This is a genomic window from Streptomyces viridosporus T7A, assembly GCF_008704515.1.
Lineage (GTDB): Bacteria > Actinomycetota > Actinomycetes > Streptomycetales > Streptomycetaceae > Streptomyces > Streptomyces viridosporus.
On the sequence record NZ_CP023700.1, the window covers coordinates 3,994,698 to 4,047,864 of the forward strand.

The following is a 53,167-nucleotide window of genomic DNA, read 5'->3' on the forward strand; positions in this document are numbered from 1 at the left end:
GCCCGCCGCCAGTTGGGAGGCGTTCAGGTAGCCGTAGTCGCCGCCGAGGGACTGCCAGCCGCTCTTTCCGCCGGTGCGGGTGAAGGGGCCCTTGAGGAGAACCACGCCGGCCCGGCTGGAGCTGATCGCGGCCAGGTCCTGGTCGCCGTCGCCGTCGAAGTCACCGGCCACGACGTCCAGCCCGAACCGGTCGCCGGAGCCCGCGTACTCCGGCGCGATGGGCGAGTGGAAGACGGTGCCCGAGCCGAGCCCCTTGGCCCCGCCCCAGACGACGGTCAGTCCTCCGCGCCCCCAGATGTCGCCGACGGTCTCGCCCGGAGAGGCGACGACCAGGTCGGCGTAACCGTCGCGGTCGAGGTCGGCGCTGGTCGCGGCGAACCCCCAGTCGTCGCCCTCCTCCACCGCGCCGGGTATGCCGGGCGAGTCCTGGTGGATCGTCTGGACGCGCGTTCCGGGGCCGGTGGACGTGCCGTAGACGACGGTGACCCGGCCGTCCTTGCCGTGCGTCCCGCCGAGCATGACGAAGTCGCGGTAGCCGTCGCCGTTGAAGTCGTCGGCGAGCTTGGCGGGGGCCGCGGCCGCCGTGGGAGCGGTGAGGAAGGGGGCGCAGACCGCTGCCGCGAGGGCGACCGCGGCGGCGAGGACGGTGCGTGGGGTGCGCATGACTCTCCGTTGTCCAGGAAGGGTGCCGCAGGTGCCTGCAACTGCGATCTCGCGATCTCGGACACGTACGCGTGCTCGATGGTTGTAGGGCGGAGGGCACTTCCCGTGGCGGGTTGCTCATGGGCTCCTGCTTCGGTTTCTTCGTCTTCCTGGAGCGGCTTCGGCAGCGTCGGCTCGAGCGGCTGGGGACGGAGGACGGGGGACGGGTCTCGAACAGGCGGTGATCCGCGAGGGGAGTGGTTGACTGGCCCGCATGTCGACGACTCTCGGTGTGCCCCGACCCGACCAGGCCTCCTACATGCTGCGGGCCGCCGCCGGTGACGCCGGCCGGGCGTACAAGCGGCAGATGCTCGACCTGTTGGACATCCGGGCGGGTCACACCGTCCTGGACGCGGGGTGCGGCCCCGGCACGGATCTGCCGGCGCTGGCGGAACGCGTCGGGGACGGGGGCACCGTGATCGGTGTGGACCGTGATCCGGCCATGCTGGAGCGGGCCCGGGCGCGCACGGAGGGCCTGCGCCGGGTGGAGCTCCGCGAAGGGGACGTCCACGCGCTCCCCGTGGAGCCGGGGACGATGGACCGGGCCAAGATCGACCGCGTCCTGATGCACGTCGACGACCCCGCGGAGGTGCTCGCCCAGCTCCACCGCGCCACCCGGCCGGGCGCCCGGGTCGGCCTGGCCGAACCCGACTGGGACACCCTGATCGTCGACGCCGAGGACCTCGACACCAGCCGCGCCTTCACCCGGTACACCACGGCGGAGGTGGTCCGCAACGCGACCGTCGGGCGCGGTCTCGTACGCCTCGCCGAACGGGCGGGCTTCCGCGTCGAGGCCGTGCACGCCACCACACCGGTCTTCCGTGACTTCCAGGAGGCGGACCACACCCTGGGGCTGGGCCGCAACCTGCAGAAGGCCATCGACGGGGGCCACATCGACCGGGACCGCGGCCACCGCTGGTTCGCGGGCCTCTCCCAGGGGCCGTTCTACGCGTCGTTCACGCTCGTCGGCGTGGTCTGCTCCCGCTGAGCCGGCCGGCCCCGCGGACCGTGGGGGCGCTGTCGGCCTTCCGTCGGAGTCGCCCTTCCGTCCGAGTCGGCCTTCCGTCGGAGTCGCCCTTCAGCCGGAGTCGTCCTTCGGCCGGAACGGGAACGGCTCCTTGACGTCCGACGGCGGCCTTCGTCGTCCTTCCCCGCAGCGGCTTCGTGACGCGTAGCCGCTGCGGGCGGCCGGCCGGAGCACTCGGGCACCGTGCGTGGTCAACCTGCGATCCGGCCGCCCGCCGGGCCACCGTTACGCTCACCGGTCATGAACTGGGTCGAGCGCGCAACGGAGTTGAGGCAGTGGAGCAGGAGCGGGGTCCGGGCCCCGCACAAGCCGTTGCTGCTGCTGTACGCCCTCGGCCGGTTCCGGAGGGACGCCGAGGGGGAGCTGGTCTACAGCGCGGTCGAGGAGGACCTGAAGCGGCTGCTGGCCGAGTACGGTCCGCCCCGTCCGACCACGCCCGCCTACCCGTTCCACCACCTGGTCGGTGACGGGGTGTGGGAGGTGCGCAGCGACCGGGGGTCCGGCAGTCCGGGGACCGGCGTGCGGGAGCTGCGGGCGACGAACGCCACCGGGCGGCTCGCGCCGGAGTTGCGGACGGCGCTGAGGAGGGAGCCGGCCCTGCTCGGACGCATGGTGCGGGCGCTGCTCGACGCGAACTTCCCGCCCTCGCTCCACTCCGACCTGTGCGAAGCCGTCGGGTTGGGGCCGGAACCGGCGGAGGCCGAGCCGCTCCCGTCCTCCCGCGGGCAGCAGCGGGACCGCCGGATGCGGGAGAAGGTGCTGACCGCGTACGAGCACCGGTGCGCCTTCTGCGGCTACGACGGCCGGATCGGGAGCGTGTCCGTCGGGCTGGAGGCGGCGCACGTGCGCTGGTGGGCGTTCGACGGCCCGGACGACGTCGACAACGGGCTGTGCCTGTGCTCGTTGCACCACAAGCTCTTCGACAAGGGTGTCCTCGGGGTCGGCGAGAGCCACCGCATCCTGGTCTCGCAGCGCTTCGTCGGGCACGGTGCCGCGGCCCGCGCGCAGGTCACCGAGCTCTCCGGGCGGCCCCTCATCGGTCCGCAGCCGGGGGCCGCCCCCGTCGCGGCGCCGCACCGCGCCTGGCACCTCGCGCAGGTGTTCCAGGGCGACCCGCGTCCGGCCCGCGCCGACTCGTCAACGGGGTGAACGGGGTGAACGGGCGCGCAGCCACTCCTCCGTCGCCGTGAAGTCCTCCTCCGTCAGCCCCCTCGCCGGATCCACCCGGAGCAACAGCGCCGGCGCCGGGTGGGCCGCCTCGATCCACAGCCGGTCCACCGGGCCGATCTCGTCGTCCAGCCAGACGAACGGGCGGTGCCCGGCCCACTCCGACAGGGGGCGCGTCTTCCAGTGGAGGCCGCGCGGGGCGGGCGCGTCGTCCTCCGGCCGGCTCACCACCGGCAGCCTCGGCAGGCCGAGGCGCGGGGCGATCGTGTCGTTCGCCCCGTGCCACCAGGTCGTCGCCCACACCAGGTCGCAGGGCAGGGCGAGCAGGCGCGGGCCCACCGCGGGGTCGAGACGGCCCAGCAGGGGGTTCCCCTCGTGCGTGAGCGGCTCCCGCGCGGCCTCCCCGAAGGGGATCAGCGGGCCGTCCACGTCCAGGAAGAGGAGCGGGCGAGGCGGTGGGAGCGGCATGCGCCCACCGTCTCACGGATGCATCCGCGCCCCCTTGAGGACCTTGTCCACCGCGTTCCTCGGGCCGTACACCGCCAGGCCGACCAGGTCCAGGTCCGGTGTGCCCACGGCCCGGACCGCCGCGCGGTTGGCCTCGTCGTGGCCGGTGGCGAACAGGTCGCCGGTGAAGACCGCGCGCGGCAGGGCGCGGGAGAGGGCGCGCGCGTGGGCCGCCTTCAGGGTCTCCTTGGCGCCCTCGAAGACCAGCACCGGCTGGCGGAACATCGGCAGGTAGGGCACCCGGTCCGCGTCCTCGTACGGTTCCCCGATCACCTCGGGGAGGCGGGTGCCCAGGCCGCTGACCAGGAAGGCGGTGACGTTGAGGCGCTGCCAGGTCTCCAGGTCCTCGCGCAGCAGGACGGCGATCTTCGTGTCGAAGCGTGTGCTCATGCCCCGAGACTGCCGATCGGGGCGCGCAGGCGTCTTGTACGTTGTTTGCATGGCCGCAGAGCGTTCCGGCTCCGGGCGGACCGTCTCCGCCTGGCGGCCCGGTCTCCCGGGTGTCGTCGAGGTCTTCCACGCCCGCTTCACCGAGTACGCCTACCCGATGCACGTCCACGACGCCTGGACGCTGCTGATCGTCGACGACGGCGCCGTGCGGTACGACCTCGACCGGCACGAGCACGGCACCCCGCACGACACCGTGTCCGTGCTGCCGCCGCACGTCCCCCACAACGGCTCCCCCGCCACCTCCGGCGGCTTCCGCAAGCGGGTGCTCTACCTCGACGGCACCCACCTCGGGGACGATCTCATCGGGGCCGCCGTCGACCGGCCCGACCTGCGCGACCCCCTGCTGCGGCGGCGGGTCGGGCAGGTGCACGCCGCGCTCGTGCGGCCCGGCGACGAACTGGAGGCCGAGAGCCGGCTGACGCTCGTCGGGGAGCGGCTGCGCGCGCACCTGCGGTCCCGGGACGCCGCCGCGGGGACGCCCCGGCGGGACCCCGTCCTCGCCCGGCGGCTGCGCGAGCTGCTCGACGAGCGGGTCGTGGAGGGGATCGGGCTGCGGGAGGCCGCCGCGCTGCTGTCCGCCCATCCCGCGCACCTGGTACGGGCGTTCAGCGGCGCCTACGGCATCGCGCCGCACCAGTACCTGATGTCCCGCCGGGTGGGCCGCGCCCGGCGGCTGCTCCTGGAGGGGCGGTCGCCGAGCGGGGTCGCGGTCGCCACCGGGTTCTACGACCAGGCCCACCTCACCCGCCACTTCCGGAAGCTGGTCGGGGTCACGCCGGGCCGTTACCGCGCGGGGGGCCGGTAGCCCCGCGGCGGCTACTCGTCCGGGGAGGCGTCCGAGGAGGGGCGCCGCAGCAGGTGGGTGAACGCGTCCAGGTTGCGGGTCGACTCGCCGCGCGACACCCGCCAGGCGTACTCCTTGCGGATCGCGGAGGCGAAGCCGAGTTCCAGGAGCGTGTTGAAGCTGCCGTCGGCGGCCTCCAGGACCTGGCCGAGGAGGCGGTCGAGTTCGTCCGGGGTGGCGGCGGACAGCGGGAGGCGGCCGGTGACGTAGATGTCGCCGAGCGGGTCGACGGCGTAACTCACGCCGAAGAGCTTGAGGTTGCGCTCCAGCAGCCAGCGGTGGACGGCGGCCTCGTTCTCGTCGGGGTGGCGGATGACGAAGGCGTTGAGGGAGAGCGTGTGCCGGCCGACGATCAGGGAGACCGTCGTGGACAGCTTCCGGGTGCCGGGGAGCTTCACGACGTAGGTGCCGGACGCGGGGCTCTCCCAGTCGAGTTCGGCGTCCTTCAGTACGTCCTCGACGGTCCGTGCCGCCCGCTGCTCTGCTTCCGCTGCCGTGTCAGCCATGGTGGGAGCGTACGTGACGGCGGTGCGCCTGCGTCGCGGCCGTGTAGACGTCGGCCGTGGCGGCGGCCGCGGTGTCCCAGCCGAAGAACTGGGCGTGCCGGGCGGCGGCCTCGCCCATCCGGTCGGTGAGGTGCGGGTGGTCGGCGAAGTCGCGCAGCACGCGCGCGTAGGCGGCGGGGTCGTGGCCCTGGACCAGGAAGCCGGTGTGCCCGTCCCGCACGGCCACCGGGAGGCCGCCGACCGCGGCGGCGAGCACCGGGGTGCCGGCCGCCTGCGCCTCTATGGCGACCAGGCCGAACGACTCGCTGTAGGACGGCATGACGAGGACGGACGCCGCGCGGAACCAGTCCGCGAGCTGCTCCTGCCCGACCGGCGGGCGGAACCGTACGACGTCCGCGATGCCGAGGCGCGCGGCGAGCTTCTGCAGGCCCTCGGGCTTGGCGAGGCCGCTGCCGCTGGGGCCGCCGACCACGGGGACGCAGATCCGCGTGCGCAGCTCGGGGCGCTCGTCGAGCAGGACGGCGACCGCGCGCAGCAGCACGTCCGGCGCTTTGAGCGGCTGGATGCGGCCGGCGAAGAGCGGGATCAGCGCGTCCTGCGGCAGGCCCAGGCGGGCGCGGGCGGCGGCGCGTCCGTCGGCGGGGCGGAAGCGGGTCAGGTTCACGCCGGGGTGCACGACGGCGACCTTGCCGGGGTCGGCGGCGTAGTGCCGGACGAGTTCGTCCGCCTCCTCGGTGGTGTTGGCGATCAGCCGGTCGGCGGCGTCGACGATCTGGGTCTCGCCGATGACGCGGGCGGCGGGCTCGGGCGTGTCGCCGACGGCCAGGTTGGCGTTCTTGACCTTGGCCATGGTGTGCATGGCGTGCACCAGGGGGACGCCCCAGCGCTGGGCGGCGAGCCAGCCGACGTGGCCGGAGAGCCAGTAGTGGGAGTGGACCAGGTCGTAGTGGCCGGGGCGGTGGCCGGCCCACGCCTGCATCACGCCGTGGGTGAAGGCGCACAGCTGGGCGGGCAGGTCCTCTTTGGCGAGCCCCTCGTAGGGGCCGGCGTCGACGTGCCGGACGAGGACGCCGGGGGCCAGCTCGACGGTGGGCGGGAGGGCGGCGGCGGTCGCGCGGGTGAAGATCTCCACCTCGATGTCGATCGCGGCGAGGCGCTGCGCGAGTTCCACGATGTAGACGTTCATGCCGCCGGCGTCGCCGGTGCCCGGCTGGTGGAGCGGGGAGGTGTGCACGGAGAGCATCGCCACGCGGCGGGGCTGCCTGCGGTGCAGTCGCAGCCGCGGGGGTGCCCCCGGGGGGCGCCGCCCGAGCCTCGCGATGTACTGGCTCACGTGGCGTTCCTCCTCGCTGCGGGCATGACGGTCGGTGGGCCCGGCGGCCCCGTGGGGGGACAACGCGGAAGGCTCTGTTCCCATTTCCAGACGCCCCCGGCGGACCGGTTCTTTACCGAATCATTACCGGTCATCGCTCAACCGTTCGAGAGCGGGGCGCGTGGTGGCGGCATCCGCGGCGGGGCGTGGGGCGGTGGCGTCCGCGACGGGGTGCGTGGCGGTGGGCGTCCGCGGCGGCCCGTGCGGTGCGGTGTCCCCGACGGGGCGCCCGGACCGTTCCGGGTACCCGCATACCCTCGTACCCATGACGCCCCGCACCGCCTCCCTCCCCCACCCTCGGCTTCCCTCGAGCGGGGGGAGCCCCGTCGTGGGCACGGTGACGCGCGGGACGACCAACCCCAACCGGCTGCGCCGCATGGACCGCTGGATCGCGGCCGTGCACGGCGCGGAACTGCGCCGCGCGGCCGATCCCGTCGCCGTCGACCTCGGCTACGGCGCGGCCCCCTGGACGGCGGTCGAACTGCTGCACCGCCTGCGCACCGCGGCGCCCCGCGCACGCGTGGTGGGCGTCGAGATCGAACCGGCCCGGGTCGCGGCCGCGCGGCCGTACGAGCGCGACGGGCTGGCCTTCCGGCACGGCGGCTTCGAGGTACCGGTCTCCGGACGGCCGCTGCTGGTCCGCGCGGCGAACGTGCTGCGCCAGTACGACGAGACGGAGGTCGCCGCCGTGTGGCGGCGGCTGTGCGCGCGGCTGGCGCCGGCCGACCCGGCGACGGGCTCGCGCGGCGGGCTGCTGGTCGAGGGGACCTGCGACGAGATCGGACGCCGGCACGTGTGGGTCGCCCTCGGCCCGGAGGGACCGCGCACGGTCACCTTCGCGACCCGGCTGGGCTCGCTGCAGCGCCCCTCGGACCTGGCGGAACGCCTGCCGAAGGCGCTCATCCACCGCAACGTCCCCGGCGAGCCGGTGCACGCCTTCCTGCGCGACTTCGACCGCGCCTGGGCCGCCGCCGCGCCCTACGCCGCGTACGGCGCCCGGCAGCGCTGGATCCGGACGGTACGGGACCTCGCGGCCCACTGGCCGGTGACGGACGGGCCGGCGCGATGGCGGCAGGGGGAGGTCACGGTGCGCTGGGAGGCACTGGCGCCGCGGGGCTGACCCGGCGGCAGGGGCGCCGGCGGCCCGGACGGCACGCGGGGCGCCGACACACGGGCGACGGGCACGATCTCCGTGCGTCGTTCGTCACACCGGCAGGATGATCGCCATGCCGGAAGAGAACAGCGGAAAGTACGAGGTCTGTCGTTTCGCGCGCCGACGTGGCAGCATCCCGGACGACCGGATGTTACTGGCGATTAACCAGTCGGGGGGCGGAGCCATGCGGACGGGCAGGCGCGGGCTGATCACGGCGGCCGTGACCGTGGTCTGTGCGGTCGTGGTGCTGGCCGCACCGGGTACGGCGTTCGCGGACCCCGCTCCCCCGCCGCCCCCGAGCGCGAGCACCCCGGCCACCACCGACGAGGAGCTCGAAGCCGTCCGCAAGAAGCTCGACGCGCTCTACCGCGCGGCGGCCGTCGCCACCGACGAGTACAACGACGCCGAGGAGAAGGCGGAGAAGCAGTCCGCCGAGATCGTCCGGCTGGCCAAGAAGATCGCCGAGGGCCGGGAGCGGCTGGAGGACCTGAAGGAGCGCGCGGGCGCCGCGGCCGCCGCCCAGTACCGCGGCGGCGGGCTGCCGCCCGAAGCGCACCTGATGCTGAGCGAGGACCCGCAGGACTTCCTGAACGGCGCGGGGCTGGTGCGCCAGGGCGAGCACGCGACCCAGGGGCTGCTCGGCGAACTGACCCGGGTGCAGCAGGACTTGGAGCAGTACGCCGAGGACGCCGACGCGCAGTGGCGCAAGCTGGAGGCGGGCCGCAAGGCCAAGGCCAAGGCGCAGAAGAAGATCGAGCAGCAGATCGAGGCGGCCGAGGAGCTCGAGGCGGAACTGGAGAAGGAGGAGCGGGAGCGCCTGGCCCTGCTGGAGGAGCAGGCCGCCCGGCAGGCGCAGGCCACCTGGCTGAGCTCCGGCATCCTCGACGAGATCCGGGGCAAGGCGACCGCCCGGGGCAAGGAGGCCGTCGCGTACGCCACCGCGCAGATCGGCAAGCCGTACCAGTGGGGCGCCGAGGGCCCGAAGGCGTACGACTGCTCGGGGCTGACCTCGCAGGCCTGGGCGTCGGCGGGGCTGGGCATCCCGCGCACCTCGCAGGCGCAGTGGCGGCAGCTGGAGAAGGTCGACGTCGAGGACATGCGGCCCGGCGACCTCATCATCTACTTCGGCGACGCCAGCCACGTCGGGATGTACATCGGGGACGGCTCCGTCGTGCACGCCCCGCGCCCGGGGCGGTCGGTGACGATCGCGGGGGCCGGGTCGATGCCGATCCTCGGAGTGGTGCGCCCGGACGCGGACTGAGCGGCGGGGCCGGCGCCGCCCCGTCGGCGGCCCGGGCCGCCGGACCGCGCGATCCGGACACGTGCCCCGGACGTACGATCCGACCCGCGTGATCCCGCCCACACGGCCCGCGTGATCCCGCCCACACGGCCCGCGTGATCCCGCCCACACGGCCTGCGTGATCCGGCCCCCGCGGCCCGTCCGCGTACCCGCCCCGCTTGATCCGGCCCCCGCGGCCCGCCCGCGTGTCCCGACCGCGTGACCCGGCCCACGTGGATCTTGCCGCCGCTCCCCCGCGGGCGTGACGTTCGTCATCCCCTCGGCGCCTTCGGCCTGTCCAACTGCGGTAGCAAAAGCGGCATATGACAGTGGCCGATGGCCGACCGATGTACGTCACACCATTCCGCTGCGGCGCCGTCACCCGCTATCGTCCCGGATCGAAAAGGGGCATCCCCCGCTCGCACGGAGGTGCGAGCCCAGGGAAGGGCCGAGATCCCTCGCCCCCACCGTGCCCTCGGGGGGAGGGAAGGAACCCGGAAGCATGCCCGCACCCGTACCGCGGCAGAGAGCGATTCCGGCCGCGGAAAGCGGTCAGGCGCCGGCCGCGCCGCCGAACGGCGGCTCCGTCCAGGACTCCGCGGAGGCCCTGGCGGCGGCCCCGTGCACGACGGCCCCGTCCGAGAACGCCGCCGCCCCGTCCGAGAACGCCACGGCCCCGGCCGGGACCGCGCCGGACCGGGCCGAGACGGCCGTCCCCACCAACCTCACCCTGCTGCTGATCGAGGACGACCCCGGCGGCTCGCCGATCGTGCCGGACCTGCTCGACCAGGCCGGCAAGCCGATCCGCGTCCGCACCGCCCGCAACCTCACCGAGGCCGAGCGGCTGCTCACCGACGACGTCCACTGCATCCTGCTGGACCTGGCGCTGCCCGCGCCCGGCCGGGCGGGCGGCGACGACGACGAGCTCGCCGTGCTCCAGCACGTGCTGGAGCTGGCGCCCCGGCACGCCGTCCTCGCGCTCACCTCGGCCGACGACACCGAGCGCGGCGCGGAGGCGGTACGGGTGGGCGCCCAGGACTACCTCGTCCGCGACGAACTGGACGGCCGGCTGCTGAGCCGGGCGATCCGCTACGCGGTGGAGCGCAAGCGTTCCGACTCCGCCGAGCGGCGGCTCGCCGAGGGCCGGCTCCGCGCCCAGGAGAACGCCCGGCTGGAACGCGGGCTGCTGCCGACCCCGCTGCTGGAGGGCTCCCCGCTCCGCTTCGCCGCCCGCTACCGCCCCGGCCGCTCGCGCGCCCTGCTCGGCGGCGACTTCTACGACGTCGTGCGCACCCCGGACGGCACCGTGCACGCCATGATCGGCGACGTCTGCGGCCACGGCCCGGACGAGGCCGCCCTCGGCGTCGAGCTGCGCATCGCCTGGCGCGCGCTGACCCTGGCGGGGCTGTGCGGCGACGAGCTGCTGGGCACGCTCCAGCAGGTGCTGGAGCACGAACGCGCGGACGACGAGATCTTCGCGACCCTGTGCACGGTCGACATCGCCCCGGACGGCTGCCGGGCCGGCCTGTGCCTGGCCGGCCACCCCTCGCCGCTGCTCGTCCGCCCGGGCCTGCCCGCGCGGCTGCTGCCCTACGACGACAACGGCCCGGCCCTCGGTCTGCTGTCCGGCGCCCGCTGGCCGCGGATGCAGGTGGAGCTGGGCGCCGAGTGGAGCCTGATGCTCTACACCGACGGTCTGATCGAGGGCCGGGTCGGGGACAGCGGGGAGCGGCTCGGCCAGGACGGCATGGTGGACATGGTCCGCCGACAGCTCACCGCGGGGCTGCACGGCGAGGAGCTGCTGCAGGCGGCGGTCAGCGAGGTCCGCGACCTCAACGGCGGCGAGCTGACGGACGACGTGGCGGTCCTGCTGCTGGACCGCGCGCCGTAGCCCGGCCGGCCGGTGTAGGCCGGCGGCTGCTTCCTACCGGCCGCCGTTCCACGGGCCGTACGGGCCGTCGCTGCTGGAGCCCCTGCGGCTGCGCCCGCCACCGGGGAGGCCGCGCAGGGCGGGCCGGACGTCGACCATGTACACGATGGTCGCGATCAGTCCGATGATCGGCAGGAACGACAGGATGTTGAAGATCAGGTTCACCACGAAGGCGAGCCCCAGGATGATCAGCCAGAACGGTTTGGTCTTCTTGTCCGCCGCGCGGTAGGCGTCCTCACGGCGCGTGGCGGCGTCGATCAGCGCGAAACCGCTGAAGAGGATCAGGGCCATGCTCAGCAGCCACATCAACCCCGCGAATCCCTGCATCAGCACTACGTCCACCACCTGACTCGGCTCGTCCCTACGCGGCAACCGTACCCGCAACCGCCGGTCGGCTATCCGGACAACGGGCCGGGCACCGCGAGAGTGCCCGGCCCGTTCCGCCGGCCGGTCCCGTCCCGCCGCTTACTTGGCGGGCGGGGGCGTCTTCTTGGTCGTGGCCTTGCGCTGCGCCGGAGCCTTCTTGGCGGCGGCGGGCTTCCTCACCGCCGCGGGACCGGCCCCGGCGGCCCCGGCGGACCCGGTCCCCGCGGTCCCGGGGGTCGCGGCGGGCCCGGCGTCGCCGGCCGCGGCCGGTTCGGGCCGGGACACGGGCTTCGGTTCGGCGGCCGGCTCCACGGCCACGGCGATGTCCTCGATGCTCTCGGCGGCCTCGCCGCGCCAGGTCCGCACGGCCTGCTCGCCGTGCTCGGCGACCTTCTCGTAGGTCTCCCGGGCCTTGACCGCGTACTCGGCGGCGACACCGACCCCGCGCAGCGCGAGGTCCTGGGCGGTCTCACCGAGCTTCTTCAGGTCGGTGTCGAGGGAGCCGAAGAACTCGCCGACCTTGGCCTGCAGGGTCTCCTGCGTCTCCCGGACCCGGTGGGTCGCCTTCTCCTGGACGGCCTTGGGGTCGGTGTTGCGCACGGCCTCGATGCGGGCGGGGGCCTCGGTGCGCAGCTGGTCCACCAGGACCGGCACCTTCCTGGCCTGCTGCAGGGCCAGGTCGGCGGTGCCGGCCGCGAAGTAGAGCGGGGTCGGGTTGCGGAAGGTCTTGCGCAGGTCGTCGGTGATGGCCATGGTGATGGTCCTCCCGGATTCTGTTTCGGCTGAGGGTTCGTGTGGTCCGCGGCGGGCGGCCGGTGCCCTGGTCCGGCTCAACCGGCCGTCTGCTGCGGATCGGTGTCGCTCCCGCCGGTCGTGCGGGGACGGCGCCCGGCGGACGTGCCGCTCTTGCTGGTGGAGCCACGGCGCCCGGCGGAGGCGCCGCCGCCGGCCGTACGGCTCCGGCGTATCGCCGCGCCGCCGTCCGGGACGTCCTGGACGTCCTCCGCACGGTCGCTCCCGTCGGCGCCGTCGGCCGCCTCGGCCGCGTCGCCCGTCCCGGTCGTCGCCTTCCCGTCCTCGGCTCCGCCGAATCCGTTCTCCTTGCGGAAGGACTCGTAGATCTGGAGCAGCACCTGCTTCTGACGCTCGGTCAGCGTGGGGTCGGCGAGGAGGACGGCCCGCGTCTCGACCTCGTCCCGGTCCCGCTCGGCGTCGAGGATCCCGGCCCGGACGTACAGCGTCTCGGCGGAGATCCGCAGCGCCTTGGCGACCTGCTGCAGCACCTCCGCGCTCGGCTTGCGCAGCCCGCGCTCGATCTGGCTGAGGTACGGATTGGACACCCCGGCGGCATCGGCGAGCTGCCGCAGCGACAACTGCGCGTTGCGCCGCTGCTCGCGCAGGTACTCACCGAGATTGCCGACGTTGAGCGATGCCATGCCTCCACCTTGCCCCACCCTGCTAACTATTGCAAGCATCCGCTTGCAGAAGTGTGCCACCGGGCGCTCCGGGCGGGCGGCGGGCCTGAGTCCGGGGTCCCGCCCTGGCGGAAAACCGCGGGGCACACCCCCGGCATGGGAAAACATGGGGCATGCGATCGGACGACTGGTACCTCACCGAAGACGTCGACGACTTCCTCGCCCGGGCCGGGGACTTCCTGCGCTCGCGGCCCGGCCCGCACGTCATGCAGCTGACCTGGGCCGAGAGGGTGCGAGTGCGGGGGGCGGAGGCGTTCGGCACCGAGGCCCCCGTCTTCGGCGCGCTGGAGCGGGCGGGCGAGGTCCACGCCACCTTCCACCGCCTCCCGCACCGCGGCCTCGGCCCTTCCCCGCTCACGCCCGAGCAGGCCGACTCCCTCGCCGCCCACCTGGCCGCCCTCGGGCACTCCCTCCCCTCCGTCAGCGCGGACCACGGCACCGCCACCGCCTTCGCCGAGGCCTGGCAGCGGCACACCGGCGCGACACCGAGACTCCGCGACACGCGGCTGCGCCTGTACCGCCTCGGCACGCTCGCCCCGCCGCAACCACCGCCGGCGGGCCGGGGCCGCGTCCTGGGCGAGCAGGACCTCGAAGACGTCATGTTCTGGTGCGGCGAGTTCGCCAAGGCCGTCGGGGAGGACGTCGTCATCGACGCCGGCACGTGGGCCGGCACCCGCTTCGCCGACAAGCGCTACACGCTCTGGGAGACCCCGGACGGCACCCCCGTCTCCCTCGCGGGCATGAACCCGTTGATCGGCGGCCAGGTCCAGGTGGACGTCGTCTACACCCCGGCCCACCTGCGCGGGCGCGGCTACGCGGGTGCCGTGACGGCGGAGGTGAGCCGGGCCGCGCTGGCCGCGGGCGCGAGGGACGTCGTGCTGTTCGCGGACCTGTCCAACCCCACCAGCAACGCCCTCTACCAGCGCCTCGGTTACCGCACGCTCGCCGACTGGGCCGTGTACGACTTCGCGCACACCGAAGCCGCGGGCACCGCGCCCGCCCGCCCGGACTCCTCCGACACGGGACGCCCATGACCGCCACCGATCCCCGGGCCGACCTCCGCCTCTGCCTGCAGTCCGCCCGCGACGCCCTGCTGTGGAAGCTCGAAGGGCTCTCGGAGTACGACGTCCGCCGTCCGCTGACGCCGACCGGCACCAACCTCCTGGGCCTGGTGAAGCACGCGGCCGGCGTGGAACTGGGCTACCTCGGCGAGGTCTTCGGCCGCCCCTCCGGCGAGCCGCTGCCCTGGCTGGAGGACGGTGCCGAACCCCACGCGGACATGTGGGCCACCGCCGAGGAGTCACGCGAGCGGATCGTGGAGCTCTACCGCCGGGCGTGGGCGCACGCGGACGCGACGATCGACGCGCTGCCGCCGGACACGGTCGGCAGGGTGCCGTGGTGGCCCGACGGCGAGGACGAGGTGACGCTGCACCGGGCCGTGGTGCGCGTGCTCGCGGACACCCAGCGGCACGCCGGGCACGCCGACATCCTCCGGGAACTCCTGGACGGCTCCGTGGGGATGCGGAAGGACGACGTCGGCGTGCCGCCGGGCGACCCGGCGTGGTGGGAGGCCCACCGCGACCGGCTGGAGCGCGCGGCGCGGGAAGCCGACCGGAACGCGTGACGCCGGGCGCGCCGAGGGCGGCGCGCCCGGGACCGCGCCGCCCTCACCGGTGCCGCTCCACCTCGACGGTCATCAGCGGCAGCGACCGCCCCGCGGCCGCCCCGGACGGCACCAGCCCGACACGGGTGGCGCCCATGGCCCGGTAGAAGGGCTCGGCGTTCGGGTCGGCCTCGAGGCGCAGCCGTTCCAGGCCCAGGGCGCGGGCGACGGCCAGGGCGTGCTCGAAGAGCAGCCGGCCGACCCCTCCGCCGATGGCCGGCGGATCGACGAACAGCATGCCCAGCTCCCCCTCGGGCGGGCCGCCCTCGACGGTGACGAACCCGACCACCCGCCCCCGGTCCTCGGCCACGGCGGTCCGCCGCCGTACGACCTCCCCGGGCCTCAGGGTCAGCTCCTCCCGGCACCGGTCGAGGAACGCCTCGTCGTATCCCCAGTGCGCCTTCGAACGGAGCGCCAGGCGGCTCAGCGCCTCCGCCTCCTCCGGCCGGGCGGCCCTGATCAGCACGGTGTTCTCCCCTCTCCTCGGCGGTCCGGGGCCGCGGCGGGGCCCCGGACCCGCACACCCACTTTTTTGTGCGTACTTGGCAGTGTCCCGGCCCTGCGCGAACCTGGACGCGGCCGGCCGCCGGACACGCGGGGACGGAGGTGACGCGGACGACGGCGGTCGTCAGGGCACCGGCCGGGCGGTCGCGGTCATCCTGTCCAGACGGCGGTGCCCCCAGTCGGCGAGCGGGGCGAGGGCCCCGGCGAGGTCGCGGCCGAACGCGGTCAGGGAGTACTCGGTCTTCGGCGGAAGCACGTCGTGGACCCGCCGGTCCACCAGTCCGTCCGCCTCCATCTCCCGCAGTGCCTGGGTCAGCACCTTCTCGGTGAGGCCGGGCACCCGCCGGCGCAGTTCGGCCGGCCGGTGCGGGCCGGACTCCAGCAGCCACAGCAGCGTGGTCTTCCACTTGCCCTCGATCACGGCGATCGCGGCGGTCACTCCGCAGACGTCCGGGTCCTGGCGCCGGTGCGTCACGCCGCACCCCCTTTCATCGGATTTATCAGCAATCAGCCATCACGTTACGGGAGTCGAATGATGTCCGTGCACACCGACCGGTCCGCCGTCACCCTCCTCGGGCTCGGCCCGATGGGCCGGGCGCTGGCCGGGGCGTTCCTGGCCGCGGGGCTGCGCACCACCGTCTGGAACCGCACGCCCGGCCGGGACGGCGAGCTGGTCGCCCGGGGCGCGGTCCCGGCGCGCTCGCCCGAGGAGGCGGTCGCCGCCTCCCCGCTCACCGTCGTCTGCGTGGTGAACCACGACGCCTCGGACGCCGTGCTGCGCCGGGACGCGGTCACCGCCGCGCTCGAGGGCCGCACGGTCGTGAACCTGAGCGCCGACACCCCGGAGCGCGCCCGGGACACGGCCGAGTGGGCCGGGCGGCACGGCGTCCACTACCTGGACGGCGCGATCATGACCCCGACCCCGACCATCGGCACGGACGACGCGGTGTTCCTGCTCAGCGGTCCCGAGGAGCTGTACCGCCGGCACCGGCCGGTGCTGGCGGCGCTCGGCGGCACGCACACCCACCTCGGGGAGGAGATCGGCCGGGCCGCGGCGTACGACATCGCGCTGCTCGACATCTTCTGGACGGCGATGGCCGGCTACGCGCACGCCCTCGCCGTGGCCCGCGCGGAGGGCGTCACCGCCGGGGAGCTCGCCCCCTTCGCCCGGGGCATCGCCGCGATCCTGCCGCCGCTGTTCACGGAGTTCGCGGCCGACGCCGACGCCGGCACGTACTCGGGCGAGCTGAACCCGATCACCTCGGCGGCGTCGACCATGGCCCACGTGGTCCACGCCTCCGAGGCCCACGGCATCGACGCGAGCGTGATGCGCGTGATCGAGGGTCAGGCCCGGCGGGTCATCGCGCTCGGGCACGGCGCGGACGGGTTCACCCGGGTCGCCGAGGTGCTCGCCCGCCGCTGAGCGGGCCCCGGGCGGCCTCAGAACGGCAGGGGCCGCCCGTGCACCACGTCCAGCCGGGAGACCGCCCGGGTCAGCACCACGTACAACCGGCGCAAGCCCCGTTCCCCGTGCCCCTCCGCCTCCGCGACGGCCGCCGGTTCGACGGCGACGACATGGTCGTACTCCAGGCCCTTGACGACGCTCGCCGGCACCACGGCGACCCGCGCGGCCGGCGCCTGCGGGCCCGCCGCCTCCACCCCCGCCCCGGCCAGCGCCCGCCGCAGCCGGGGCACGTCCGCGTCCGCGGCGACGACCCCGATGGAGCCCTCCCGCCCGAGCGCGTCCCGTACGGCGGCCACGACCGCGGCCGGGAGCGCGTCCGGACCGGGGACCTTCCGCAGGCGCACCTCCCCGTCGCCGCGCAGGGACCGGGCCGCCGGGACGTCGACGTCGAGCCGCTCGAGGAGCCGGTTGGCGAGCGCGACGACCGCCTGCGGCACACGGAACCCGGTGGTCAGCGCGACCACGGCCGCCTCCGGCTTCCCGAGGTGCCGCAGGACCGCCGGCCACGAGCGGGCCGCCCACGGTGCGGTGCCCTGTGCCAGGTCGCCCAGCACGGTGAGCGAGCCGAAGGCGGTCCGGCGGGCGATGGCCCGGCACTCCATCGGGGAGAGGTCCTGGGCCTCGTCGACCACGACGTGGCCGTATCCCGCGGGATGCTCGATCAGCCCGGCGACCTCGTCGAGCAGGACCAGGTCGGCGGCCGACCAGCGCGCCGACCTCCACGACCGCGGCGGCTTCGCCCACAGCACGGCCCGCTGCTCGTCGGCGTCCAGCACTCCCCCGGCCGCGGCGGCCAACGCGCCGGGGTCCGTGAGCACTTCGGCCACCACCTCCTCCGCGTGCACCCGGGGCCAGACCGCGTCGACGTACGCGGACAGCGGTCGGGCGCGCTCGATCCGGCGCACCCAGGCGGCACCGCGCGGCCCACCGCGCCGCTCGGCCCGTTCCCGCACGCACCGCACGATCCGCGCCCGCACCCGCTCCCTCCCCACCGCGTACGGCGGTTCCTCGGCCCGTACGTCCGCCACGATCCGGGCCAGCTCGTCCTCCGCGACCCGCCAGCGGTAGGACCCGTCGGGCACCGCGAGGGGCGCGGGGTGATCGGCGCGCACGCGCGCGTACAGGGCCCGTCGCAGCACCTCCGCCATCCTGGCGTCGTGCTTGACGACGGCGGCGCGCTCGTCGTCGGTGCCGGTGACCGGGTGCCGGGCGATCTCCTCGAGGAGGGTCGCCTGCCGTACGCCGGTCTCCCCGAGGGCCGGGAGGACTTCGGAGATGTACGACAGGAACGTGCGGTGGGGTCCGAGGACGAGCAGTCCGCCGCGCCGGACGCGCTGCGGGTGGGTGTAGAGCAGGTACGCCGCCCGGTGCAGACCGACGGCGGTCTTGCCGGTGCCGGGGGCGCCCTGCACACAGACGGAGCGGTCCAGGTCCTCGCGGACGAGGTCGTCCTGCTCGGGCTGGAGGGTGGCCGCGATGTCCCGCATGGGCCCGACGCGGGGCCGCTCGATCTCGCGGGCGACGATCTCGCCGGCCGGCGCCTCCCCCCGCTCCAGGTACTCGTCCTCCAGCCCGGTCAGGTCGGCGGAGTCGCCCCGGCTGCCCGGCGCCCAGCCGAACCGCCGGCGCACCGCGACGCCTTGCGGGTCGCGGGCGGACGCCTGGTAGAACGCGCGGGAGACGGGCGCCCGCCAGTCCACGACGAGGGGCGGGGCGGCGGGGTGCTCGGTGATCCGCAGCCGCCCGATGTGGTAGCTCTGCCCGGCGTGCCCGGTGCCGTCCCGCCGGAAGTCCAGCCGTCCGAAGAACAGGGGGCCCTCGGGCAGCTCCCGCAGCTCCTCGGCCCGGGTGCGCAGCCGGCGCCCGAGGACCTCGGCGTCCGCGCCGGAGGCGGAGACGTCCTCGCCGGCGAGGACCTGCTCCCCGGCGTCGTCGACCAGGGCGGCGAGGGCGGAGCGGCAGCGGTCGTGGTGGGCGCGCTCCCGGGTGAGGGCGTGCCGGGGTGAGGGCTCGGGTGGCGTCATTCCACCGAGCGTACCGAATAACGTTACCGAGTTACATTTTTTACCGAGTCTCCATGATGCCGAGGCGGGGCAGCGTCTCCGCCAGCACGTCGAACGCCCGCTCGGCCGCCGCCACCGCGTCCCCCCGCACCTCCGCGACCGGCTCCCCCGCCGCGATCCGCCGCCAGTTCTCCTGGGCGAGGATCCGCCGTACGGCGATGATCTGCCCGGCGGCCAGCCGCGCACCGAGCCCGCCACCGAGCGCCTCGGCCAGCGCCTCCTCGGACCGCTCCAGATACCCGTACAGCCGCGCGACCAGCGCCGGCGTCCCGTACAGCAGTGAGTGGAAGGCGAGCACCTCGGGATCGTCGTTGAGTCCGGTGACCGGGTCGCACCGCCGAAGTCCGTCCAGGAAGTGCCGCCGCAACGCCTCCACGGGCGACGGCCCCCGGCCCACCACCCGCGCGGCCTCGTCCTCGTGGTCGGCGATCCGGTACAGGACGAGGTCCTCCTTCGCGGGGAAGTACCGGAACAGCGTCGGCTTGGAGATCTCGGCCGCGGCGGCCACCTCGGCGACGGAGACGGCGTCGAAGCCCCGTTCCAGGAAGAGCCGGACGGCCGTGTCCGACACGGTCCGGTACATCCGCCGCCTCTTCCGCTCCCGCAGCCCGGTTTCGCTCATGCGGTGAGCCTACGCAGCGGGGCGGCCCCCCGCGGTGGACGGGACCGGGGCGGGGCCCGCACCGCCGCGCCGCGCCGCCACCGGGGCACCGGCACCGCTCACCGGGCGGTCGAGGCCGGCGTACGCGGACCGCACGGTCCCCAGCCGGCGGTACACCTGCCGGTCCCCGCGCCGGTCGCGGGTGCACGCGTCCGGCGGCCCGCGCTCCCGGCGGCGGAGCATCCGGTCACGGATCTCCGGCCCGGGCGGGCCGGGCCGGGGTGGGGCGGGCCGGGGTGGGGTCAGGAGAGTGTCAGGTCCGTCGTGATGGTGTCCCAGAGGGCGTCGAACCACTTCCGGGACTCCTCCACGAACGCCCGGTCCCGCTGCCCGGCCCGCCCGGCGAAGGAGAAGAGCAGGGACTGGGAGCCGAGGGCGTCGTACATCTGCAGGGTCCGGTCCTCCCACTCCTCCTCGCGCCGGGTGAGCATGTAGTAGCCGATCAGCGCCTCCTCCCCGTTGAGCAGGTACAGCTTCACGGGCGGGGTGAAGGGCAGGGCCCGGAACGAGACGTGCACGTCGATGCCGTGCGTGGCGCGCAGGGCGAGCAGGTTGTGCCGGAGCACGCGGGCCTGGGCGTTGCGCTGGGTCAGCCAGCGCTCGTGGACCGGGTCGCCGGTGCCGTCGCGGCCCTCGACCGGGACCGGGAAGGCCAGGGTGATGCTCCGGGAGGGCAGCAGGAGGCGGACCTCGACCGACTCGGGGCGCCGGCGGCCCTCGTGGATGTGCCGGACCGGTTCGCTCAGCGCCAGCATGAGGCTCTCGGCCGTCAGGCAGACCGCGTCGATCCGCACACGGTCCTGTGCGAAGGCATCCACCAGCCGGGGCGCCAGCCCCACCATCGTCGGCTGGGGCTCCTCCCGGGCGGGGGCCGGCTCGGCGATCCGCGGCGGGCTGCCCTTGCTGACGTTGCTGAGGAGGCCGTCCTCCTGGAGCGCGCGCAGGGCCTGGCGCACGGTGCCGCGCTCCACACCGAACTCCTCGGCGAGTTCGGCCTGGGTGGGCAGGCGGTCACCCGTCCTGAGTTCGCCGGTGCGGATGCGTTCCCGCAGGATGTCGGCGATCTCCTGGGGCGTGAGCCTTCTGCTGCCGTTCACTGACACGTTCTCCTGGGCCACGACCGAACGCTACAACTGTGATCCATCCAAAGGGAGTTGCTTGAAAGTTGTTTATGAGGAGGGACCAAGTGGGGACAACATAGACCTAGTTGGTTGCCAACTCCACCGAGTTGGCGAAAGTTCGGAGGTTCCGCCTCCGTTCCGTTCCACATCGCCGCACCCGTCCGCCAGGAAGCCCGAAGGGGGGAACACCGTGCCCGTCCTCGCCCTCGTCTCCGCCGTTCTCGTCATCACCCTGGAGCAGTTCGTCCAGTGGAAGTACGGCGTCGCCGGCATCATCGGCCTGCTGTTGCTCACCATAGGCATCAAGGCCAAGAGCCCGGGGGTCAGCTCCGCCGGGGCGGTCCTGCTCGCGCTGCTGGTGGCGCGACCCGCCCTGTGAGCGGCCCGGTGAACCGTCCCGGCCCCCTCGGTCCGACGCCCGCGGCCCGGCGTCCACGGCAGACGTCAGCCCGTGAGCACCAGCTCCGAACTGATCGTCTCCCACAGCGCGTCGAACCACCGGTGGGACTGCTCCACGAACGCGGTGTCCCGCGGACCGGCGCCCCGCTCGAAGGCGAACAGCAGGGACCGGACGCCCTGCACGTCGTACGTCTCCAGGTTCTCGTGGTCGGTCGACGCCTCGCGGCGCGCCGGCGTGTAGTGGGCGAACAGCGCCACCTCCCCGTTGAGCAGGTACAGCTTCACCGGCGGGGTGAAGGGCAGGGCGCGGAACGAGACGCGCACGTCGATGCCGTGCGTGGCGCGCAGGGCGAGCAGGTTGTGCCGGAACACCTGCCCCTGGGCGTTGCGCTGGGCCAGCCAGCGCTCGTGGACCGGGTCACCGGTGCCGTCCCGGCCCCCGACCGGGACCGGGAAGGCCAGGGCGATGCTCCGGGAGGGCAGCAGGACACGGACGTCGATCTTGGCCGGTTTCAGTTGCCCGGCGTGGATCCGGCGCAACGGCTCGCCGAGGGCGAGCGTGAGGGAGACCGAGGTCAGGCAGACGGCGTCGATCTCGACGTGCTCGGCCGCGAAGGCGGTGGCGATGCGGGGCGCGAGGGCCGCCGTGGTGGGCAGCGGAGGCGCCGCGGGGCCGGTCGGCGCGCTTTCGGCGGCGGCGACGGTCGCCGGGGCCCCCTTGGAGACGTCGGTGAGCAACCGCTCGGACCGCAGGATGCGCAGGGCCTGGCGCACGGTGCCGCGCTCCACGCCGAACTCCTCGGCGAGCCGGGCCTGCGTGGGCATGCGCTGCCCCGGCCGCAGCACTCCGGACCTGATCCGGGCGCGCAGCTCGTCGGCCACCTCGCGATGTGCCCTCTGTGGCCGCTGCGGTCTCTTCCGCCCCTTGACGGAGGCGTATTCCGGGTCCACGACTGAACACTACAACTTCCCGCCATCTTTGGGCAGTTCACATGGAGGTGGTTATGAGTCGCCTCCATACGGAGATAACTGAAGAGAAGTTGGTAACCAACTTGAGCAACATGGTCGGCCCCCAAGGAGGTTGGCCGCCAGGGCGACGGTTGGGGACCACCGACGACAAGGGGGATCGTCATGCCGTTCATCGCCGTCGTCCTCGCCGCCCTGGCCGTGGGGTTCGAGCAACTCGTCCAGTGGAAGTACGGGCCGATGGGGATCATCGCCTTCGTCGCCCTCACCGTGGGCATCAAGGCGCGGAACACCGCGATCGGCGGCATCGGCGCGGTCATCCTGGTGATGTTGCTCGCCCAGTCGGGCTGACGGCACACCCCCGCGGACCACCGACCGGGCTCTCCTCCGGAGGGGAGCCGGGAGCCCCGTCGGTCGCACCACCCGCACCACCACCACAACCACAACTGAACAGCTCGCTACGGATGAGCGCACACCCGTCGTCGAGGAGAGGAGGCAGGCAGCAGGAGCGCGGGAGCAGCGCTCAGAACATGTCCGGGCACCACGGTCGCCTGGAAGTACGCAGCAGGGCGTCGGCCTGACGGGCGGCGCCCGCTCGTTCTTCCCGCACCCGGCCCAGGGCCGCCAGCCGCACCGCCGACTCGTCGCCCAGCCACAGCGCCGCCAGGTCGGAGACGTCCAGCACGAGGTCGGCGCTCTCGCCGGTCGGGGCGCAGGAGCCGGACCCGTCCGCCGACGCCCGGAGCCGGTACCGCCCGCCGGTCAGCCCGTCGCGGTCGGACACCTCCAGCACCAGCGAACCCGCCGCCTCGTACGTCCGCGCCTCCAGCGCCCGTACGACGTCCAGGATGCGCACCCACAGCCAGTCCGCCTGCGTGGTGACGGCGGCGGCGCGCGGGTCCGGGAGGAAGTGCGGGAGCAGGTCGTCGGGGGCCCGCCAGCCGCTCTTCACCTTCACCACCCAGTCGATCGAGCACAGGTAGTGCCACAGCGCCCGCTCGGCGGCCGGGGTCACCCCGATCAGCCAGTCCACGCTCGCCGTGTTCAGCGGCTGCTTGGCGTCGCCCCAGGTGTCGTCCGCCCGGTAGGCGACCATGCCCTCGACCTCGCCGTCCGCCGAGCGGTACACGGCGAAGCAGGGTTCGCTCCAGGTCGGGTGGAAGCGCACGGCGCCGGTGGCGAGCCGCCACCACAGGTCGGTGCGGCTGACGGCGCCCGGCTGGGCCCGGCGCAGCCGCTCGTGCAGGTCGGGGCCGAGCTTGCGCACGTCCTCCCCGTCCACGAGGTCGATGCGGCCGCCGTCGTCCGGGCCCGCCCACCGCGGGTCGAGGCCGGTGCGCGGCACGTCGATCGTCCACTCGGTCGCCGTGGTGGCGGGGCCGAAGCCGTAGCGGCCGTAGATCGGGTACTCGGCGGCGATCAGGGTCGCCACGACGTCCCCGTTCTCCTTCGCGGCGGCGAGGTCCTGGGCCATCATGCGGGTGAGCAGGCCCCGGCGGCGGTGCGTGGCGGTGACGGTGACGTTGGTGATGGCGTCGGCGGACACGGTCGCGCCGCCGACGACGGTGAGCTCCTGCGCGAAGGAACGGAACGTCGCGACGCAGCGCCCCTCGTCGAAGGCGCCGAGCAGCCGGCCGGGGAGGAAGTGCCGGCGCCGCGCGTCGACCACTTCCGGCGGAGAGGTGGGCTCCCGCAGGAACCCGGTGTTGAGGGTCCGGTTCCAGTCGTCGAACTCGGTCTCGGCGATGGGGCGTACGTCCATGGCGGCGCGGGAGGTCATGGGCACACGGTAGGGCGCGGGCCGGAAGGGTGTCGCGCGGTTTTCGCGGTTTTCCGCGGGCACCTTCCCGGCGCGTTGCCGGCACCTTCCCGGCGCGTTCCCCGGGCCTTCCGGCGGGCGCGGGCCCTTCCCCGGGGCCGGTCCTCCGCATGCCCCGGGTCCGGTCCTCCGCACACCCCGGGTCCGGTCCGCACGCCCCCGGACCCGTTCCTCCGCCCGTGCCCGGGACCAACCCCCATCCGCCCGGGGCCGGTTCCTAGAACACCGCCCGGATCTCCCCCACGACCTCCGCCCCGCCCGTCAGCGGCGCCCGGCCGATCCGCTCGACCACCGGTCCGTCCACCCCCATGATCCCCAGCGCCCGCGCGAGCACCGGCCCCAGGGCCCGCACCGCCCCGTCGTCCACCTTGAAGGCGAGGGCGCGGCCGTCCGGCAGGGCGACGGCCTGGACGGCCTCCGCGCCCATCTTGGACAGGGCGCCCGGGACCTCCCGCATCAGCCAGGTGTCGGCGCGGCGGGTGCCGGCGACGTACTCGGGGTGGGCGCGCATGGCGTCCGCGACCCGGCGCTCGGGCGTGCCGGGCTCGGCGAGGACGAAGGAGCGGTAGGCGCGGGCCAGGCCGGTGAGGCCGATCGCCATCAGCGGGGCGCCGCAGCCGTCCGTACCGACGGCGGCCACCCGCTCGCCCGCCGCGTTCTCCACCCCCCGGTGGATGATCCGCTGGAGCGGGTGGTCGGGGTCCAGGTAGGTCTCCAGCGGCCAGTCCCGCAGCGCGCAGACCGCCAGCATCGCGGTGTGCTTGCCGGAGCAGTTCATGGTCACCTTCTCCCGCACCCCGCCGGCCGCGAGGTACGTCTCCCGCTCCTCCGCGTCCAGCGGCAGGTCCGGCGGGCAGCCCAGCTGCCACTCGCCCAGCCCGTGCTCGGCCAGCATCTTCCGCACCAGGTCGCGGTGGAAGCCCTCCCCCGAGTGGCTCGCGGCGGCCAGCGCCAGCCGCTCCCCCGCCAGGTCCAGGCCCGCCCGCAGCACGCCCGCCGCCTGCATCGGCTTGTTGCTGGACCGCGGGAAGACGGGGGCCGTCACGTCGCCCAGCGCCAGTTCCACGGCTCCGTCGGCGTCCAGCAGGACCAGGCTTCCCCGGTGCCGCCCCTCGACGAAACCGGAACGGACGACCTCCGCGAGAACGGGCGGTACGGCGGACGGGGACGGTGCGGACATCGGCGGTGGCCTTCCGGACGGGGGTACGCCCCGCCCGGTACGGAGGCCCCCGGGATCACCGGGCCGCCCCCCTTCTCACACGAGCAGGTCGTCGACTTGAGCTTCCCCCTCACGGTACCTGCGCGCGATCTCGGCGCTGCAGTCGTCGGCCGTGCGCTGCAGCCGCTGCCGCCGCCGGGACACCTGCTGCTCGTACCGCTTCAGCCGCCCCATCGCGGCGTTCAGCTCCCCGTCCGTGCGGGCGTCCAGGTCGGACAGCTCCACCTCGGCGAGCATCTCGGCCGCCAGCCGCCGGTACTCCTCGCTCCGCGGCGTGCCCAGCGTCACATGGCGGGCGGAGGACCGGTGCCGGGCCGGGGTGTCCCGCAGGATCTCCGGCAGCCGCTCCACCACGGACGCCTCCACCGGCTCGGCGGCGGCCGAGGCGGCGCCCGCGGGGGCGCGCCGGGCCAGCTCCGCGCCCAGGATGTCGATCCGGCCCTGGAGCAGCCGCCGTACGTAGCTGAGGTCGGCCTCGTCGCGCTGGGCGTCGCGGCGCAGGGTGCGCAGCTCGGCCAGGCTGAGCACGGTCAGCTCGTGCTCCGGCCGTTCCTCGGGCAGCACCGGGCTGTCCGTGCGCTGTGTGGGCGGCCGGTGGAACTCCCGCTCCCCGACCGCCGGTTGGGTCAACGAGACAGCTCCAGGCGGCTGCCCGACTCCCGATGTGCTCATATGCCTCAACCGTCCCCTCGACCGGCGTGTGCCAGCATCGTGCCACCCCAGGCCGCCCCCATGTGACCGGGTGCGCCCGATCCGCCCCAGATGGCGGTTAAGGAGTAAAAATAGCCCGGCCGGGGGCTCGCGCGGACCTCCGTCGGTCGGCTGTTCGCCGACCGGCATGATGGACGTATGCGAGCAGTGGTGCAGAGGGTGGACGGCGCGAGCGTCGTCGTGGACGGCGAGACGGTGGGGGCGATCGAGGGCGAGGGGCTGTGCGTCCTCGTCGGCGTGACCCACGAGGACACCAAGGAGAAGGCGGCCCAGCTCGCCCGCAAGCTCTGGTCGATCCGGATGCTCCAGGACGAGAAGTCGTGCAGCGACATCGACGCCCCGCTGCTGGTGATCAGCCAGTTCACCCTCTACGGCGACGCCCGCAAGGGCCGCCGCCCCACCTGGAACGCCGCGGCCCCCGGTGACGTCGCCGAACCGCTGGTCGACGAGGTGGTCGCCCAGCTGCGCGCCCTGGGCGCGACGGTGGCGACGGGCCGCTTCGGCGCGCGGATGCGGGTGTCGCTGACCAACGACGGCCCGTTCACCGTCCTGCTGGAGATCTGAGGAGCCGGAGCCGTCCCACCGGCAGAGCCCCCGAGCCGTCCCGCCGACGGGGGTCCGTCGGCGGGACGGCTCGGGTCAGGGCTCGACTATGGTCTCCTGGGCCGCCGCCGTCTCCCCGGCGATCAGCCGGGCGTCCACCGGCACGTTCCGCTTGATCAGCGCGAGCGCGACCGGTCCCAGCTCGTGGTGGCGCGCGGACGTCGTGACGAACCCGATCCTGCGCCCGTCCGGACCGTCGTCGGCGAGCCGGATCTCCGTCCCCGGCGTCGGCAGGTGGACCTCGCTGCCGTCCAGGTGCAGGAAGACCAGCCGGCGCGGCGGCCTGCCCAGGTTCTGGACCCGGGCGACGGTCTCCTGGCCCCGGTAGCAGCCCTTCTGCAGGTGCACCGCGCCCCCGATCCAGCCCAGCTCGTGCGGGATGGTGCGGTGGTCGGTCTCGAAGCCGAGCCGGGGGCGGTGCTGCTCGACGCGCAGCGCCTCGTGGGCGAGGATCCCGGCGGGCGGCCCGGCCTTCCCGGCGTACGACTCGAGGTCGGCCCGGGGCAGGAACAGATCGCGTCCGTACGGGGTCTCGCGGACGACGACGCCCTCGGGCACCTCCGCGATGGAACCGGCCGGCAGGTGCACCACCGCGATGTCGGCGGTGCGGTCGGCGACCTCGACCCGGTAGAAGAACTTCATCGACTCCAGGTACGCGATCAGCGCCTCCTGGGTGCCCGGTTCGACGTGGGCCCAGACCGTCTCGCCGTCGTCGACCAGGTAGAGCGCGTGCTCGATGTGGCCGTGGGCGGAGAGGATCAGCGCCTCTGTGGCCTGGTGCGGGGGCAGCTCGCTGACGTGCTGGGTGAGCAGCAGGTGCAGCCAGCCGAGCCGTTCCGGTCCGGTGACGGTCACGACCCCGCGGTGGGACAGGTCGACGAAGCCGGTGCCGTCGGCGAGGGCGCGCTGCTCGCGGAACAGGTCGCCGTAGTGGGCGGCCACGCCTTCGTCCACGCCCTCGGCGGGGACGGCGCCGGGCAGAGTCAGCAGAGGGCTCTTCATACGCCCAAGCCTACGACTCGGTAGGGGCCGCCTTCCGGGCGCAGTCCTCGCACCTGCCGAAGATCGCGAAGTGCTTCATGTCCGTGTCGAAGCCGAAGGAGTCCCGCAGCTTGGCCGTGAAGTCGGCCGCCACCTCCACGTCCGCCTCGATGACGTCGCCGCAGTCGCGGCAGACCAGGTGCAGGTGGTGGTGCCGGTCGGCGAGGTGGTACGTCGGGGCGCCGTGCCCGAGGTGGGCGTGGCTGACCAGGCCCAGCTCCTCCAGGAGCTCCAGCGTGCGGTAGACGGTGGAAATGTTGACCCCCGACGCCGTCTTCCTCACTTCCACGAGGATGTCGTCGGGGGTCGCGTGCTCCAGGGTGTCCACGGCTTCGAGCACGAGTTGGCGCTGCGGCGTCAGTCGGTAGCCGCGCTGCCTGAGGTCGCTCTTCCAGTCGGTGCTCACCACACCACGAGTCTAGAGCGGCCCGCGCCCGCCCGGAGCGGGGCCTACTTGAAGAAGGCGATCCCGTCGTCCGGCAGGTCGTCGGGCAGGGCCTTGGCCCAGCGCTCGACCTCTTCCGGGGTGACGACCTTCTTCAGGTGCGCCGACATGTAGGGGCGCAGCTCGACCTCGGGGGTCTGCTTCTCGCCGACCCACATCAGGTCGCTCTTGACGTAGCCGTACAGCCGCTTGCCGCCGCTGTAGGGGCGGGAGGCGGCGGTGCGCGCGACCGCGTCCGTGGCCAGGTCGATCTGCGGCTTGCCCTCGGCCAGCTCGCCGTACCAGATCTCGATGACGCCGTCGTCGCGGGTCATCGTCACCTCGACCTTGCGCCGGCTGTCGACGCGCCAGAAGCCGTACTCGGACTCCAGCGGGCGGACCTTGTTGCCGTCCCCGTCCAGCACCCAGGTGTGGGAGCGGTACTCCAGGAAGTCCCGGCCGTCGTGGGTGAAGGTGACCTCCTGCCCGAAGTTGCACTTCTCGGCACCGGGGAAGTCGTGCACGCCCGCGCCCGCCCAGTTGCCGAGCAGGAAGGCGAGCGGGACGAGGTCCTTGTGGAGGTCGGACGGAATCTCGATCATGAGCGGCAGTTCCTGGTGTCGGGTCAGCGCTGGCCCTGGAAGAGCTTCTTCACGGTCAGCCCGGCGAAGGCGAGGACGCCGACGCAGACCAGGACCAGCAGGGCTTCGAAGAAGATAACCACGGGGTGCTCCTTGAGCGGGGGGTGCGGTGGTGTGCACAGGGCCGGACCCCAGCTTACGCGGCCGGGGCCCGGCCCTGTCGGGCGAGGTGCGCCCTGGGGCGCCTCAGCCCAGCAGCTGGCTCTGCAGCACCACCGTCTGCTGGAACGGCACGGCGGGCGCGGTGCCCTTCCGGGACTGCAGGACCACCGCGAGGACGTCACCGGCGGCCAGGTAGGCCTGGCGGTCCTGTTCGGCGCCGTAGGGAGCGGACTCGACGTAGGCGGTGCGCGTGACGCCGGGGACCGTCGCCTCCTCCGGGAAGTCCTCGTCGCTGACGACGGCCTCCGCCCCGCGCACCGGATAGGCCGGACCGGAGTACGGGAAGAGCACGCCGTGGAACCTGTCGTCCACCATGGCCGCGGTGTCGAACTGCAGCAGATAGACGCGGGTGCGTGTGCCGTCCTCGGTGGTCCAGCCCCGCGCCGCGATGTGCCGCAGACCGCCGTCGACGAGCCGCTGCCGGAAGTCGTCCCGGTCCGCCTTCTCCGTGAATTCCCCCAGGAAGTCCTCGGTCGCCAGCCAGCCGTCCGAGCCGCGCAACGCCTCGTTCTCCTCGGCTCCCTCCGGAGCGGGCAGCAGGAGGGCCCGCAGGTCGGCGTGGTGGGTGCCGGCCGGGTTGGACTCCGCCCGGGGCCCGGGGCTGCCGGACGGCAGCGGCGGCTTCGTCAGCAGCGGGTAGTCCCACCGCCCGTCGGACCCGGTCGCCAGGCCGGGTACGTCCGTGCGCTCCATCCGGGTGATGCCGTACGCCGTCCCCGCGCCGGCCACGGCGAAGACGGCGACGGCGGCCGTCCAGCGCAGGGCGGCGCGCAGGACCCTGCGGTCCCTGCGCGCCGGCGGGGGCCGGTCACCCGGTGTCACGGGTGGTTCCGCGGGCGGTGCGGGCACGGGGGCCTGCTGCTGCTCGGTCATACGGCCTTCCCCGGTTCGTCGATACGGTCGAGCTGCTCGCGGACCAGCGCGGCGACGCTCCTGCCGTCCATGGGTGCCGTGCCCTGCGCGGTGACGGTGACCAGAACGTTTCCGACGTGGGCGGAGCAGAACACGGCCTCGATGACCCGGCCCCTGTCCTCGGGCGGCAGGAAGCAGGCGGCGTCCTCGTGACCCCCGACCTTCGGCCCCTTGCGCAGCATGTCCAGGGAGGCGAGGAACTCGGACTGGGACCGGGCGAGATCCCCCGCGGCAGTCCGGTTCTCCATCTGGGCGAGCACGATGCTCACCGTGTAGACGTCGTCCTCCTGATAGAGGCTGGCCGACCCGCTGACGTAGCTGCGCATCGCCATCCCGGTGATGCGCAGCCGGTCGACATACTTCTCCATCCGCTTGCGCTGGGAGCGCGGCAGACCGTGCAGCGACTCCTTCTGCAGGGCGGTCGCCCGGGCATCGCTGAGCTGCGCGTCCGAGCCGAATCCGGGGAGGTCCGGGCCCCGCAGCAGGCCGTCGTCCCCGTACGGCAGGAGCATCCCCGCAAGGCCCTGCGACGCGGACTCCTTCTCCATCGTTCCGGCCGCGGCCCCGGGGAACTCCCAGGAGGGGGCACCGGGGGCCCGGTCGGCACCGTCCACCGTCACGGCGGTGAGTCCGACGCCCGCGACGACGGCCCCGGCCAGCAGCACGGACCCGGTCACGGCGGCGATGCGTCGGCCACGCCGCGTGGGTCGGTCGCTTGGTTCATTGGACTCATCGGGTGCTTCGGTCACAACCGCTCCATCTGCCGCTCGGCCAAATCCATGATCGTCTTCTTGGTGACGGGCTTGGGTCCGGTCACCCAGACGTGCATGGCGATGTCCCCGCGCCAGGCGTGCGCCTCCGCGCTGTACACCGGCGGGTGACCGGGCTCGGTCTCCGGCTCGGCCACGACGTACGCCCGACCGGTGCCGGTGCCGGGGATCGCCCAGTCGTCGGTCGCCCCGGTTCCCCCCGCCCAGCGCTGACCGTCGTCACTGGAGTCGGCGGCCGTGACGTACTACTCCTGGCGGAACTGGACGAGGCTGATCTCCACGGTGTACCCGTCGTCGGCCTCCCAGGCGGTCACGGCCGCCCGGCGGAACTCGTCCGTTATGAGGTCCCCGAAGGTCTCGTAGGGAACCGTGTAGGACTCGGCGTAGTCGGCCAGGTCCAGCCACCCGTCGGACCCCTGGAGCCAGTCCGCGCTCTTCGCTCCGTGGGGCTTCTTCAGCAGCAGTTTGCGCAGGTCGCCGTCGGTCCTCACCCGCCGGTCCCGCGCCGCGGACAGGGGATCGGGTCCCTCGCCCTCCGCCTGCGCGAGCACCGGCTGCGACAGCGGAGGCAGCGGGGTGGGCTCACGGCCGGCCTGTACGAGGTAGCCGGCACAGGTACCGGCGACCAGTCCCAGCACCAGGGCGGCACCGATCAGCGCGGCCGTCCGCCCCCGCCGGCGCCCCCGGGGCGCGTCCGGCACCGCGGCGGCCGGAGCCGGGACGGCCTCCGGTGCGTCGGACGGCTCCGGTGCGTCGGACGACGGCTCCGGTGCGTCGGGCGGTCTCGGTGCGTCCGGGGCGTCGGCCGCTTCTTCAGGTTGTTCCAAGACGTCCCCCACAGAAGGTGAAGCGCGCGTTCCGTCCGCGCGTGCTGAGGAGACTCACAGGTGGTCGTCACGGTTGCAGGGGGCATTGATTACGATTCGGCCATGGCGAAGAAGCTCGTGATCAAGGTGACCGCGGGGGCCGACGCCCCCGAACGCTGCTCCCAGGCGTTCACGGTGGCGGCGGTGGCCGTGGCGAGTGGGGTGGACGTCTCCGTGTGGCTGACCGGGGAGTCGGCGTGGTTCGCGCTGCCGGGCCGGGCCGCCGAGTTCGAGCTGCCGCACGCCGCGCCGCTGCCCGAGCTGATCGAGTCGCTCCTGGCCGGCGGCCGCCTCACCCTGTGCACGCAGTGCGCGGCCCGCCGCGACATCACGGAGAAGGACGTCCTCGAGGGCGTACGGATCGCGGGTGCGCAGGTGTTCGTGCAGGAGGCACTGGCCGACGACACCCAGGCGCTTGTCTACTGAGCCGACGGAGGCGACGCGGACGACCGACGGGAGGCGGCCCGCCGGGGCTCACCGGGGCCGCTTCTTGCCGTCCAGCTCGTCCCACCACTCGTCGGACTGCGGGTCGCCGGAGGGGTCGTCCCACCAGCGGTCCTCGGGGCCGCGCCGGTTGGCGACCATGGCGGCGAGCGGCGGGATGACCATGGCCACCACGCACATGCCCACCGCCGCCGGCACCGACCACAGCCGCACGACGCCCCAGGCCAGGACGAACAGCCCGATGCACGTGCCCATCATGACGAAGTAGGTGCGGCGCCTGCGCGCGTACATACGTCCAGCGTAGGTCCGGACACGCCGAAGGGCCGCGTCCCAGGCGTCCAACCCGTGGGATGCGGCCCTTCGGTGAGCGGGCTCAGACCGCGATCGCGACCTCGGCCAGACCGCCCTGCTGGGCGACGACCGTGCGGTCGGCGGTGCCGCCGGGCACCAGGGCGCGAACGGTCCAGGTGCCCTCCGCCGCGTAGAAGCGGAACTGTCCGGTGGCGGAGGTGGGGACCTCCGCGGTGAACTCGCCGGTCGAGTCCAGCAGACGGACGTAGCCCGTCACCGGCTCACCGTCGCGGGTCACCTGTCCCTGGATGGTGGTCTCACCGGGCTTGATCGTCGAGGCGTCCGGGCCGCCGGCCTTCGCACCGCACATGTCTTACTCCTGAAGGGGTCTGGAAGCGTCGGTCGGGGTGACTTACTTGGCGGGGCCGAGCTCGATCGGCACGCCGACGAGGGAGCCGTACTCGGTCCAGGAGCCGTCGTAGTTCTTGACGTTCTCCACGCCGAGCAGCTCGTGCAGCACGAACCAGGACAGCGCGGAGCGCTCACCGATGCGGCACAGGGCGATGGTGTCCTTGGACAGGTCGATCTGCTCGTCCTCGTAGAGCGCCTTGAGCTCCTCGTCGGACTTGAAGGTGCCGTCGTCGTTGGCGTTCTTGGACCACGGGATGTTGCGGGAGGTCGGCACGTGGCCGGGGCGCTGCGACTGCTCCTGCGGCAGGTGCGCGGGGGCGAGCAGCTTGCCGGAGAACTCGTCGGGCGAGCGCACGTCGACGATGTTCTGCTTGCCGATGGCGTCCACGACCTCGTCGCGGAAGGCACGGATGGACGTGTCCTGCGGCTTGGCCTTGTACGCGGTCTTCGGCCGCTCCGGCACCTCGTCGCCGGGGACCAGCTCGCGGGCGTCGAGCTCCCACTTCTTGCGGCCGCCGTCGAGGAGCTTGACGTTCTCGTGGCCGTACAGCTTGAAGTACCAGTAGGCGTACGCGGCGAACCAGTTGTTGTTGCCGCCGTAGAGGACGACGGTGTGGTCGTTGGCGATGCCCTTGTCGGACAGGAGCTTCTCGAAGCCCTCCTGGTCGACGAAGTCGCGGCGGACCGGGTCCTGCAGGTCCTTGGTCCAGTCGATCCGGACGGCGTTCTTGATGTGGTTCTTGTCGTAGGCGGACGTGTCCTCGTCCACCTCGACGATGACGATGGTCGGGTCGTCCAGGTGCTCCTGGAGCCAATCGGCGTCGACCAGGACGTCGCTGCGGCTCATGCTGTTTCTCCTCCGGGGCAGATGCGGCGGGGCGTGCGAGTAGGAGGTGCGCGGCCGCACCGGGCGGGCGCACGGGTGCCCTCAGCGGGGCGGGGCGGGAATGCGGACGGCGACGCGTCCGCTCAGAAGGGTCGACAGAGCATGGCGGCGACACGGCACAGGTCCACTGCCCGCCGCTTCGTGAGATCCGCCTGTCCTCGCGCTCGGAGGACGCTCGTCTGACACTGCATGCAGCCGATCGTAAGGAGAGCGGGGCGGGCGTGTCACCGGCATGTCACATGGCGAGACGCAATCGTCCGCCATACGGGACGGAGGAGCCTCGGGTCGCCTTCCCGCAGGCCCCGGGTCCGCACGCGCCCGCCGTCACATCTGCCCTGCGGACTCCCCCGTCTCGCCTGTCGGACGCCACCGTCCGCCGAGCCCTTCCTCACCCGACCAGACGGACGTCGGACCCCTTCACCGTGATCTCCACCCCGTTCCGCGCCGCCTCGACCTTGTCCAGCCGGATGCCGCCGGGCAGGCCGTCGATCTTCTGCTCGAAGTCGGTGATCTCCCGGATGCGGGACTCGACGAGCTCGACCCCGCCGAACTTCGGCACGCCGTCCGCCTTCACCCGGACGGTGTGGCCGTCCACGACCGTCACCGAGCTGAGCACGGAGATCGGCTCGGGCAGCTCGGCACCGAGCACGGTGGCCTCCACCTCGACCTTGATCTTCCCGTTGCCGCCGTCGGACAGACCGAGGACGTTCGCGGTGACCCCGGGGCCCACCCGGGTGGGCTCGGACCTGGCGGTCTCGAGCAGCTCGTCGTAGGCGACCGTCGCGGTGCCGGTGGCGCGGGCGGCGGTGGCGGAGCCGAAGTCGCCGGAGAACTCGACGCCCTCCATGTCGGCCCGCAGGTCGTCGATGCGGATCTTCCGGGCGCCGTCGCCGGTGGTGGCCTCGTAGTCCCGGATCCCGACCTCGACACCGTCGAGGGTGCCGCCCGCGACCTGGGTGAGGAAGGGGAAGCCCTTGATGGACACGTCGGGGGTGCTGGTGAGGTTCTCGGCCGCCTTCAGCCGGTCCGCCGCCTCGCCTTCGGCGAAGTGGACCGCGACGCGGTCCACGATCACGAAGATCCCGCCGAGTATCACGGCGACGATGAGCAGTGTTCGCAGTGCGCGCATGCGGTGTTTCCCCCACCTAGGCGTGTCCGACGGCATCCCTCGACAGCCGGTCGGCCGTCAGCGCGAGGGTAGCCCCGCGGGGGGCGGGGACATCGAAATTGTCGATCACCTGTGACAGGGCTCGCGTCGCCGGGGCCGGGGCCGCACGCCCCGCGGCCCCGGCCCACCCCGCTCTCAGCCGAACACGCGCCCCAGCACGTACACCGCCGGGGCGGCCGCCGCCAGCGGCAGTGCGACGCCCGCCGTGAAGTGGACGAAGCGCGACGGGTAGTCGTAGCTCGCGACCCGGTGCCCGATCAGGGCGCAGACCGCCGCACCCGCCCCGAGCAGCGCGCCCGAGGCGCCCAGGTCCGTCATCGCGCCGACCACGAACCCCGCGGCCGCCGCCCCGAGCAGCGCGATCCCCACGGACACCGCGGTCACCGCCCCCGGCAGCGGCAGTGCCCGCGCCACGGCCGCCGCGGCCACCGCGACCGCCCCGACGGTCACCGCGTCCGCGTCCGCCGCCAGGTACCCGCCCGCCGCGATCGCCAGCGCCGCCGCGGCGACCGTCGCCGTCAGGCCGTACATCCGCTCGTCGGCATCCGCGTGCGAGCGGAGCTGCAGCACCAGCGACAGCAGCACCCACACCCCCAGCGCCCCCAGGATCGCCGCCGGCGAGCGGTCCGACGCCAGCAGCGCCACGTCCGCGACCAGTGCCCCCAGGAAACCCAGGGCGATCCCCTGCCGCGCGGGCCACATGCCGTTCAGCCGGAACCAGCCCGCCGCCGTGACCGCCTGGAGCACCACCAGCGGCACCAGCAGGGCGTACGTGCCCAGCGCCGCCCCACCGGCGAGCAGCAGCCCCAGCAGCGCGGTGAGCACCGCCGGCTGCATACCGGGCTCGATGATCGGGGAACGCCCCTCCGCGCGGGCGCGCTGCGCGTCCGTGACGCGCGTGTTCCCGGCCAGCGTGGCCGGCCCGTACTCGGGGGCGTCACCGGCGGCCCCGGCACCTCCGGGTCCGACGGCCGCCGGTACGGGAGCCGGAGCAGGGGCCGGGACGGCCGCCGGGGCGGGCGTCGGGGCAGGGGCCGGGGCGGCCTGCGGCGCGTACGGCGCCGACGGCGGCCCGTACCCCCCGGGCGCGGCCGGTCCGGCGTACCCCTGCGGGGGCAGGTACGCCGTCTCCTCCGCCGGCGCGGGCACCGGCGGCTGCATCTGCGTCTCCCAGGTCTGCCCCTGCCACTGCTGCGTGTACTGCTGGTCGGCGTACGGGTCCTCGTACGCCTGCTGCCCGGGCCACGCCTGCGGCTGCCCGGGCCACGCCTGCGGCTGCTGCTGTTGCTGCGGCTGCTGCTGTTGCTGCTGCTGCGGCTGCGGCTGCTGTGGATACGGATGCTGTTGGTACGGGTCGTACCCCTCGTACGGCTGGTCGGTCATGGCTCACCCTCCTGCGAACGGCGGGAGCACCTCGACCGTGCCGCCGTCGGCCAGCCGTACCGTCTCATGCGCGCGGGTGCCCACGGGATCACCGTCGACGAGGAACGAGCACCGCAGCAGGACGCGCGTGAGTTCGCCGGGGTGCCGCTCGCGCACCGCGTCGAGCGCTCCGGCGAGCGTGTCCGCCTCGTACGGCTCCTCGGCCACACCGGCCGCGGCCTTGGCGGCGGCCCAGTACCGCACCGTGACCTTTGCCATCTGCTGGTTCCTCAATCGGTTGACGGTGAACACCGTCAGGCTAGCCCGCCCGGGCGACCGCCCAGTCCCCGATCCGGTGCAACAGCCCCTCCGGCGCCGCGTTCTCCGCGTGCCCCATGCCCGGCTCGATCCAGAGCTCCCCGTGCTCACCGGCGGCCGCCGCCAGCATGCGCGGGTGGTCGAGCGGGAAGTAGGCGTCGCTGTCGCCGTGCACGATCAGCAACGGCGTCGGCGCGATCCGCGGCACCGCCTCGACCGGGGACAGCGGAACCGGATCCCTCCCCCAAGCTCTTCGAGCAGGGGGTGCCCCCAGCCGCCGATGGATCCGCGTCCGCAGCCCGTACCGCCCCACCAGCCGCCCGGAGGGCCGGGTCACCAGCCAGTGCAGCCGCCGCATGGGGGCGGTCCCCCGGTAGAACCACCGGGCGGGCGCGCTCACCGAGACCACGGCGTCCGCGCCGGCGTCCCCGAGCGCCGCGTGCCGCAGCACCACCGAGCCCCCCATCGAGAACCCGACGGTGACCACGCGCGCGTGCCCCCGTTCCCGCGCCCACGCCACCGCCGCCGCCAGGTCCAGCACCTCCCGGTCCCCGACCGTGGACCGTCCGCCCGACGCGCCGTGCCCGCGGAAGGAGAACGTCACCACGGCCCCGTACCGCGCGAACGCCCGCGCCGCCCGCCGCACGTGCGGCCGGTCCGCGCTCCCCGTGAAGCCGTGGGCGACCACGAACACCGGATCGCGGGAAGGCTCCCGGGGGATTCCGCGCACGGCGTTTCCCGGGTCGTATACGGAATCGATCCGCACGCCGTCCGCAGTGCGCAGAAACGTCCGCAAAGGCGTGCCGCCGTTCGTTGCGCCTGGTGTCTCGGAATACGGACGAGAGGTGGAGCGTGCCACATGACCTGCCCGATCGGTGCCCATGTCGGCTATTCTGCTGCGAAGAGGACTCGGGCAGAGAAGCCCCCGAGTCCTTTTGTGCTTTCGGGAGCGTTGTATACGACGCGGGGAACCGCCGGTGTACGGGGCCGTCGATCGCACGTGGCCATGCCGTAAACGTCCTCGCAGGGACCGAGGAGGAACCAGACGTTATGGGCGAGCGAACCGTGCACGAAGGCAGGACGACCCAGCTCCGGGCGGAGGGGATGCGATGAGTTCACTGCTGCTCCTGACCAACGCCCTCCAGCCGTCGGCGGAGGTGCTCCCCGCCCTCGGCCTGCTGCTGCACACCGTGCGCGTGGCCCCCGCGGCGGGCCCCGCCCTCGTCGACACCCCCGGCGCGGACGTCATCCTCGTCGACGGCCGGCGCGACCTCCCGCAGGTCCGCAGCCTGTGCCAGCTGCTGCGCTCCACCGGCCCCGGCTGCCCGCTCGTCCTGGTGGTGACCGAGGGCGGCCTCGCCGCCGTCACCGCGGACTGGGGCATCGACGACGTCCTGCTGGACACCGCGGGCCCGGCCGAGGTCGAGGCGCGGCTGCGGCTGGCCCTGGGCCGTCGGCAGCTCGTCGACGACGACTCCCCGACGGAGATCCGCAACGGCGACCTGTCGGTGGACGAGGCGACCTACAGCGCCAAGCTCAAGGGCCGCGTCCTCGACCTCACCTTCAAGGAGTTCGAGCTGCTGAAGTACCTCGCGCAGCACCCGGGCCGGGTCTTCACCCGCGCCCAGCTGCTGCAGGAGGTCTGGGGCTACGACTACTTCGGCGGCACCCGCACGGTCGACGTCCACGTACGGCGGCTGCGCGCGAAACTCGGCCCCGAGCACGAGTCGCTGATCGGCACCGTCCGGAACGTCGGTTATCGATTCGTTACCCCGGAGAAGGGGGAGCGGGCCACCGAGGAGGCCAGGAGCAGGGCCGACCGGCAAAAGGCGTCGGATACGGACGAGACGACCGCCCGGGGTGGCACCGGGGCGCGGGCGAAAGCGTGAAAGGCGCACGCCTGAGCGTTGCGATCGCACATACGAGCCCTTTCCCCGCTGCACGGAACCTCCTTTACGCCCTGCCCGGCCCGGTTATATCCGCGTAGACTCCGCGCGTGGCCAAGGTGACTAGGGATGACGTGGCACGGCTGGCGGGAACGTCCACCGCCGTCGTCAGCTACGTCATCAACAACGGACCCCGGCCGGTCGCCCCGGCCACGCGCGAGCGGGTGCTCGCCGCGATCAAAGAGCTGGGGTACCGGCCCGACCGCGTCGCCCAGGCGATGGCGTCACGGCGCACGGACCTCATAGGCCTGATCGTTCCGGACGCGCGCCAGCCCTTCTTCGGGGAGATGGCGCACGCGGTGGAACAGGCGGCCTCCGAGCGCGGAAAGATGGTGCTGGTCGGGAACTCCGACTACATCGGCGAGCGCGAGGTCCACTACCTGCGGGCGTTCCTGGGGATGCGCGTCTCCGGGCTGATCCTGGTCAGCCACGCGCTCAACGACCTGGCCGCCGCGGAGATCGAGGCCTGGGACGCCCGGGTGGTCCTGCTGCACGAGCGGCCCGAGGCGATCGACGACGTCGCCGTCGTCACCGACGACCTCGGCGGCGCCCAGCTCGCCGTGCGCCACCTGCTGGAGCACGGCAACGAGTACGTCGCCTGCGTCGGCGGCACCGCGGACACCCCCGCCGTCGGCGACCCGGTCTCCGACCACGTCGAGGGCTGGCGGCGCGCGATGGAGGAGGCCGGCATCCCGACCGAGGGCCGCCTCTTCGAAGCCCCGTACAACCGCTACGACGCCTACCGCGTCGGCCTCGAGATCCTCTCCGGGCCGGACCGCCCGCCCGCGATCTTCTGCTCCACCGACGACCAGGCGATCGGCCTGCTGCGCGCGGCGCGCGAGCTGCGCATCGACGTGCCCGGCGAGCTCGCGGTCGCCGGGTTCGACGACATCAAGGAGGCGGCGCTCACCGACCCGCCCCTGACCACGGTCGCCTCGGACCGCTCGGCGATGGCCCGCGCGGCGGTGGACCTGGTGCTCGACGACGGCCTGCGGGTGGCCGGCTCGCGCCGCGAACGCCTGAAGCTGTTCCCGTCCCGGCTGGTGGTGCGCCACTCCTGCGGCTGCGGGCAGTCCTAGCCGCACGACCCCGCCGGGGCCGGACCCTCATGGTCCTTATATCGGGCATACGAGGTTCTGCCGGACTTTTCAGCGAGCGCTCAGAATGCTCTCATCGTCGGGCGCGAGGCTCGGAGCCATGACCGACAGCTTCCGCCGCAGCGACGCGTACGAGACCCCCCACCAGGTGAACCCCGCGTGGCCGCCCCCGCCGGCGTACGCCCCCGGGCAGCCGGTCACCGCGGAGACGAGCGGGGACACGGGCACCCCCGCCGGCCCGTCCGCGCGGCCCCCGGGGCAGCGGCGCGCCCGCGGCCCGGTCTCCCTGCTCGCCGCCGTGGCGATCGTCGCGGCGGCCGTGGGCGGCGGCGCCGCCTACGGCGTGCAGGAGCTGACCGGCAACGGCACGGTCGCCTCCGCCGCCTCCACCGGCGCCACCGCGGTGCCGGCCGGTCAGAAGGGCACGGTGTCCGGCGTCGCCGAGGCGGTCGGCCCGAGCATCGTCGAGATCCGGGCCACCTCCCCCACGGGCTCCTCGACCGGCTCCGGCGTGATCATCACGGAGGACGGCGAGGTCATCACCAACCACCACGTCGTCGCCGGCGCCTCCTCGATCGAGGTGGGCACCAGCGACGGCAGGACGTACACCGCGCGGATCGTCGGCACCGACAGCTCGAAGGACCTGGCGCTGATCGAGCTGGAGGACGCGTCCGGCCTGCAGGCGGCCACCCTGGGCGACTCCGACGGCGTCCAGGTCGGCGACCAGGTCGTGGCGATCGGCTCGCCCGAGGGCCTGACCGGCACGGTGACCAGCGGCATCGTCTCGGCGCTCGACCGCGACGTGACCGTCTCGACGGACCAGAGCCAGGGCCGGCAGCAGGAACAGGGCGGCGACTGGCCGTTCGCGTTCGGCGGCCGGGAGTTCAACGGCGACACCGGCGAGTCCACCACCACCTACCGGGCGATCCAGACCGACGCCTCCCTCAACCCCGGCAACTCCGGAGGCGCGCTGATCGACATGAACGGTGCCGTCATCGGCATCAACTCCGCGATGTACTCGGCGAGCGGCAGCGGCTCCTCCGCGTCCGACGCGGGCAGCGTGGGCCTGGGCTTCGCCATCCCGGTCGACACGGTCAAGGCGGACCTGCCGACGCTGCGGGCCGGCGCGACCGCCTGACCCCGGGGAGATCGACTGCCCCCGGGGGGACCGCCCCTTTCCGCGCCCCCGCCGGATCGTGCGAGGCTGAAGACCCGGACCCCGGCCGAGCCCCCGCAGACAGAGGAATCCCGAGCCCATGAGCCCCGTCCCCGCAGAGGGCGACCGCGCCCCCCAGCGCATCCTGATCGTCGACGACGAACCGGCGGTGCGCGAAGCGCTCCAGCGCAGCCTGGCCTTCGAGGGGTACGACACCGAGGTCGCCGTGGACGGCGCGGACGCCCTGGAGAAGGCGGCGTCCTACCGGCCCGACCTGCTCGTCCTCGACATCCAGATGCCCCGCATGGACGGCCTCACCGCCGCCCGCCGCATCCGCTCCGCCGGCGACACCACCCCCATCCTGATGCTGACGGCGCGGGACACGGTCGGCGACCGGGTGACGGGCCTGGACGCCGGGGCGGACGACTACCTGGTGAAGCCGTTCGAACTGGACGAGCTGTTCGCCCGGATCCGCGCGCTGCTGCGCCGCAGCTCGTACGCGGCGGCCGTGGCCGCCTCCGCCGAGTCGGACGACGTCCTCGCCTTCGGCGACCTGAGCATGAACCTGGCCACCCGGGAGGTCGTGCGGGGCGGGCGCCCGGTGGAGCTGACCCGTACGGAGTTCACCCTGCTGGAGATGTTCATGGCGCACCCGCGCCAGGTGCTCACCCGGGAGCAGATCCTGAAGGCGGTGTGGGGCTTCGACTTCGAGCCCTCGTCCAACTCCCTGGACGTGTACGTGATGTACCTGCGCCGCAAGACCGAGGCGGGCGGCGAGCCGCGCCTGGTGCACACGGTGCGGGGCGTGGGCTACGTCCTGCGGCAGGGCGGTGCGGAGTGAGGAAGGCGCGGTGAACGGACCGGTGCGCCGCTTCCGCGCCCTGCCGATCCGGGCGCGGCTGTCGCTGCTGGTGGCGGCGGCGGTGGCGTTCGCGGTGGCGGTGGTCTCCGTCACCTGCTGGTTCATCGTGCAGGGGAAGCTGTACGCGGAACTCGACGACGACCTGCGGGCGTCGGTCGTCGTGCTGAACGAGGACCAGCTCGAAAGGATCGTCGACACCTGCAGCCGGACGCCTCCCCCCACGGACACCCTCGGCCCGCAGAGCGGGAGCTACGGACAGCTCGTGCGGCACGACGGCACGGTGTGCCTGCTGCCGTTCGCCTCGACCGCGGTCCGGGTCACCGGCCACGACAAGGACGTGGCCGGTGACCCGGACCCGGGCGCCCTCACCTTCCGCAACGGCACCGACAGCAAGGGCGACCCGGTACGCGTGCTGACCACCGCGGTCACCGTCAAGACGGCCCTGGGCCGCGGCATCGCCCAGGACTACGCCTATGTCGCCGCCGTCCCCCTCGACAGCACCCGGTCCACGCTCAACGACCTCGCCCTGGTCCTGCTCCTGGTCTCCGGCCTGGGCGTCCTGGGCGCCTCCGCCGCGGGCCTCGCGGTCGCCCGGGCCGGCCTGCGCCCCGTCGACCGGCTCACCGAGGCGGTCGAGCACGTGGCCCGCACCGAGGACCTGGGCATCCGCATCCCCGTCGAGGAGGACGCCGAGGACGAGGTCGCCCGGCTCTCCCGCTCCTTCAACTCCATGACCTCCGCCCTGGCCAGCTCCCGCGACCTGCAGCAGCAGCTCATCGCGGACGCCGGGCACGAGCTGCGCACCCCGCTCACCTCCCTGCGCACCAACATCGAGCTGCTCACCCGCAGCGAGGAGACCGGCCGCCCCCTCCCGCCCGACGACCGCAAGGCGCTGCTCGCCTCCGTGAAGGCGCAGATGACGGAACTGGCGTCGCTCATCGGCGACCTGCAGGAGCTGTCCCGCCCGGACACCGACCAGCAGGCCGGCCGGACGCGGATCGTCGCCTGGCAGGACGTCGTCGAGTCGGCCCTGCGCCGCGCCCGGCTGCGCGGCCCGGAGCTGACCATCACGGCGGACGTGCGGCCCTGGTACGTGCGGGCGGAACCGAGCGCGCTGGAGCGGGCGGTGGTCAACGTCCTGGACAACGCGGTGAAGTTCAGCCCGGAGGGCGGCACGATCGACGTACGCCTCACCGACGGCGTCCTCACCGTCCGCGACCACGGCCCCGGCATCCCCGTCGACGAACTCCCGCACGTCTTCGACCGGTTCTGGCGTTCCCCGAGCGCCCGCTCCCTCCCGGGCTCCGGTCTCGGCCTGTCCATCGTGGCCCGCACGGTCCAGCAGGCGGGCGGCGAGGTCGTCCTGACCCCGGCGGAGGGCGGCGGCACGACGGCCGTGATCCGCCTGCCGGGCGCCCCGACACCGCCGCCCGAGGTGCCGCGGCCGTAGCGGGGGCGAGGGGCGGCACCCTTTCCGTGCCGGCCGGCGGGCCCGGCTGCGGATCCGGGCGGGCCGTGCCGGCCTACGACACGGAGGAAGCCCGGACCGTGACGGTCCGGGCTTCCTCACCGGTGGTCGCGCGTCGGTCGTCGCGCGGGGCGATTACTTCGCCTGGGCCTCCTTGGTGGCCCGCTCGATGCGCTCGCCGATGGTGGCGTCGATGTTCTTCCAGTACTCGAAGGCACGGGAGAGCACCGGCTCCTGGACCGGGGCGAGGGCGCCGGAGACGGTCTGGACGAGGCGGTCGCGCTGGGCGTCGTCGTAGACCTCGCGGACCAGCGTGCCGGGCTGCGAGAAGTCGTCGTCCTCGGCGTGCAGGCGGTAGGCGCTGCGCACCATCTCGCCGTCGGCCTCCCAGCTCTCGTCCACCGGGCCGGTCTCGTCCGCGTACGGGCGGTCGAAGGCGTTCGGGGCGTACACCGGGGCCTTGCCGGTGTGCTCGAACGTCATGGCGGCGTCGAAGGTGTAGGAGTTGGTCTTCACCTTCGGACGGTTGACCGGCAGCTGGAAGTAGTTGGCGCCGATCCGGGCACGCTGGGCGTCCGCGTACGCGAAGACCCGGCCGAGCAGCATCTTGTCGGGGGAGACGCCGATGCCCGGGACGAGGTTGGACGGCGCGAAGGCCGCCTGCTCGATCTCGGCGAAGAAGTTCTCCGGGTTCCGGTTCAGCGTCATGGTGCCGACCTTGATCAGCGGGTAGTCCGCGTGCGGCCACACCTTGGTCAGGTCGAACGGGTTGAACCGGTAGTCCTTGGCCTCCGCGTACGGCATGACCTGGACGTGCAGGGTCCAGGACGGGAACTCACCGCGCTCGATGGCCTCGGACAGGTCCCGGCGGTGGTACTCCGCGTCGGCCCCGGCGAGACGCTCGGCCTCCTCGTTGGACAGGGACTCGACGCCCTGCTCGGAGAGGAAGTGGTACTTGACCCAGAACTTCTCGCCCTCGGCGTTGACCCACATGTAGGTGTGGGAGCCGTAGCCGTTCATGTGGCGCCAGGACCGGGGCAGACCGCGGTCACCCATGAGGTAGGCGACCTGGTGGGCGGACTCGGGGTTGGAGGTCCAGAAGTCCCACTGCATGGTGTTGTCCCGCAGACCGGTGCCGGGCATCCGCTTCTGGGACCGGATGAAGTGCGGGAACTTCATCGGGTCGCGCACGAAGAAGACGGGGGTGTTGTTGCCGACGAGGTCGTAGTTGCCCTCGGAGGTGTAGAACTTGAGCGAGAAGCCGCGGACGTCGCGCCAGGTGTCCGGCGACCCCTGCTCGCCGGCCACGGTGGAGAACCGGGCCAGCATCTCCGTGCGCGCACCCTTCTGGAACAGGGCCGCCTTGGTGTAGCGGGAGACGTCCTCGGTGGTCTCGAAGACGCCGAAGGCACCGGCACCCTTGGCGTGCGGGTTGCGCTCCGGCACCCGCTCGCGGTTGAAGTGCGCGAGGGTCTCGACGAGCTGGACGTCGTGCAGCAGCAGCGGCCCGTTGGAACCCAGGCTGAGCGAGTTGCGGTTGCTGACGGCCGGCGCACCGTTCTCGAGCGTCGCCGGGGTGTCGATGGAGTCGGACAAGGCGGTCTCCTTTGCGTACGTAACAGGGCCGAAGCCCAGTCGGCGGACTCACCGGGAAGTCCACCAGGCCGAGCCCACACTCGATCCTACAATAGATTCTGTCTAATTTCCGTGCCGCTCCAGAAAGAGATCGAAACCGGCATCCGGTACCGCGCCCGCAGGGGCCGGCGAGGTGGCCGTCAGGCCTGCTCCAGGGCCATGGGACTCCCCCTACCGCCGGCCGCACGGGCCGGAGGGGTGCGGGACGCCGTCGGGGCCCCTCAGGGCCAGACGGCCGGCCTCCGGGTGCGGGGCCTCCTGCCGCAGGCCGGCTGTGCGTCGGCGATCAGGCCGCCGACGGGCCGGCAGGGGCTCGGCGCGGGCGGTCGGGTTCCGCTCCCACCGCGCGACCACACCCTGCCGACCGACCCGCACCTCGCTCGAGTCCCGGCGCCGTGGCCACCGACTCGCCGCCCTTTACCACCGGCGGCAGGATCCACCGCATGAGCGGCAGCAGGAAGTACTCGATCAGCCGGTGAGGGCGGTGCGTCAGGTGAGTTTGAAGAAGAGGGTGTCCTGGGTGTACCAGTCGATGTTCTTCGTGGCGTACTCCCACTCCCCGTGCTCGAACTCGAGCTTCTCGATCAGTTCACGGACGTCGTACCGGAAGTCCGGGTCCATCCGGTCCAGGACGGCACGGTAGGCGTCGGCGGCGGGCTTGGCCTTGGCCAGGGGAAGGTGGCCGATGGCCGGATAGCCGTCGATCGAGGACGGAAGGTACGGGAACCCCTCGGGCAGTCCGCCGTAGAGGTAGCCGTGGGGCAGGAGGTCGGCGGGCACGCCGAGGCGGCGCATCTCGTCGTCCACCAGGCCGAAGAACGTCGAGGGCTTCGCGTAGGTGCCCAGATGGGACGGGTCCGACGCGTTGTGGTCGATGATGTGCTGCAGCGCGGAGTGGTAGGCGTTGCCCGCGCACTCGGCGTCCGCGTCCGTGCGCCCGGCGATGAGGTGGTCGAGGGCGTCGGGTATGGACAGGCCCCAGTCGACGCCCTGGTGGTCGAGGGCCTCCTGATGGGCCCGGGCGTCCTTGCGCATCCCGCCGAGTCGTCGCTGCCGGTCCGGCGTCAGGTCGCCCTTGCTGCCCAGGTAGGCCAGGACGTCGGCCTTGTCCGCGGTGGAGTACGCGATGTTGTGACTCATGGCCGCCATCGTGCCAAGCGGCTCTGACATCCCGGCCGTTGAGGGCCATTTGTACGGCCCGGGGCCGCCCTCCCCTACCGCTGCCGGGCGCCGAGCCCCGTCACGAAGGAACTCCACGAGACCGCGCCGAAGACGAGCACCGGGCCGTCCGGGACCTTGCTGTCGCGCACCGGGACGAGACCGGGGCAGCCGTCGGCGACCTCGACGCAGTTGTTCGCCCCGCCGTCGCTGTAGCTCGACTTGCGCCAGATCACGGTGCTGAGGTCGGAGGTGGCCTTCATGAGCGGAGCTCCTTCAGTACGTCCCTGATGAACGTCAGCGAGTCTGACGGAGGCAGTGCCAGATCGCGGAGCCGATCGTAGGACAAACGGTGCCGCAGAACGTCCTCCGGATCCTCCATCAGCAGACCGCTGCTGTCTCCCTCCGTGTAGGCGACGGCGCTGCCGTCCGCCTGCCAGAGGAGGGTCAGCGACCCCTTGGCCATGAGGTGGTGGACCCCGGCCGAGAACGGCAGCACTTGAACCACGATGTTGGGCCACTGCGCGACGGCCTCGATGTGCGCCAACTGGTCTTTCCACGTCTCCGCGCGGGCGGAAGGCCGGCGGAATCCCGACTCGTCGACGATGAAGCGAACGCTGGGCACCGGAGATCGGCCCAGCAGGAGTTGCCGTCCCAGACGGGCGGCCACCTGCTCGTCGACGGCTTCGGTGTCCTGCTGTGTTGTCCGGGGCCCCGACAACACCTCCCGGGCGAACTCCTCGGTCTGCAGCAGCCCCGGGACATCCGGCGTGTACACCCACAGGACGCGAGCCGTCGCCTCGAGTCGCATGTACGCCTGGTACTTGTCCTTGAACGCGTCGTACCGCGCGATCCTCCACAGGCTGACCAGCAGCCCCCCGGCCCCGTAATACGTGTCCAGGTCCTCCATCACCGTCACCTTGGAGAGGCGTTGGCCCGACTCCAGGCGGCTCAGGTAGCTCTTGTCGTACCCGGACGCGTCGGCCAGTTGCCCCAGGGACTTTCCTTCCTTCTCCCGCAGGAAACGGAGCGTCCGTCCCAGTACCGCGCGCCCCGACTCGACGTGCGCGTCGAGCTGTTCGGTCATGCCGTCCCTCCCCGTTGCCGGAAGCCGCGGGCACCTCCGGCCCTCTTCCCCAGCGTACGTGCGATGAGTGACCATCGGAGCACGAACAGTGATGGTCGCTGGTCGGCGTACCGGAGGGACACGGCATGAGGGGACGTACCGCGAGAGGCACCGACGCCGGGCCGCGCCGCATCCACGGGACGGAGGTCCCCGCGTGAGCGACACCTTCCGGTTCCGTCTGCTGCCCTGGACCACGCCCGAGGGCAAGCCCTGCTACCTCAGCACCGACAGCGACCGCAGCCGGCTCTCCCGGCTCGCGGACGACGTGGAAGAGGACCAACTGGACTCGGGGGAGCAGGTGCTCGCGGGAGCGCGGGCCGTGCTCGCCGATCCCGGGGCCAGCGAGCGGGCGGTGCGCTTCGCGCTCACCAGGGCGACGGAATCGCTGGAGGAAGCGCTCCGGGTCGCCGAGAGCCGGGGGCGGCGCCTCCTCTTCCGGATCGAGTGAGCCGGGGCCGTGAGCGAGAAAGTGCCTGTGCCAGGCTTGGCGCCATGAGGACACCACCGGACGGGCTTCCCGTGTACCGCGTACTGACCGGTCCCGACGACTCGGCGTTCTGCCGCCGGGTGAGCGAGGCGCTGGAGAGGGGGTACCGGCTGCACGAGGGGCCGTCGGTCACCTTCGACGGTGAGCGGGTGATCGTCGCGCAGGCGGTCGTGTGGCCCGGGGCCGGGGACGACGGCTCCGGGTGAGGAAGCGTGCGACGGGGCCGGTACGCGGCGGAGAGCGCCGGGTACCGGCCCCGTCGGCCGTCGGTCCGTGCGGTTACCGCACGATCGTGATCCGGTCCGCCTTCGGCGGGTCGATCGGGTCGGTCGCCGAGGAGTTGGCCGTCAGGTACTGCTCCAGGGCCGCCAGGTCGTCCGCGCCGACGAGGTCGTTCGTGCCCTCGCCCAGCGTCGGGAAGCCGTCGCCGCCGCCCGCGAGGAAGCTGTTCGTCGCGACGCGGTAGGTGGCGGCCGGGTCGACGGGCTCGCCGTTCAGCCGGATGGAGTCCGTGACGACGCGGTCCGCGCCGGTCCTGGTCAGGTCCAGGGTGTAGGTCAGGCCGTCCGAGACCTGGAGGATCTTCGGGGCGGCCTGGTTCGGGCCGCTCACCTGCTCCTTGAGGGCCTGGATCAGCTGTGCGCCGGTGAAGTCCTGGAGGTTGACCGTGTTGGCGAAGGGCTGGACCGTGAAGGCTTCCGCGAACGTCACCACGCCGTCGCCCTCGGCGCCACTGGCCGCGTAGGTGAGGGACGCGCGGATGCCGCCGGGGTTCATCAGCGCCAGGTCGGTCTCCGGGTCCAGCGTCCTGCCGTGCGCGAGCTGCGCGTCGGCGATCAGGTCGCCGAGCGGGGACTCCGTGCCGTCGCGGCCGATGTCGCCGGAGATGTGGCCGATCGGGCGGTTGCCGATCGGGGCGGCGAGGGTGCTCCACTTGCCGATCAGCGCGGTCATGTCCGGAGCCTTGGGGACGTCCCGGGTGACGACGTGGTTCGCGGACTTCACGGCCGTGCGGGCGATGTCGCCGGTCGCGCGGTCGTAGGTCAGCGTGGTGTCCGTGTAGAGGCGGCCGAAGGACGCGGCCGAGGTGACCGTGCGGGGCTTGCCGGCCGGGTCGGGGATCGTGCAGACGTACGCCGCGTGGGTGTGGCCGGTGACCAGCGCGTCCACCTGCGGGGAGACGTTCTCGGCGATGTCCGCGATCGGGCCGGAGATGCCGTCGCCGGCGCCCGGGGAGTCGCAGTCGTAGTTGTAGGAGGAGGACGCGGGGAAGCCGCCCTCGTGGATGAGGGCGACGATGGACTTCACGCCCTGGCGCTGGAGCTCCTTGGCGTACTTGTTGATCGTCTCGACCTCGTCCTTGAAGGAGAGGCCCTTGACGCCCTCGGCGGAGACGATGTTCGGGGTGCCCTCGAGCGTCACGCCGATGAAGCCGACCCGGACGCCCTGCTTCTTCCACACCCAGTACGGCTCGAGGAGGGGCTTCTTCGTCTTCTCGTCCAGGACGTTGGCCGCCAGGTACGGGAAGTCGGCGCCCTTGAACTCCTTGTCGGTGTAGCAGCCGTCGGTGGGGTGGCAGCCGCCGTTCTGCAGGCGGGCCAGCTCCTGGGCGCCCTCGTCGAACTCGTGGTTGCCGACCGAGGAGACGTCCAGGCCGAGCCCGTTCAGCGCCTCGACGGTGGGCTCGTCGTGGAAGAGGCCGGAGAGGAGGGGGGACGCGCCGACCATGTCGCCGCCGGCGGCGGTGATGGAGTAGCGGTTGCCCTTGCGGGCCTCGCGCAGGTGGGTGGCGAGGTACTCCACGCCGCCCGCGTCGACGTCCTTCGTCGTGCCGTCGGGCTGGATCTCGTTGACCCGGCCGGAGGAGCCCGTCGGGGGCTCGAGGTTGCCGTGCAGGTCGTTGAAGGACAGCAGCTGGACGTCCTGGTAGCGGCCGGGGTGGTGGCCGTGCGGCTTGCCCTTGCCGCCGCCGTTCTCGTCCGCGCTCGCCGACCCGGGCAGGGCGGCGGCGGCCAGCGCACCGGCGGTCAGGACACCGGCGGCGGTCGCGAGGAGACGGTTCGTACGGCGTCTGCGGCGCAGGTGCTGCTGGTGCGCCGGGGATGTGGCTGGCATACGCCCCCCTGTGGGTCCGAGTGGGTACCGGCGCAGCCTAGGGTCAACGCGCGTAGCGCGACAGGGCATTCAGGGTTACATCCTGGTTTATCTTTCGCCGGCGCCCCGCGGCGGGCGTCGCCGTCCGTCGTACGGCGCGGCCCCTTCGCCCTCGTACACGTCCTCGTCCGCATACCCTCGTACCCATGACCAGCGACGACACCGCACGGCCCGGACGCTCCCGCTCGATCCAGACCCGCACCGCGCTCTCCCCGGAGCAGACCGAGGCGGTCCTCGCCCTGCTCGCCGAGGCCGCCCGGACCGACGGGCAGCAGGCGGTGTCCGAGCAGGGGCGGTTGCAGCTGCGCGGCGGGGAACGGGAGGGGGTCTCGCACCTGCTGCTCACCGTCGACGGCGAACTCGTCGGGTACGCCCAGCTGGAGGACACCGACCCGGTGGAGCCGCCGGCCGCCGAGCTGGTCGTGCACCCCGCGCACCGGGGCCGGGGACACGGACGGGCGCTCGGTGCCGCGCTGCTCGCCGCGTCCGGGAAGCGGCTGCGGGTCTGGGCGCACGGCGGGCACTCCGCCGCCCGGCACCTGGCCCAGGTGCTCGGGCTCACCCTCTTCCGGGAACTGCGGCAGATGCGGCGCCCGTTGACCGGGCTCGCCCTGCCCGACCCGGTGCTGCCCCGGGGCGTGACCGTGCGGACGTTCGTACCGGGGCGGGACGACGCGGCCTGGCTCGCGGTGAACGCCGCCGCCTTCGCCCACCATCCCGAGCAGGGCTCCCTCACCCAGCGCGACCTCGACGACCGCAAGGCCGAGCCGTGGTTCGACCCCGAGGGCTTCTTCCTCGCCGAACAGGAGGGCCGGATCGTCGGCTTCCACTGGACCAAGGTGCACCGGGCGGAGGGCCTCGGTGAGGTGTACGTCCTCGGGGTGAGCCCCGACGCCCAGGGGAGCGGCCTCGGCAAGGCCCTCACGACGATCGGGCTGCGGCACCTGGCGGGGCAGGGGCTGCCGACGGCGATGCTCTACGTGGACGCCGACAACAAGGCGGCGGTGGCCGTCTACGAGCGGCTCGGGTTCGCCACGCACGAGACGGACCTGATGTACCGCACGGAGACCTGATCCCGGAGGCGGTCCGGAGCCCGGCCCCGGGCGCGGGACGGGAGCGCGGCCGGGGCGCCGGGTGCCGTCGTCCGCCGCACCGCGTCGCCCGCGGGCCGAACGCCACCGCAGCCGCACGGGCAACAGCGGCTGGCCGTGCCGCACGCGGCGCGCATCGGCCTCGAGGTGCTGCGCGGGCCGGCCGCTGTGCCCGCGGCCGGGGAAGGGTCCTCCCGCGTTCACCCCGCCCGGCCCACCGCCCGCCGCCGCAGCGGCTCCGCCGCGCAGACCGCCGCCACCGCCAGCGCCGCGCACAGCAGCACCGCCCACCGGTCGTGGGCCGCCGCCCACCGCTCGTCGTCCGGCGTCACGAACAGGGCCCAGCGCCCGGGCCACAGCAGCGGGGCCAGAACCCCCGGGACCAGCAGTCCGCCGGCGACGGCCCGGCCCGGCCGGGTGCGGCCGGAGCCGCGGACGGCGAACGCCGCTCCGGCCAGGGCGAGGGAGACGATCGCCGCCGCCTCGAGGGTGACGTCGGCCTCCGGGGGCCGTACGGCCCGCGGGACGAGGTGCAGCGCGGCGGTCCACCCCGCGGCGGCCACCGGGGCGACGAGGGCCAGCCGCAGTGCGTGGCGGACGGCGCGCCGGGTGGGGACGGCGGCCGTGGTGTGCCGGGCCGGGTCGTCCAGGAGGAACGCCAGGCCCAGCGCGAAGGCCAGGGCGGACGCCCGCAGCGAGTTCAGCGCCAGCCAGTCGTTCGTCTGATCGCCCGTCAGCCGGGGCACTCCGGCGAGCAGCAGCCCCAGGATCCCCGCCGTCCCGATCGCCCGCCACGGCACGGTCCGCGCGACCGGGCGGACCAGCGCGATCCCCACGGACACACCGGGTGCACCGGATCCACCGGACGCATGGGGTCCGTCCGATGCACCGGATCCACCTGATGTGCCTGGCACGCCGGACGTGTCGGACGTGTCAGGTGTGTCGGACGCGCCCTTTGGAGGCCTCCCGGTCACAGGCACTCGTCCGCCTCCTCGGGCGCGTCCAGGCCCAGCAGCTCCGCGGCGCGGTCCGTCGTCACCTCCGGGGCGGTCAGCTCGGCCCAGTGGTCCCTCACCTTCGCGGCGACCTCGTCCCGGGGGCGCTCCAGCAGCTCGCGCACGACCTCCGTGTGGGCGGCGGTCATGCTCAGCGGTTCCGTCTGCGAGATGACGACGGCCGAGCCGCTCGTGCTGTCGTCCAGACGCACCCGGCGCAGGTCGGACATCGGGTCGGGCCGGTCGGCGAGGGCCAGCCACATGACGGTGACCGTGCGGCCGTCGCACAGCGCGCCCGCCGTCTCCTCGTCACCCGTGACCAGCACACCGGCCACGGCGACGGCGAACTCCGGGACGCGGTTGCCGCCCCAGGTCGTGCCGACGGTCACCTCGTCCGGGCGGGCGGCCGGGGGGATCGCGGCGTCGTCGGACAGCCCGTACCGCGCCTCGACGCGCTGCCGTACGGTCAGCGGCCGGTCCGGTGCCGTACCACCCGCGAGGGAGCGCACGTCCTCCACGACCTCCGCCCAGTCGGCGGTGCGCGGTAGCCACTCCGGGAAGGCGCAGTACGTCGTCCCCTCCCGTTCGGCGCACCGGTGCACCTTCTCCGGGGTGGTGGAGATCCGCGTCCGCGCCTCGGCCGTCTCCGGCGACACGTTCCCGTCCTGCGCCACCGCGCCCACCAGGGTCAGTGCCACCGCGCCGGCGACGCCTGCCCGGACGGAGCGGAGGCGGGCGCCCCCGGAGAGCATCACCGCCGCCAGCGCCAGGCACAGCGCGAGGCCCGCGAGGTACAGGGCGTGCCAGGCGGCGGGGCGGCCCAGCAGGTCGGACGGCAGCGTGACGCCGCCGTTCTCGACGACCACCGGCGCCAGCCACCGGGCCCGGCCCCCGTCGGGGAGGCCCGTGGTGAACAGGGCGGAGAACATCAGGAAGACGATCAGCAGCGGGGCCGCGAGGGGCGAGGCCACCAGCCGGGCGAGCAGCACCCCGGCCACCCCGAGCAGCAGCACGGACAGCGGTCCCGCGAGCAGTTCGCCCGGCGAACCGTGCCCGATCGCGCCCGGCTTGAGCGCCTCCCAGGCGAACTGGCCGCCCACGCACGCCGCGACGAGCAGCGCCGCCGGCACGACGGACAGCAGGTGCCCGACCGTGCGGCACCACGGCGGGACCACCAGCACGGCGAAGTGCGGCTCGGTGCCGTGCCGCCGGGAGCGCAGCACCGCGTGGTTGGCGCACAGCAGGACGGCGAGGCCGACGAGCAGCGGGCCGGTCTGGGTGGCGCGGTCGGCGTCCTGCAGCGCGGGGAAGCCGTCCCAGGAGGTACGGGTCCGCCACACGGTCCAGCCGACGTACCCGGCGAAGGCGATCAGGACCGGTGCGCGCAACAGGAGTCTGCGCGCCTCGAAGCGGGCCAGGGCGAACACGGCCGCCCGGGAGGCGCGCGGCCCGGTCGTCGCGTCCGGCACTGCCGGGGCCCCGGGGATCACCGCGGTCATGCCGCCACCTCCGCGTCCGTGCCGTCGAGGGTGAGCAGGTAGCCGTCCTCCAGGGTGGGTTCGAGGAGGTCGGCGCCGGCGGGCGGGTCGCCCACGTTGCGGAAGGTGCCCAGCCCGGTGCGCCAGCCGGCCTTCGCGCCGGGGTCGCGCTCGGTGCTGCTCCACACCCGCCCGGCGGCCCGTGCGGTCAGCTCGGCGGGGGTGCCGTCGAAGCGGACGGTGCCGCCGGCCAGGACCACGACCCGGTGGCAGAGCATCGCCACGTCCTCGGTCTGGTGGGTGGACAGCAGCACCGTGCGGCCCTCCCCGGCGTGCGCGATCGACTCCCGGAAGCGCATGCGCTGTTCGGGGTCCAGGCCGACGGTGGGCTCGTCGAGGACGAGGAAGGCGGGGTCGCCGACGAGCGCGGCGGCCAGGGCGACCCGCTGCCGCATGCCGCCGGACAGCATGCGGATGTGCCTGCCGCGCACCTCGGTGAGGCCGACCTCGTCGAGGACGCGCCGCACCTCGCGGTGGCGGGCGGTGCGGTCGGTGAGCTCCTTGAGGATCGCCACGTAGTCGACGAACTCGAAGGCGGTGAAGTCGGGGTGGAAGCCCGGCGTCTGCGGCAGGTAGCCGAGGCGGCGCCGGACCTCCCGGCGCCCGCGCGAGGTGCCCGGGTCGTGGCCGAGCACCGTGAAGGACCCGCGGTCGGCCGGTACGGCGGTGGCGAGCACCCGCAGCAGCGTGGTCTTGCCCGCGCCGTTGGGGCCGAGCAGCCCGGTGACGCCGGCGGACAGCCGCAGCGACACGTCGTCGAGGGCGCGGGTGCCCCCGTAGCGGAGG

The 53,167-nt window shown here is 73.6% G+C and carries 61 protein-coding genes (2 of these 61 only partly in view); 21 read left to right on the forward strand and 40 right to left on the reverse strand.

What is annotated here, in order from left to right:
- Positions 1-663, reverse strand: partial view of an FG-GAP and VCBS repeat-containing protein gene (locus CP969_RS18425; protein ID WP_016825656.1) — the 5' end (the start) only. It extends 795 nt beyond the left edge of the window; the window shows 663 of its 1,458 coding nt (coding positions 1-663); the start codon lies at positions 661-663; its stop codon lies beyond the left edge, outside the window.
- Positions 664-916: 253 nt separating this feature from the next.
- On the opposite strand from CP969_RS18425, the gene CP969_RS18430 reads away from it, so the two are divergent.
- Both CP969_RS18430 and CP969_RS18435 read left to right on the forward strand, forming a co-directional pair.
- A complete protein-coding gene (locus CP969_RS18430; RefSeq protein WP_039831067.1) occupies positions 917-1,690 on the forward strand; it encodes a methyltransferase domain-containing protein in 774 nt (257 codons plus the stop codon).
- A gap of 279 nt (positions 1,691-1,969) precedes the next feature.
- Entirely contained in the window at positions 1,970-2,878 is a 909-nt protein-coding gene (locus CP969_RS18435) for a phosphorothioated DNA-binding restriction endonuclease (RefSeq protein ID WP_004986463.1), read from the forward strand.
- Here the strand turns inward: CP969_RS18435 and CP969_RS18440 are convergent.
- Positions 2,867-3,364 carry an HAD domain-containing protein gene (locus CP969_RS18440; RefSeq protein ID WP_016825652.1) on the reverse strand — a complete coding sequence of 166 codons (498 nt, stop codon included), beginning with the start codon at positions 3,362-3,364 and terminating at the stop codon, positions 2,867-2,869. The two genes, CP969_RS18435 and CP969_RS18440, sit on opposite strands and share 12 nt — an antisense overlap.
- Before the next feature lie 12 nt (positions 3,365-3,376).
- A complete protein-coding gene (locus CP969_RS18445; protein WP_078495387.1) occupies positions 3,377-3,844 on the reverse strand; it encodes a DUF2000 domain-containing protein in 468 nt (155 codons plus the stop codon).
- On the opposite strand from CP969_RS18445, the gene CP969_RS18450 reads away from it, so the two are divergent.
- Complete coding sequence (locus CP969_RS18450) at positions 3,843-4,658, forward strand: helix-turn-helix domain-containing protein (protein ID WP_016825650.1); 816 nt, start codon at positions 3,843-3,845, stop codon at positions 4,656-4,658. The genes CP969_RS18445 and CP969_RS18450 overlap by 2 nt on opposite strands.
- 11 nt (positions 4,659-4,669) lie before the next feature.
- On the opposite strand, the gene CP969_RS18455 is transcribed toward CP969_RS18450, so the two are convergent.
- Both CP969_RS18455 and mshA read right to left on the reverse strand, forming a co-directional pair.
- Positions 4,670-5,203, reverse strand: a complete 534-nt coding sequence (locus CP969_RS18455) for a type III secretion system chaperone family protein (protein WP_016825649.1) — start codon at positions 5,201-5,203, stop codon at positions 4,670-4,672.
- Complete coding sequence (gene mshA / locus CP969_RS18460; protein WP_016825648.1) at positions 5,196-6,536, reverse strand: D-inositol-3-phosphate glycosyltransferase; 1,341 nt, start codon at positions 6,534-6,536, stop codon at positions 5,196-5,198. The genes CP969_RS18455 and mshA overlap by 8 nt, the downstream gene beginning before the upstream one ends.
- A 367-nt stretch (positions 6,537-6,903) precedes the next feature.
- Here mshA and CP969_RS18465 point away from each other — a divergent pair, with 367 nt between their 5' ends.
- The 3 genes from CP969_RS18465 to CP969_RS18475 all read left to right on the forward strand — a co-directional run bounded on the left by CP969_RS18465 (position 6,904) and on the right by CP969_RS18475 (position 10,898).
- The gene (locus tag CP969_RS18465) at positions 6,904-7,695 is read left to right on the forward strand and encodes a class I SAM-dependent methyltransferase (RefSeq protein ID WP_004986455.1); all 792 of its coding nucleotides are present in this window, start codon (positions 6,904-6,906) and stop codon (positions 7,693-7,695) included.
- A gap of 217 nt (positions 7,696-7,912) precedes the next feature.
- Positions 7,913-8,989, forward strand: a complete 1,077-nt coding sequence (locus CP969_RS18470; RefSeq protein WP_016825647.1) for a C40 family peptidase — start codon at positions 7,913-7,915, stop codon at positions 8,987-8,989.
- A 520-nt stretch (positions 8,990-9,509) separates the two neighbouring features.
- Positions 9,510-10,898 carry a PP2C family protein-serine/threonine phosphatase gene (locus CP969_RS18475; protein ID WP_016825646.1) on the forward strand — a complete coding sequence of 463 codons (1,389 nt, stop codon included), beginning with the start codon at positions 9,510-9,512 and terminating at the stop codon, positions 10,896-10,898.
- 33 nt (positions 10,899-10,931) lie between these two features.
- Here CP969_RS18475 and CP969_RS18480 read toward each other — a convergent pair whose 3' ends face one another.
- From CP969_RS18480 to CP969_RS33265, 3 genes are all read right to left on the reverse strand, one after another.
- The gene (locus tag CP969_RS18480; protein ID WP_078495521.1) at positions 10,932-11,264 is read right to left on the reverse strand and encodes a DUF2516 family protein; all 333 of its coding nucleotides are present in this window, start codon (positions 11,262-11,264) and stop codon (positions 10,932-10,934) included.
- 138 nt (positions 11,265-11,402) lie between these two features.
- Positions 11,403-12,056, reverse strand: a complete 654-nt coding sequence (locus tag CP969_RS18485; protein ID WP_016825645.1) for a hypothetical protein — start codon at positions 12,054-12,056, stop codon at positions 11,403-11,405.
- Between the two features lie 77 nt (positions 12,057-12,133).
- The gene (locus CP969_RS33265; protein WP_016825644.1) at positions 12,134-12,739 is read right to left on the reverse strand and encodes a helix-turn-helix domain-containing protein; all 606 of its coding nucleotides are present in this window, start codon (positions 12,737-12,739) and stop codon (positions 12,134-12,136) included.
- Positions 12,740-12,891: 152 nt separating this feature from the next.
- Between CP969_RS33265 and CP969_RS18495 the strand changes: the two genes are divergently transcribed.
- Positions 12,892-13,812: a GNAT family N-acetyltransferase gene (locus tag CP969_RS18495; RefSeq protein ID WP_016825643.1), complete on the forward strand. Its 921-nt coding sequence runs from the start codon at positions 12,892-12,894 to the stop codon at positions 13,810-13,812.
- Complete coding sequence (locus tag CP969_RS18500) at positions 13,809-14,402, forward strand: DinB family protein (RefSeq protein WP_004986441.1); 594 nt, start codon at positions 13,809-13,811, stop codon at positions 14,400-14,402. The genes CP969_RS18495 and CP969_RS18500 overlap by 4 nt, the downstream gene beginning before the upstream one ends.
- A gap of 43 nt (positions 14,403-14,445) precedes the next feature.
- On the opposite strand, the gene CP969_RS18505 is transcribed toward CP969_RS18500, so the two are convergent.
- Complete coding sequence (locus tag CP969_RS18505; protein ID WP_004986440.1) at positions 14,446-14,907, reverse strand: GNAT family N-acetyltransferase; 462 nt, start codon at positions 14,905-14,907, stop codon at positions 14,446-14,448.
- Positions 14,908-15,069: 162 nt separating this feature from the next.
- Entirely contained in the window at positions 15,070-15,420 is a 351-nt protein-coding gene (locus CP969_RS18510) for a winged helix-turn-helix transcriptional regulator (protein WP_004986437.1), read from the reverse strand.
- A 60-nt stretch (positions 15,421-15,480) separates the two neighbouring features.
- On the opposite strand from CP969_RS18510, the gene CP969_RS18515 reads away from it, so the two are divergent.
- On the forward strand, positions 15,481-16,368 hold the full coding sequence (locus CP969_RS18515) for an NAD(P)-dependent oxidoreductase (protein ID WP_026085069.1): 888 nt from the start codon (positions 15,481-15,483) through the stop codon (positions 16,366-16,368).
- A gap of 17 nt (positions 16,369-16,385) precedes the next feature.
- Here CP969_RS18515 and CP969_RS18520 read toward each other — a convergent pair whose 3' ends face one another.
- From CP969_RS18520 to CP969_RS18535, 3 genes are all read right to left on the reverse strand, one after another.
- The gene (locus CP969_RS18520; RefSeq protein ID WP_016825641.1) at positions 16,386-18,434 is read right to left on the reverse strand and encodes a HelD family protein; all 2,049 of its coding nucleotides are present in this window, start codon (positions 18,432-18,434) and stop codon (positions 16,386-16,388) included.
- Between the two features lie 40 nt (positions 18,435-18,474).
- A complete protein-coding gene (locus tag CP969_RS18525) occupies positions 18,475-19,095 on the reverse strand; it encodes a TetR/AcrR family transcriptional regulator (protein WP_026085068.1) in 621 nt (206 codons plus the stop codon).
- A 281-nt stretch (positions 19,096-19,376) separates the two neighbouring features.
- Complete coding sequence (locus CP969_RS18535) at positions 19,377-20,252, reverse strand: winged helix-turn-helix domain-containing protein (protein ID WP_039831064.1); 876 nt, start codon at positions 20,250-20,252, stop codon at positions 19,377-19,379.
- Positions 20,253-20,445: 193 nt separating this feature from the next.
- Here CP969_RS18535 and CP969_RS18540 point away from each other — a divergent pair, with 193 nt between their 5' ends.
- Positions 20,446-20,634 (forward strand): hypothetical protein, encoded by a 189-nt coding sequence (locus CP969_RS18540; RefSeq protein ID WP_016825638.1) that lies wholly within the window; start codon positions 20,446-20,448, stop codon positions 20,632-20,634.
- 65 nt (positions 20,635-20,699) lie between these two features.
- Here the strand turns inward: CP969_RS18540 and CP969_RS18545 are convergent, their stop codons facing one another.
- Positions 20,700-21,605 carry a GntR family transcriptional regulator gene (locus CP969_RS18545; RefSeq protein ID WP_004986423.1) on the reverse strand — a complete coding sequence of 302 codons (906 nt, stop codon included), beginning with the start codon at positions 21,603-21,605 and terminating at the stop codon, positions 20,700-20,702.
- A gap of 180 nt (positions 21,606-21,785) precedes the next feature.
- Between CP969_RS18545 and CP969_RS18550 the strand changes: the two genes are divergently transcribed.
- Positions 21,786-21,971: a hypothetical protein gene (locus tag CP969_RS18550; protein ID WP_004986422.1), complete on the forward strand. Its 186-nt coding sequence runs from the start codon at positions 21,786-21,788 to the stop codon at positions 21,969-21,971.
- Positions 21,972-22,143: 172 nt separating this feature from the next.
- Here the strand turns inward: CP969_RS18550 and CP969_RS18555 are convergent, their stop codons facing one another.
- From CP969_RS18555 to CP969_RS18565, 3 genes are all read right to left on the reverse strand, one after another.
- Entirely contained in the window at positions 22,144-23,400 is a 1,257-nt protein-coding gene (locus CP969_RS18555; protein WP_016825636.1) for a GNAT family N-acetyltransferase, read from the reverse strand.
- Positions 23,401-23,656: 256 nt separating this feature from the next.
- Positions 23,657-24,619, reverse strand: a complete 963-nt coding sequence (locus CP969_RS18560; RefSeq protein ID WP_016825635.1) for an asparaginase — start codon at positions 24,617-24,619, stop codon at positions 23,657-23,659.
- Positions 24,620-24,694: 75 nt separating this feature from the next.
- On the reverse strand, positions 24,695-25,330 hold the full coding sequence (locus CP969_RS18565) for an RsiG family protein (RefSeq protein ID WP_004986419.1): 636 nt from the start codon (positions 25,328-25,330) through the stop codon (positions 24,695-24,697).
- A gap of 177 nt (positions 25,331-25,507) precedes the next feature.
- Here CP969_RS18565 and dtd point away from each other — a divergent pair, with 177 nt between their 5' ends.
- Positions 25,508-25,933, forward strand: coding sequence for a D-aminoacyl-tRNA deacylase (dtd, locus tag CP969_RS18570; protein WP_026085067.1), 426 nt, complete (start codon positions 25,508-25,510; stop codon positions 25,931-25,933).
- A gap of 75 nt (positions 25,934-26,008) precedes the next feature.
- Here the strand turns inward: dtd and ygfZ are convergent, their stop codons facing one another.
- From ygfZ to CP969_RS18605, 7 genes are all read right to left on the reverse strand, one after another.
- The gene (ygfZ, locus tag CP969_RS18575; protein ID WP_004986417.1) at positions 26,009-26,974 is read right to left on the reverse strand and encodes a CAF17-like 4Fe-4S cluster assembly/insertion protein YgfZ; all 966 of its coding nucleotides are present in this window, start codon (positions 26,972-26,974) and stop codon (positions 26,009-26,011) included.
- A 10-nt stretch (positions 26,975-26,984) separates the two neighbouring features.
- A complete protein-coding gene (locus CP969_RS18580; RefSeq protein ID WP_004986416.1) occupies positions 26,985-27,422 on the reverse strand; it encodes a Fur family transcriptional regulator in 438 nt (145 codons plus the stop codon).
- 41 nt (positions 27,423-27,463) lie between these two features.
- Positions 27,464-28,039: a heme-binding beta-barrel domain-containing protein gene (locus CP969_RS18585; RefSeq protein WP_016825632.1), complete on the reverse strand. Its 576-nt coding sequence runs from the start codon at positions 28,037-28,039 to the stop codon at positions 27,464-27,466.
- Positions 28,040-28,264: 225 nt separating this feature from the next.
- Entirely contained in the window at positions 28,265-29,113 is an 849-nt protein-coding gene (locus CP969_RS18595) for a hypothetical protein (RefSeq protein ID WP_016825631.1), read from the reverse strand.
- Positions 29,110-29,829: a hypothetical protein gene (locus CP969_RS18600; RefSeq protein WP_016825630.1), complete on the reverse strand. Its 720-nt coding sequence runs from the start codon at positions 29,827-29,829 to the stop codon at positions 29,110-29,112. Before CP969_RS18600 ends, CP969_RS18595 begins: the two co-directional genes overlap by 4 nt.
- Positions 29,830-29,897: 68 nt before the next feature.
- On the reverse strand, positions 29,898-30,059 hold the full coding sequence (locus CP969_RS34455) for a hypothetical protein (RefSeq protein ID WP_016825629.1): 162 nt from the start codon (positions 30,057-30,059) through the stop codon (positions 29,898-29,900).
- Between the two features lie 108 nt (positions 30,060-30,167).
- On the reverse strand, positions 30,168-30,749 hold the full coding sequence (locus CP969_RS18605; RefSeq protein WP_016825628.1) for a hypothetical protein: 582 nt from the start codon (positions 30,747-30,749) through the stop codon (positions 30,168-30,170).
- 102 nt (positions 30,750-30,851) lie between these two features.
- On the opposite strand from CP969_RS18605, the gene CP969_RS18615 reads away from it, so the two are divergent.
- On the forward strand, positions 30,852-31,214 hold the full coding sequence (locus tag CP969_RS18615) for a DsrE family protein (protein ID WP_016825627.1): 363 nt from the start codon (positions 30,852-30,854) through the stop codon (positions 31,212-31,214).
- 48 nt (positions 31,215-31,262) lie between these two features.
- On the opposite strand, the gene CP969_RS18620 is transcribed toward CP969_RS18615, so the two are convergent.
- From CP969_RS18620 to CP969_RS18655, 8 genes are all read right to left on the reverse strand, one after another.
- On the reverse strand, positions 31,263-31,523 hold the full coding sequence (locus CP969_RS18620) for a DUF3099 domain-containing protein (RefSeq protein ID WP_016825626.1): 261 nt from the start codon (positions 31,521-31,523) through the stop codon (positions 31,263-31,265).
- An 82-nt stretch (positions 31,524-31,605) separates the two neighbouring features.
- On the reverse strand, positions 31,606-31,893 hold the full coding sequence (locus tag CP969_RS18625) for a DUF1416 domain-containing protein (RefSeq protein ID WP_004986406.1): 288 nt from the start codon (positions 31,891-31,893) through the stop codon (positions 31,606-31,608).
- Positions 31,894-31,935: 42 nt separating this feature from the next.
- Positions 31,936-32,781 (reverse strand): sulfurtransferase, encoded by an 846-nt coding sequence (locus CP969_RS18630; protein ID WP_004986405.1) that lies wholly within the window; start codon positions 32,779-32,781, stop codon positions 31,936-31,938.
- Positions 32,782-32,903: 122 nt separating this feature from the next.
- On the reverse strand, positions 32,904-33,011 hold the full coding sequence (locus CP969_RS34630; protein WP_350849312.1) for an Ms5788A family Cys-rich leader peptide: 108 nt from the start codon (positions 33,009-33,011) through the stop codon (positions 32,904-32,906).
- A 197-nt stretch (positions 33,012-33,208) separates the two neighbouring features.
- Positions 33,209-33,949 carry an LmeA family phospholipid-binding protein gene (locus tag CP969_RS18640; RefSeq protein WP_004986404.1) on the reverse strand — a complete coding sequence of 247 codons (741 nt, stop codon included), beginning with the start codon at positions 33,947-33,949 and terminating at the stop codon, positions 33,209-33,211.
- Between the two features lie 174 nt (positions 33,950-34,123).
- The gene (locus tag CP969_RS18645) at positions 34,124-35,371 is read right to left on the reverse strand and encodes a hypothetical protein (protein ID WP_150474945.1); all 1,248 of its coding nucleotides are present in this window, start codon (positions 35,369-35,371) and stop codon (positions 34,124-34,126) included.
- A gap of 3 nt (positions 35,372-35,374) precedes the next feature.
- Positions 35,375-35,629, reverse strand: a complete 255-nt coding sequence (locus tag CP969_RS18650) for a MoaD/ThiS family protein (RefSeq protein WP_004986402.1) — start codon at positions 35,627-35,629, stop codon at positions 35,375-35,377.
- 40 nt (positions 35,630-35,669) lie between these two features.
- A complete protein-coding gene (locus CP969_RS18655; protein ID WP_171817491.1) occupies positions 35,670-36,551 on the reverse strand; it encodes an alpha/beta hydrolase family protein in 882 nt (293 codons plus the stop codon).
- Between the two features lie 226 nt (positions 36,552-36,777).
- On the opposite strand from CP969_RS18655, the gene CP969_RS18660 reads away from it, so the two are divergent.
- From CP969_RS18660 to CP969_RS18680, 5 genes are all read left to right on the forward strand, one after another.
- Complete coding sequence (locus tag CP969_RS18660) at positions 36,778-37,557, forward strand: response regulator transcription factor (protein ID WP_004986400.1); 780 nt, start codon at positions 36,778-36,780, stop codon at positions 37,555-37,557.
- A 107-nt stretch (positions 37,558-37,664) separates the two neighbouring features.
- Entirely contained in the window at positions 37,665-38,693 is a 1,029-nt protein-coding gene (locus tag CP969_RS18665; protein WP_004986399.1) for a LacI family DNA-binding transcriptional regulator, read from the forward strand.
- Positions 38,694-38,811: 118 nt separating this feature from the next.
- Positions 38,812-39,849: a S1C family serine protease gene (locus CP969_RS18670; protein ID WP_016825623.1), complete on the forward strand. Its 1,038-nt coding sequence runs from the start codon at positions 38,812-38,814 to the stop codon at positions 39,847-39,849.
- Between the two features lie 118 nt (positions 39,850-39,967).
- Positions 39,968-40,708, forward strand: coding sequence for a response regulator transcription factor (locus CP969_RS18675; RefSeq protein ID WP_004986397.1), 741 nt, complete (start codon positions 39,968-39,970; stop codon positions 40,706-40,708).
- Positions 40,709-40,718: 10 nt separating this feature from the next.
- Positions 40,719-42,179 (forward strand): sensor histidine kinase, encoded by a 1,461-nt coding sequence (locus CP969_RS18680; protein ID WP_016825622.1) that lies wholly within the window; start codon positions 40,719-40,721, stop codon positions 42,177-42,179.
- A gap of 153 nt (positions 42,180-42,332) precedes the next feature.
- On the opposite strand, the gene CP969_RS18685 is transcribed toward CP969_RS18680, so the two are convergent.
- The 4 genes from CP969_RS18685 to CP969_RS18700 all read right to left on the reverse strand — a co-directional run bounded on the left by CP969_RS18685 (position 42,333) and on the right by CP969_RS18700 (position 46,077).
- Positions 42,333-43,793 (reverse strand): catalase, encoded by a 1,461-nt coding sequence (locus CP969_RS18685; protein WP_016825621.1) that lies wholly within the window; start codon positions 43,791-43,793, stop codon positions 42,333-42,335.
- A 528-nt stretch (positions 43,794-44,321) separates the two neighbouring features.
- A complete protein-coding gene (locus CP969_RS18690; RefSeq protein ID WP_016825620.1) occupies positions 44,322-44,972 on the reverse strand; it encodes a DUF7691 family protein in 651 nt (216 codons plus the stop codon).
- A 74-nt stretch (positions 44,973-45,046) separates the two neighbouring features.
- Positions 45,047-45,253 (reverse strand): DUF397 domain-containing protein, encoded by a 207-nt coding sequence (locus CP969_RS18695; RefSeq protein WP_016825619.1) that lies wholly within the window; start codon positions 45,251-45,253, stop codon positions 45,047-45,049.
- The gene (locus CP969_RS18700; RefSeq protein WP_016825618.1) at positions 45,250-46,077 is read right to left on the reverse strand and encodes a helix-turn-helix domain-containing protein; all 828 of its coding nucleotides are present in this window, start codon (positions 46,075-46,077) and stop codon (positions 45,250-45,252) included. Before CP969_RS18700 ends, CP969_RS18695 begins: the two co-directional genes overlap by 4 nt.
- 193 nt (positions 46,078-46,270) lie before the next feature.
- Between CP969_RS18700 and CP969_RS18705 the strand changes: the two genes are divergently transcribed.
- Complete coding sequence (locus CP969_RS18705) at positions 46,271-46,564, forward strand: hypothetical protein (RefSeq protein ID WP_016825617.1); 294 nt, start codon at positions 46,271-46,273, stop codon at positions 46,562-46,564.
- Between the two features lie 44 nt (positions 46,565-46,608).
- A complete protein-coding gene (locus CP969_RS18710; RefSeq protein WP_004986385.1) occupies positions 46,609-46,809 on the forward strand; it encodes a DUF1737 domain-containing protein in 201 nt (66 codons plus the stop codon).
- 73 nt (positions 46,810-46,882) lie between these two features.
- Here CP969_RS18710 and CP969_RS18715 read toward each other — a convergent pair whose 3' ends face one another.
- Positions 46,883-48,718, reverse strand: a complete 1,836-nt coding sequence (locus CP969_RS18715) for a bifunctional metallophosphatase/5'-nucleotidase (protein ID WP_016825615.1) — start codon at positions 48,716-48,718, stop codon at positions 46,883-46,885.
- Positions 48,719-48,903: 185 nt separating this feature from the next.
- Between CP969_RS18715 and mshD the strand changes: the two genes are divergently transcribed.
- Entirely contained in the window at positions 48,904-49,830 is a 927-nt protein-coding gene (mshD, locus tag CP969_RS18720) for a mycothiol synthase (protein WP_016825614.1), read from the forward strand.
- A 218-nt stretch (positions 49,831-50,048) separates the two neighbouring features.
- On the opposite strand, the gene CP969_RS18725 is transcribed toward mshD, so the two are convergent.
- The 3 genes from CP969_RS18725 to CP969_RS18735 form a co-directional block, all read right to left on the reverse strand.
- Entirely contained in the window at positions 50,049-50,690 is a 642-nt protein-coding gene (locus CP969_RS18725; RefSeq protein ID WP_223887085.1) for an ABC transporter, read from the reverse strand.
- Between the two features lie 128 nt (positions 50,691-50,818).
- The gene (locus tag CP969_RS18730) at positions 50,819-52,342 is read right to left on the reverse strand and encodes a hypothetical protein (protein WP_016825612.1); all 1,524 of its coding nucleotides are present in this window, start codon (positions 52,340-52,342) and stop codon (positions 50,819-50,821) included.
- Positions 52,339-53,167 carry the 3' portion of an ABC transporter ATP-binding protein gene (locus tag CP969_RS18735; protein WP_016825611.1) on the reverse strand. 32 nt of this gene lie beyond the right edge of the window, so only the last 829 of its 861 coding nucleotides appear in the window; the start codon falls outside the window, past its right edge; it ends in the stop codon at positions 52,339-52,341. The genes CP969_RS18730 and CP969_RS18735 overlap by 4 nt, the downstream gene beginning before the upstream one ends.

Coding starts and splice junctions, on each gene's coding strand:
- CP969_RS18430 (WP_039831067.1), top strand. CDS start 917: ATGTCGACGACTCTCGGTGTGCCCCGACCCGACCAGGCCTCCTACATG.
- CP969_RS18435 (WP_004986463.1), top strand. CDS start 1,970: ATGAACTGGGTCGAGCGCGCAACGGAGTTGAGGCAGTGGAGCAGGAGC.
- CP969_RS18440 (WP_016825652.1), bottom strand. CDS start 3,364: ATGCCGCTCCCACCGCCTCGCCCGCTCCTCTTCCTGGACGTGGACGGC.
- CP969_RS18450 (WP_016825650.1), top strand. CDS start 3,843: ATGGCCGCAGAGCGTTCCGGCTCCGGGCGGACCGTCTCCGCCTGGCGG.
- CP969_RS18445 (WP_078495387.1), bottom strand. CDS start 3,844: ATGCAAACAACGTACAAGACGCCTGCGCGCCCCGATCGGCAGTCTCGG.
- CP969_RS18455 (WP_016825649.1), bottom strand. CDS start 5,203: ATGGCTGACACGGCAGCGGAAGCAGAGCAGCGGGCGGCACGGACCGTC.
- CP969_RS18470 (WP_016825647.1), top strand. CDS start 7,913: ATGCGGACGGGCAGGCGCGGGCTGATCACGGCGGCCGTGACCGTGGTC.
- CP969_RS18475 (WP_016825646.1), top strand. CDS start 9,510: ATGCCCGCACCCGTACCGCGGCAGAGAGCGATTCCGGCCGCGGAAAGC.
- CP969_RS18480 (WP_078495521.1), bottom strand. CDS start 11,264: ATGCAGGGATTCGCGGGGTTGATGTGGCTGCTGAGCATGGCCCTGATC.
- CP969_RS18485 (WP_016825645.1), bottom strand. CDS start 12,056: ATGGCCATCACCGACGACCTGCGCAAGACCTTCCGCAACCCGACCCCG.
- CP969_RS33265 (WP_016825644.1), bottom strand. CDS start 12,739: ATGGCATCGCTCAACGTCGGCAATCTCGGTGAGTACCTGCGCGAGCAG.
- CP969_RS18495 (WP_016825643.1), top strand. CDS start 12,892: ATGCGATCGGACGACTGGTACCTCACCGAAGACGTCGACGACTTCCTC.
- CP969_RS18500 (WP_004986441.1), top strand. CDS start 13,809: ATGACCGCCACCGATCCCCGGGCCGACCTCCGCCTCTGCCTGCAGTCC.
- CP969_RS18515 (WP_026085069.1), top strand. CDS start 15,481: ATGTCCGTGCACACCGACCGGTCCGCCGTCACCCTCCTCGGGCTCGGC.
- CP969_RS18520 (WP_016825641.1), bottom strand. CDS start 18,434: ATGACGCCACCCGAGCCCTCACCCCGGCACGCCCTCACCCGGGAGCGC.
- CP969_RS18525 (WP_026085068.1), bottom strand. CDS start 19,095: ATGAGCGAAACCGGGCTGCGGGAGCGGAAGAGGCGGCGGATGTACCGG.
- CP969_RS18550 (WP_004986422.1), top strand. CDS start 21,786: ATGCCGTTCATCGCCGTCGTCCTCGCCGCCCTGGCCGTGGGGTTCGAG.
- CP969_RS18555 (WP_016825636.1), bottom strand. CDS start 23,400: ATGACCTCCCGCGCCGCCATGGACGTACGCCCCATCGCCGAGACCGAG.
- CP969_RS18560 (WP_016825635.1), bottom strand. CDS start 24,619: ATGTCCGCACCGTCCCCGTCCGCCGTACCGCCCGTTCTCGCGGAGGTC.
- CP969_RS18565 (WP_004986419.1), bottom strand. CDS start 25,330: ATGAGCACATCGGGAGTCGGGCAGCCGCCTGGAGCTGTCTCGTTGACC.
- dtd (WP_026085067.1), top strand. CDS start 25,508: ATGCGAGCAGTGGTGCAGAGGGTGGACGGCGCGAGCGTCGTCGTGGAC.
- ygfZ (WP_004986417.1), bottom strand. CDS start 26,974: ATGAAGAGCCCTCTGCTGACTCTGCCCGGCGCCGTCCCCGCCGAGGGC.
- CP969_RS18585 (WP_016825632.1), bottom strand. CDS start 28,039: ATGATCGAGATTCCGTCCGACCTCCACAAGGACCTCGTCCCGCTCGCC.
- CP969_RS18595 (WP_016825631.1), bottom strand. CDS start 29,113: ATGACCGAGCAGCAGCAGGCCCCCGTGCCCGCACCGCCCGCGGAACCA.
- CP969_RS18615 (WP_016825627.1), top strand. CDS start 30,852: ATGGCGAAGAAGCTCGTGATCAAGGTGACCGCGGGGGCCGACGCCCCC.
- CP969_RS18620 (WP_016825626.1), bottom strand. CDS start 31,523: ATGTACGCGCGCAGGCGCCGCACCTACTTCGTCATGATGGGCACGTGC.
- CP969_RS18625 (WP_004986406.1), bottom strand. CDS start 31,893: ATGTGCGGTGCGAAGGCCGGCGGCCCGGACGCCTCGACGATCAAGCCC.
- CP969_RS18630 (WP_004986405.1), bottom strand. CDS start 32,781: ATGAGCCGCAGCGACGTCCTGGTCGACGCCGATTGGCTCCAGGAGCAC.
- CP969_RS34630 (WP_350849312.1), bottom strand. CDS start 33,011: ATGCAGTGTCAGACGAGCGTCCTCCGAGCGCGAGGACAGGCGGATCTC.
- CP969_RS18640 (WP_004986404.1), bottom strand. CDS start 33,949: ATGCGCGCACTGCGAACACTGCTCATCGTCGCCGTGATACTCGGCGGG.
- CP969_RS18645 (WP_150474945.1), bottom strand. CDS start 35,371: ATGACCGACCAGCCGTACGAGGGGTACGACCCGTACCAACAGCATCCG.
- CP969_RS18650 (WP_004986402.1), bottom strand. CDS start 35,629: ATGGCAAAGGTCACGGTGCGGTACTGGGCCGCCGCCAAGGCCGCGGCC.
- CP969_RS18655 (WP_171817491.1), bottom strand. CDS start 36,551: ATGGGCACCGATCGGGCAGGTCATGTGGCACGCTCCACCTCTCGTCCG.
- CP969_RS18660 (WP_004986400.1), top strand. CDS start 36,778: ATGAGTTCACTGCTGCTCCTGACCAACGCCCTCCAGCCGTCGGCGGAG.
- CP969_RS18670 (WP_016825623.1), top strand. CDS start 38,812: ATGACCGACAGCTTCCGCCGCAGCGACGCGTACGAGACCCCCCACCAG.
- CP969_RS18675 (WP_004986397.1), top strand. CDS start 39,968: ATGAGCCCCGTCCCCGCAGAGGGCGACCGCGCCCCCCAGCGCATCCTG.
- CP969_RS18690 (WP_016825620.1), bottom strand. CDS start 44,972: ATGAGTCACAACATCGCGTACTCCACCGCGGACAAGGCCGACGTCCTG.
- CP969_RS18695 (WP_016825619.1), bottom strand. CDS start 45,253: ATGAAGGCCACCTCCGACCTCAGCACCGTGATCTGGCGCAAGTCGAGC.
- CP969_RS18700 (WP_016825618.1), bottom strand. CDS start 46,077: ATGACCGAACAGCTCGACGCGCACGTCGAGTCGGGGCGCGCGGTACTG.
- CP969_RS18710 (WP_004986385.1), top strand. CDS start 46,609: ATGAGGACACCACCGGACGGGCTTCCCGTGTACCGCGTACTGACCGGT.
- CP969_RS18715 (WP_016825615.1), bottom strand. CDS start 48,718: ATGCCAGCCACATCCCCGGCGCACCAGCAGCACCTGCGCCGCAGACGC.
- mshD (WP_016825614.1), top strand. CDS start 48,904: ATGACCAGCGACGACACCGCACGGCCCGGACGCTCCCGCTCGATCCAG.
- CP969_RS18730 (WP_016825612.1), bottom strand. CDS start 52,342: ATGACCGCGGTGATCCCCGGGGCCCCGGCAGTGCCGGACGCGACGACC.